53 protein-coding genes and 1 pseudogene (2 of these 54 cut by a window edge) are annotated in these 56,796 nt (G+C 74.6%); 25 read left to right on the top strand and 29 right to left on the bottom strand.

Annotated elements, in window-relative coordinates:
• The 8 genes from OG994_RS14945 to OG994_RS14910 form a co-directional block, all read left to right on the top strand.
• Window positions 1–685: the 3' portion of an MCE family protein gene (locus tag OG994_RS14945; protein WP_120331684.1), read on the top strand. 641 nt of this gene lie to the left of the window's left edge; only the last 685 of its 1,326 coding nucleotides appear in the window; its start codon lies beyond the left edge, outside the window; the stop codon is at window positions 683–685.
• Window positions 682–1,716, top strand: coding sequence for an MCE family protein (locus OG994_RS14940; protein WP_328853600.1), 1,035 nt, complete (start codon window positions 682–684; stop codon window positions 1,714–1,716). The genes OG994_RS14945 and OG994_RS14940 overlap by 4 nt, the downstream gene beginning before the upstream one ends.
• A complete protein-coding gene (locus tag OG994_RS14935; protein ID WP_328853599.1) occupies window positions 1,713–2,693 on the top strand; it encodes an MCE family protein in 981 nt (326 codons plus the stop codon). The genes OG994_RS14940 and OG994_RS14935 overlap by 4 nt, the downstream gene beginning before the upstream one ends.
• Window positions 2,693–3,946, top strand: coding sequence for an MCE family protein (locus OG994_RS14930; RefSeq protein WP_328853598.1), 1,254 nt, complete (start codon window positions 2,693–2,695; stop codon window positions 3,944–3,946). The genes OG994_RS14935 and OG994_RS14930 overlap by 1 nt, the downstream gene beginning before the upstream one ends.
• A 74-nt stretch (window positions 3,947–4,020) precedes the next feature.
• Window positions 4,021–5,481 carry an MCE family protein gene (locus OG994_RS14925; RefSeq protein ID WP_328853597.1) on the top strand — a complete coding sequence of 487 codons (1,461 nt, stop codon included), beginning with the start codon at window positions 4,021–4,023 and terminating at the stop codon, window positions 5,479–5,481.
• Entirely contained in the window at window positions 5,478–6,725 is a 1,248-nt protein-coding gene (locus OG994_RS14920; protein ID WP_328853596.1) for an MCE family protein, read from the top strand. Before OG994_RS14925 ends, OG994_RS14920 begins: the two co-directional genes overlap by 4 nt.
• 26 nt (window positions 6,726–6,751) lie before the next feature.
• Entirely contained in the window at window positions 6,752–7,591 is an 840-nt protein-coding gene (locus OG994_RS14915; protein ID WP_158610172.1) for a hypothetical protein, read from the top strand.
• A gap of 17 nt (window positions 7,592–7,608) precedes the next feature.
• Complete coding sequence (locus tag OG994_RS14910; RefSeq protein WP_120331690.1) at window positions 7,609–8,127, top strand: hypothetical protein; 519 nt, start codon at window positions 7,609–7,611, stop codon at window positions 8,125–8,127.
• Window positions 8,128–8,155: 28 nt separating this feature from the next.
• Here OG994_RS14910 and OG994_RS14905 read toward each other — a convergent pair whose 3' ends face one another.
• The 3 genes from OG994_RS14905 to OG994_RS14895 all read right to left on the bottom strand — a co-directional run bounded on the left by OG994_RS14905 (window position 8,156) and on the right by OG994_RS14895 (window position 10,290).
• Entirely contained in the window at window positions 8,156–8,557 is a 402-nt protein-coding gene (locus OG994_RS14905; RefSeq protein WP_120331691.1) for a DUF2267 domain-containing protein, read from the bottom strand.
• 107 nt (window positions 8,558–8,664) lie between these two features.
• Complete coding sequence (locus OG994_RS14900) at window positions 8,665–9,888, bottom strand: PP2C family protein-serine/threonine phosphatase (protein WP_328853595.1); 1,224 nt, start codon at window positions 9,886–9,888, stop codon at window positions 8,665–8,667.
• Window positions 9,889–9,972: 84 nt separating this feature from the next.
• The gene (locus tag OG994_RS14895) at window positions 9,973–10,290 is read right to left on the bottom strand and encodes an STAS domain-containing protein (RefSeq protein ID WP_120331692.1); all 318 of its coding nucleotides are present in this window, start codon (window positions 10,288–10,290) and stop codon (window positions 9,973–9,975) included.
• A gap of 123 nt (window positions 10,291–10,413) precedes the next feature.
• On the opposite strand from OG994_RS14895, the gene OG994_RS14890 reads away from it, so the two are divergent.
• Window positions 10,414–10,866 carry an ATP-binding protein gene (locus OG994_RS14890; RefSeq protein WP_328853594.1) on the top strand — a complete coding sequence of 151 codons (453 nt, stop codon included), beginning with the start codon at window positions 10,414–10,416 and terminating at the stop codon, window positions 10,864–10,866.
• A gap of 206 nt (window positions 10,867–11,072) precedes the next feature.
• Here OG994_RS14890 and OG994_RS14885 read toward each other — a convergent pair whose 3' ends face one another.
• The 4 genes from OG994_RS14885 to OG994_RS14870 all read right to left on the bottom strand — a co-directional run bounded on the left by OG994_RS14885 (window position 11,073) and on the right by OG994_RS14870 (window position 15,084).
• Window positions 11,073–12,659, bottom strand: a complete 1,587-nt coding sequence (locus tag OG994_RS14885) for an MDR family MFS transporter (RefSeq protein ID WP_120331694.1) — start codon at window positions 12,657–12,659, stop codon at window positions 11,073–11,075.
• Between the two features lie 8 nt (window positions 12,660–12,667).
• Window positions 12,668–13,312: an acyl-CoA-like ligand-binding transcription factor gene (locus OG994_RS14880; RefSeq protein ID WP_328853593.1), complete on the bottom strand. Its 645-nt coding sequence runs from the start codon at window positions 13,310–13,312 to the stop codon at window positions 12,668–12,670.
• 197 nt (window positions 13,313–13,509) lie between these two features.
• Window positions 13,510–14,724: a low temperature requirement protein A gene (locus OG994_RS14875; RefSeq protein ID WP_158610174.1), complete on the bottom strand. Its 1,215-nt coding sequence runs from the start codon at window positions 14,722–14,724 to the stop codon at window positions 13,510–13,512.
• Window positions 14,725–14,928: 204 nt separating this feature from the next.
• A complete protein-coding gene (locus tag OG994_RS14870) occupies window positions 14,929–15,084 on the bottom strand; it encodes a hypothetical protein (protein ID WP_158610175.1) in 156 nt (51 codons plus the stop codon).
• A gap of 206 nt (window positions 15,085–15,290) precedes the next feature.
• Here OG994_RS14870 and OG994_RS14865 point away from each other — a divergent pair, with 206 nt between their 5' ends.
• A complete protein-coding gene (locus tag OG994_RS14865; RefSeq protein ID WP_240033212.1) occupies window positions 15,291–16,319 on the top strand; it encodes an extracellular catalytic domain type 2 short-chain-length polyhydroxyalkanoate depolymerase in 1,029 nt (342 codons plus the stop codon).
• 67 nt (window positions 16,320–16,386) lie between these two features.
• Here the strand turns inward: OG994_RS14865 and OG994_RS14860 are convergent, their stop codons facing one another.
• From OG994_RS14860 to OG994_RS14850, 3 genes are read right to left on the bottom strand one after another with little or no spacing between them, the layout of a single operon-like run.
• Window positions 16,387–16,608 (bottom strand): hypothetical protein, encoded by a 222-nt coding sequence (locus OG994_RS14860; RefSeq protein ID WP_120331696.1) that lies wholly within the window; start codon window positions 16,606–16,608, stop codon window positions 16,387–16,389.
• 17 nt (window positions 16,609–16,625) lie between these two features.
• A complete protein-coding gene (locus OG994_RS14855) occupies window positions 16,626–17,468 on the bottom strand; it encodes an ABC transporter permease subunit (protein ID WP_120331697.1) in 843 nt (280 codons plus the stop codon).
• Window positions 17,465–18,391 (bottom strand): ABC transporter ATP-binding protein, encoded by a 927-nt coding sequence (locus OG994_RS14850; RefSeq protein WP_328853592.1) that lies wholly within the window; start codon window positions 18,389–18,391, stop codon window positions 17,465–17,467. Before OG994_RS14850 ends, OG994_RS14855 begins: the two co-directional genes overlap by 4 nt.
• Window positions 18,392–18,901: 510 nt before the next feature.
• Here OG994_RS14850 and OG994_RS14845 point away from each other — a divergent pair.
• The 10 genes from OG994_RS14845 (at window position 18,902) to corA (ending at window position 32,194) form a co-directional block, all read left to right on the top strand.
• Window positions 18,902–21,082 carry a TOMM precursor leader peptide-binding protein gene (locus tag OG994_RS14845; protein WP_328853591.1) on the top strand — a complete coding sequence of 727 codons (2,181 nt, stop codon included), beginning with the start codon at window positions 18,902–18,904 and terminating at the stop codon, window positions 21,080–21,082.
• A 53-nt stretch (window positions 21,083–21,135) separates the two neighbouring features.
• Window positions 21,136–21,318, top strand: a complete 183-nt coding sequence (locus OG994_RS14840) for a hypothetical protein (RefSeq protein ID WP_088993325.1) — start codon at window positions 21,136–21,138, stop codon at window positions 21,316–21,318.
• A 184-nt stretch (window positions 21,319–21,502) separates the two neighbouring features.
• Window positions 21,503–21,718: a hypothetical protein gene (locus OG994_RS14835; RefSeq protein ID WP_328853590.1), complete on the top strand. Its 216-nt coding sequence runs from the start codon at window positions 21,503–21,505 to the stop codon at window positions 21,716–21,718.
• A gap of 76 nt (window positions 21,719–21,794) precedes the next feature.
• The gene (locus tag OG994_RS14830; protein ID WP_120331700.1) at window positions 21,795–21,980 is read left to right on the top strand and encodes a thiazolylpeptide-type bacteriocin; all 186 of its coding nucleotides are present in this window, start codon (window positions 21,795–21,797) and stop codon (window positions 21,978–21,980) included.
• A gap of 95 nt (window positions 21,981–22,075) precedes the next feature.
• Window positions 22,076–24,034 (top strand): TOMM precursor leader peptide-binding protein, encoded by a 1,959-nt coding sequence (locus OG994_RS14825; protein ID WP_328853589.1) that lies wholly within the window; start codon window positions 22,076–22,078, stop codon window positions 24,032–24,034.
• Window positions 24,035–24,044: 10 nt separating this feature from the next.
• Complete coding sequence (locus OG994_RS14820) at window positions 24,045–25,769, top strand: SagB family peptide dehydrogenase (protein WP_328853588.1); 1,725 nt, start codon at window positions 24,045–24,047, stop codon at window positions 25,767–25,769.
• A 91-nt stretch (window positions 25,770–25,860) separates the two neighbouring features.
• Window positions 25,861–28,629 carry a lantibiotic dehydratase gene (locus OG994_RS14815; protein WP_328853587.1) on the top strand — a complete coding sequence of 923 codons (2,769 nt, stop codon included), beginning with the start codon at window positions 25,861–25,863 and terminating at the stop codon, window positions 28,627–28,629.
• The gene (locus OG994_RS14810; protein WP_328853586.1) at window positions 28,626–29,672 is read left to right on the top strand and encodes a thiopeptide-type bacteriocin biosynthesis protein; all 1,047 of its coding nucleotides are present in this window, start codon (window positions 28,626–28,628) and stop codon (window positions 29,670–29,672) included. The genes OG994_RS14815 and OG994_RS14810 overlap by 4 nt, the downstream gene beginning before the upstream one ends.
• Window positions 29,669–30,901 (top strand): metalloprotease, encoded by a 1,233-nt coding sequence (locus tag OG994_RS14805; RefSeq protein WP_328853585.1) that lies wholly within the window; start codon window positions 29,669–29,671, stop codon window positions 30,899–30,901. Before OG994_RS14810 ends, OG994_RS14805 begins: the two co-directional genes overlap by 4 nt.
• Before the next feature lie 162 nt (window positions 30,902–31,063).
• Window positions 31,064–32,194 (top strand): magnesium/cobalt transporter CorA, encoded by a 1,131-nt coding sequence (corA, locus tag OG994_RS14800; protein WP_120331706.1) that lies wholly within the window; start codon window positions 31,064–31,066, stop codon window positions 32,192–32,194.
• A 74-nt stretch (window positions 32,195–32,268) separates the two neighbouring features.
• On the opposite strand, the gene OG994_RS14795 is transcribed toward corA, so the two are convergent.
• Together OG994_RS14795 and OG994_RS14790 are read right to left on the bottom strand one after the other, a co-directional pair.
• Window positions 32,269–32,454: a hypothetical protein gene (locus OG994_RS14795; RefSeq protein WP_120331707.1), complete on the bottom strand. Its 186-nt coding sequence runs from the start codon at window positions 32,452–32,454 to the stop codon at window positions 32,269–32,271.
• A gap of 354 nt (window positions 32,455–32,808) precedes the next feature.
• A complete protein-coding gene (locus OG994_RS14790; RefSeq protein ID WP_120331708.1) occupies window positions 32,809–33,324 on the bottom strand; it encodes a 2'-5' RNA ligase family protein in 516 nt (171 codons plus the stop codon).
• An 81-nt stretch (window positions 33,325–33,405) separates the two neighbouring features.
• On the opposite strand from OG994_RS14790, the gene OG994_RS14785 reads away from it, so the two are divergent.
• On the top strand, window positions 33,406–33,915 hold the full coding sequence (locus OG994_RS14785; protein WP_120331709.1) for a mycothiol transferase: 510 nt from the start codon (window positions 33,406–33,408) through the stop codon (window positions 33,913–33,915).
• 80 nt (window positions 33,916–33,995) lie between these two features.
• Here the strand turns inward: OG994_RS14785 and OG994_RS14780 are convergent, their stop codons facing one another.
• The gene (locus OG994_RS14780; RefSeq protein ID WP_120331710.1) at window positions 33,996–35,042 is read right to left on the bottom strand and encodes an NAD(P)-dependent alcohol dehydrogenase; all 1,047 of its coding nucleotides are present in this window, start codon (window positions 35,040–35,042) and stop codon (window positions 33,996–33,998) included.
• Between the two features lie 183 nt (window positions 35,043–35,225).
• Between OG994_RS14780 and OG994_RS14775 the strand changes: the two genes are divergently transcribed.
• Both OG994_RS14775 and OG994_RS14770 read left to right on the top strand, forming a co-directional pair.
• Window positions 35,226–35,612: an SCP2 sterol-binding domain-containing protein gene (locus OG994_RS14775; protein ID WP_328853584.1), complete on the top strand. Its 387-nt coding sequence runs from the start codon at window positions 35,226–35,228 to the stop codon at window positions 35,610–35,612.
• Window positions 35,609–37,675: an amylo-alpha-1,6-glucosidase gene (locus OG994_RS14770; protein WP_328853583.1), complete on the top strand. Its 2,067-nt coding sequence runs from the start codon at window positions 35,609–35,611 to the stop codon at window positions 37,673–37,675. The genes OG994_RS14775 and OG994_RS14770 overlap by 4 nt, the downstream gene beginning before the upstream one ends.
• Before the next feature lie 16 nt (window positions 37,676–37,691).
• Here OG994_RS14770 and OG994_RS14765 read toward each other — a convergent pair whose 3' ends face one another.
• Window positions 37,692–38,633, bottom strand: coding sequence for a hypothetical protein (locus OG994_RS14765; protein WP_147427314.1), 942 nt, complete (start codon window positions 38,631–38,633; stop codon window positions 37,692–37,694).
• Between the two features lie 62 nt (window positions 38,634–38,695).
• The gene (locus tag OG994_RS14760) at window positions 38,696–39,202 is read right to left on the bottom strand and encodes a DinB family protein (RefSeq protein WP_328853582.1); all 507 of its coding nucleotides are present in this window, start codon (window positions 39,200–39,202) and stop codon (window positions 38,696–38,698) included.
• A gap of 136 nt (window positions 39,203–39,338) precedes the next feature.
• On the opposite strand from OG994_RS14760, the gene OG994_RS14755 reads away from it, so the two are divergent.
• A complete protein-coding gene (locus OG994_RS14755; protein WP_328853581.1) occupies window positions 39,339–40,241 on the top strand; it encodes a DUF72 domain-containing protein in 903 nt (300 codons plus the stop codon).
• Between the two features lie 14 nt (window positions 40,242–40,255).
• Here OG994_RS14755 and OG994_RS14750 read toward each other — a convergent pair whose 3' ends face one another.
• The 3 genes from OG994_RS14750 to OG994_RS14740 all read right to left on the bottom strand — a co-directional run bounded on the left by OG994_RS14750 (window position 40,256) and on the right by OG994_RS14740 (window position 43,059).
• A complete protein-coding gene (locus OG994_RS14750) occupies window positions 40,256–41,497 on the bottom strand; it encodes a cytochrome P450 (protein ID WP_328853580.1) in 1,242 nt (413 codons plus the stop codon).
• 49 nt (window positions 41,498–41,546) lie between these two features.
• Window positions 41,547–41,921 carry a hypothetical protein gene (locus OG994_RS14745; protein ID WP_120331729.1) on the bottom strand — a complete coding sequence of 125 codons (375 nt, stop codon included), beginning with the start codon at window positions 41,919–41,921 and terminating at the stop codon, window positions 41,547–41,549.
• A gap of 430 nt (window positions 41,922–42,351) precedes the next feature.
• Window positions 42,352–43,059 (bottom strand): hypothetical protein, encoded by a 708-nt coding sequence (locus tag OG994_RS14740; RefSeq protein ID WP_120331717.1) that lies wholly within the window; start codon window positions 43,057–43,059, stop codon window positions 42,352–42,354.
• Window positions 43,060–43,419: 360 nt separating this feature from the next.
• On the opposite strand from OG994_RS14740, the gene OG994_RS14735 reads away from it, so the two are divergent.
• Window positions 43,420–43,590: a hypothetical protein gene (locus OG994_RS14735; RefSeq protein ID WP_158610176.1), complete on the top strand. Its 171-nt coding sequence runs from the start codon at window positions 43,420–43,422 to the stop codon at window positions 43,588–43,590.
• Window position 43,591: 1 nt separating this feature from the next.
• On the opposite strand, the gene OG994_RS14730 is transcribed toward OG994_RS14735, so the two are convergent.
• From OG994_RS14730 to OG994_RS14680, 11 genes and pseudogenes are all read right to left on the bottom strand, one after another.
• Entirely contained in the window at window positions 43,592–44,452 is an 861-nt protein-coding gene (locus OG994_RS14730; protein WP_328853579.1) for an alpha/beta hydrolase family protein, read from the bottom strand.
• A 23-nt stretch (window positions 44,453–44,475) separates the two neighbouring features.
• Window positions 44,476–45,453, bottom strand: a complete 978-nt coding sequence (locus OG994_RS14725) for a glycosyltransferase family 9 protein (RefSeq protein WP_328853578.1) — start codon at window positions 45,451–45,453, stop codon at window positions 44,476–44,478.
• Window positions 45,450–46,145: an SDR family oxidoreductase gene (locus OG994_RS14720; protein WP_120331720.1), complete on the bottom strand. Its 696-nt coding sequence runs from the start codon at window positions 46,143–46,145 to the stop codon at window positions 45,450–45,452. Before OG994_RS14720 ends, OG994_RS14725 begins: the two co-directional genes overlap by 4 nt.
• Window positions 46,142–47,551, bottom strand: coding sequence for a PfkB family carbohydrate kinase (locus OG994_RS14715; RefSeq protein ID WP_328853577.1), 1,410 nt, complete (start codon window positions 47,549–47,551; stop codon window positions 46,142–46,144). The genes OG994_RS14720 and OG994_RS14715 overlap by 4 nt, the downstream gene beginning before the upstream one ends.
• 263 nt (window positions 47,552–47,814) lie before the next feature.
• Window positions 47,815–48,390: pseudogene (locus OG994_RS14710) on the bottom strand (D-sedoheptulose-7-phosphate isomerase); the annotation flags it as partial.
• Window positions 48,390–49,607, bottom strand: a complete 1,218-nt coding sequence (locus OG994_RS14705) for a glycosyltransferase (RefSeq protein WP_328853576.1) — start codon at window positions 49,605–49,607, stop codon at window positions 48,390–48,392. The gene OG994_RS14705 and the pseudogene OG994_RS14710, both read right to left, overlap by 1 nt.
• Window positions 49,592–50,641, bottom strand: a complete 1,050-nt coding sequence (locus tag OG994_RS14700; protein WP_328853575.1) for a glycosyltransferase — start codon at window positions 50,639–50,641, stop codon at window positions 49,592–49,594. The genes OG994_RS14705 and OG994_RS14700 overlap by 16 nt, the downstream gene beginning before the upstream one ends.
• Before the next feature lie 59 nt (window positions 50,642–50,700).
• Window positions 50,701–52,326, bottom strand: a complete 1,626-nt coding sequence (locus tag OG994_RS14695) for an HAD-IIIA family hydrolase (RefSeq protein ID WP_407942587.1) — start codon at window positions 52,324–52,326, stop codon at window positions 50,701–50,703.
• Complete coding sequence (locus OG994_RS14690; protein ID WP_328853573.1) at window positions 52,287–53,294, bottom strand: glycosyltransferase family 2 protein; 1,008 nt, start codon at window positions 53,292–53,294, stop codon at window positions 52,287–52,289. Before OG994_RS14690 ends, OG994_RS14695 begins: the two co-directional genes overlap by 40 nt.
• Window positions 53,291–54,943, bottom strand: a complete 1,653-nt coding sequence (locus OG994_RS14685) for a carbamoyltransferase family protein (protein ID WP_328853572.1) — start codon at window positions 54,941–54,943, stop codon at window positions 53,291–53,293. The genes OG994_RS14690 and OG994_RS14685 overlap by 4 nt, the downstream gene beginning before the upstream one ends.
• Window positions 54,944–55,095: 152 nt before the next feature.
• Window positions 55,096–56,796, bottom strand: partial view of an AfsR/SARP family transcriptional regulator gene (locus tag OG994_RS14680; protein WP_328853571.1) — the 3' portion only. Its footprint extends 1,743 nt past the window's final position; the window shows 1,701 of its 3,444 coding nt (coding positions 1,744–3,444); the start codon falls outside the window, past its right edge; the stop codon is at window positions 55,096–55,098.

Here is a 56,796-nt window from a genome sequence, read left to right as displayed (position 1 = left end):
GCTCGCCCTGCTGCGCGACGTCACCGTCACCGCCACGACCGTCACCGACCAGCGCACCCAGCTCGCCGCGTTCCTCGCCGACACGACCGGAACGGCCGAGGTCGCCGAGGGCTTCCTCGACCGGCACGGCGACCAGCTCATCCGGCTCGGCGCGGTCAGCCGGCCGGTGCTGGAGCTGCTCGCCACGTACGCCCCCGAGTACCCGTGCCTGGTCGACGGACTCGTCGCGCTGCAGCCACGGGTGGAGGAGGTCTTCGCGGGCGGGCGGATGCACATCACGCTCGAGGTGACACGCGACGGCGGGCCGTACGAGCCGGGCCGGGACGAGCCCGTGTACGGCGCGCGGAACGGGCCCCAGTGCCACGGTCTGCCGCACCCGCCGGTACCCGCGCCGGAAGTGCCGGTCACCGACGGTTACGACTATTCGGGCGACCGGCCGCACCCGCTGCTGCACGTCGGTGTGCCGACCCGGGAGCCCGCGAAGCAATCCGCTGCCGCGCGGCCCGACCTGCCCGCCGACGGCAGCCTGCCCGTCGAGATGGGCCGGGCCGGCACCGACGAGGAGCAGGCCCTGGTCAAGCCGCTCGTCGGCGCGCTCACCGGCCTTCTGCCGGAGGAGGTGCCGGACGTCGCGGTCCTGCTGTGGGGGCCGCTCCTGCGCGGAGGGGTGGTGAACGCCCGATGACCGGGAAGACCGTCGCCCCGCTGGTGAAGCTGCTGATCTTCGCCACCGTCACGGTGCTGCTGACCGGGCTGCTGGCACAGACCCTCGGCGCGTTCCCCGCCGGCGGCGTCACCTATCGGGCCCGGTTCACCGATGTCACCGGCCTGCTTCCCGGCGACGACGTCCGGGTCGCGGGGGTGCGGGTCGGCAAGGTCACCGACATCCGCGTGGTCGACGACAGCGTCGCCGAGGTGGCCTTCACGGTCAGCGCCGACCTGCCGGTGGCCACCAGCGTCCGTGCCAAGATCCGCTACCGGAACCTGGTGGGCCAGCGCTACCTCGCGCTGACCGAGGGGCCGGGGGACGGCCGGCCGCTGCCCGCCGAGGGCCTGATCCCGCTCGCCCAGACCACTCCGGCGCTCGACCTCACCACACTGTTCAACGGGTTCCGGCCGCTGTTCACCGCGCTGGACCCGGACGACGTCAACAAGCTCGCCTACGAGATCATCCAGGTGTTCCAGGGCGAGGGCGGGACCGTGTCGAGCCTGCTGCAACGCACCGCCTCGCTGACCAACACCCTCGCCGACCGGGACGCCGTCATCGGCCGCGTGATCACCAACCTCAACCAGGTGCTCACCACCCTCGCCGGCCGGGACGCCGAGCTCGACCGGACGATCAGTCAGGTGCAGCGGTTCGTCTCAGGTCTCGCCGCGGACCGCACCGCCATCGGCGACGCGCTGACCAACCTCGGCGAACTCACCGACGTGACGGCCGGGCTGCTCCAGGACGCACGACCCCCGCTGGCCGCCGACGTACGGGCACTGGGCGAACTCGCCGACACCCTCGACCGCAACGCCGCCGTCATCGACGGCACCCTCGGCCGGTTGCCGGAGCGGTACGAGTCGCTCACCCGGGTCGCCTCGTACGGCTCCTGGTTCAACTTCTACCTGTGTGACTTCGACGGGCGGGTGGCGGTCGCCGGCCACGCCCCACTCAACCCGGCGACCTTCAGCGCCCCGACCGCCCGCTGCAGCTCCGGAGGAAGCCGGTGAGATCCTTCCGCGAACGCAATCCCGTCGTCGTCGGCGCGGTCGGGCTGACCGTGGTCGTGGCAGCCCTGCTGGGAGCCTTTCAGCTCGACCGGCTGGCCGCGCTCACCGGCCGGACGTACCAGGCCGCCTTCCGTGACGCGAGCGGGCTCGCCACCGGCAACGAGGTGCGGGTGGCCGGCGTACGGGTCGGCACGGTCACGGCGGTGGAACTCGCTCGCGGGTCGCAGCCGTACGTGCGGGTCCGGTTCCGGGTCGACGACGACGGCGTACGGATCGGCCGGGACACCGCCGCCACCATCCGCATCAAGACCGTGCTCGGTCAGAAGTACCTGGCCCTGGCACCGGCCGGACCCGGCCGGCTGCCCGAGGGCGGGCAGATCCCGCTCGATCGTACGGCCGCGCCGTTCGACGTGGTGCAGGCGGTCACGGGGCTGGCCGACACCCTCGACCGGGTCGACACCGACCAACTGGCCACCGCGTTCCGCACGCTCACCGACACGTTCGCCGACACCCCCGCCGGCGTCCGCTCGTCCCTGACCGGGCTCTCCCGGCTGTCGCGGACGGTCGCCGAGCGGGACGCGGAGCTGCGGTCCCTGCTCGGCCGCGCCCGTCAGGTCACCGACGTGCTCGCCACCCGCGACGAGGAGTTCCGCAAGCTGGTCGCCGACGGCGAGGCGCTGCTGGCCGAGGTCAGCCGGCGCCGGGACGCCATCCACCGACTGCTCGTCGGCACCGACGAGCTGGCCCGGGAGCTGTCCGGACTGGTGGCCGACAACCGCGCTCAGCTCGAACCGGCGCTGCGCAAGCTGCGCGACGTGGTGGCCGTCCTGCAGCGCAACCGCGACGAGCTGGAGCGGACCGTCCAGCGGATGGCCCCGTTCGTCACCGCCTTCGCCAACGTGGTCGGCAACGGCCGCTGGTTCGACTCGTACGTCAGCGGTCTGTTGCAGCCCTACGCGCCGACGGGAGGACGCTGATGCCGCACCCGATCCGAGGCTGGCGCCGGCCGGTGGCCGCCGCCACCGTGCTGGTGACCGCGCTCGCCGTGGGCGCGGTGCTGTGGCAGCGGCAGGAACCGCAGCGGCGGGTGGTCGCCTACTTCACCCGGGCCGTGGGCGTCTACCCCGGCTCCGACGTGCGGGTGCTCGGCGTCCGGGTCGGCGAGGTGGAGGCCGTCACCCCGCAGGGGCGGGTGGTCCGGGTGACCATGCGCTACGACCCGGCGGTGGCCGTTCCCGCCGACGCCCAGGCCGTGATCGTCCCGCCCAGCGTCGTGAGCGACCGGTACGTCCAGCTCACGCCCGCGTTCACCGGTGGCGCCGCGCTTCCCGACGGCGCCGAGATCCCGGTCACCCGCACCGCCGCCCCCATGGAGATCGACGAGATCTACCAGGCGCTCGACGACTTCAACCGGGCGCTCGGCCCGCAGGGCGCGAACGCGGACGGCGCGCTCTCCGACCTGCTCGCCGCCGGACGGGCCAACCTGGACGGGAACGGCGACGACCTTCACGAGACCCTGGACGGGCTGTCCCGAGCGCTCGACACGCTCTCCGACGGACGACAGGACCTGTTCGGGTCGGTGGCCAACCTGCAGCGGTTCACCACTGCGCTCGCGCGCAGCGATCAGCAGGTGCGGGGCTTCCAGCAGCAGCTCGCCGACGTGGCCGAGCAACTCGCCGGGGAACGGGACGAACTGGCCGCGGCCCTGCGCAACCTCGCCGCCGCGCTGGCCGACGTCACCGCGTTCGTCCGGAGCAACCGCGACGAGCTGACCGGCAACGTCGCCGCGCTGGCCGACGTCACCGGCGTGCTCGTACGGCAGCAGAAGGCGGTCATCGACATCCTCGACGTGACGCCGCTGGCCCTCAACAACCTCGCGCTGGCGTACAACCCCCGTTCGGGGACGTTGGACACCCGGGACAACGTCATGGGCCCGTACGACCCGGCCGGGTTCGTCTGCTCCCTGATCGTCGACCAGCTCCCGGGCGCCGAGGTGCCCGAGACCTGCAGGGCGCTGGCCCAGACCCTGCACGCCCGCGGCCTTCCGATGACCGACCAGCTCCGCGGGCTCCTCAAGCCGCCGCCCGGCACCAGGTCGACCGGCTCGACACCACCGGCGAATCCTCCGGTCAGCTCCTCCTCCGGTGGTGCCGGCCCCGACCTGGTGCCGGGCGGCCCCGGCATCACCCGTGATCTCACCCTCGGCGGCATCCTGGGAGGTGGGTCGTGAGCGCGGCGAGTGGGTTCGCGCGGCGCGTCGTCGGGAACCGACGGCAGGCTCGCCCCCGCGCCGGCGGTGGCAGCGTGAGCCGTGCGCCGGTCAGCGGAGGTCAGCGTGCGGTCGGTGCCCGGGTGCGGCGGGCGCTGACCGGCGCACTCGCGGCGCTGCTGCTGCCCGCCGGGTGCGGCCTGCCGGAGCTGGCCGACCTGCCGCTGCCCGGCGGCGCCCCGGCCGGCGCCGGCTACACCGTCACCGCCGAGTTCAGCGACGTGCTCGACCTGGTGCCGCAGGCCGCCGTCAAGGTCGACGACGTGACCGTGGGCAGCGTGGAGAAGATCTCGCTGGCCGGCTGGACCGCCCGGGTCCGGCTGCGGATCGACCGCGCGGTGCGGCTGCCCGCCAACGCCACCGCGGCGGTGCGCCAGAGCAGCCTGCTCGGCGAGAAGTACGTGACGGTGGACGCGCCGCCCACCGGGGCGTCCGGTCGGCTCGCCGACGGCGACGTCATCCCGCTGTCGCGTACGCAGCGCGGCGCCGAGGTCGAGGAGGTGCTCGCCGCCCTCGGTCTGCTGCTCAACGGCGGTGGGCTGGCCCAGCTACGGACGATCAACGAGGAGCTGGCCGGAGCCCTCGACGGGCGGGAACCCGCCGTCCGCGACGCACTGCGGCAGCTCGACGCGTTCGTGGGTGGGCTGGAACGGCAGAAGGCCGACCTGGTGCGTGCCATCGAGGCGCTCGACCGGCTGACCGACCGGCTCTCCCGGCAGCGGCAGGTGGTCGGCGAGGCGCTCGACTCGCTCGCACCGGGGCTGACCGTGCTGGCCGACCAGCGCGCCCAGCTCACCGCCGCGCTGACCGCCCTCGGCGAGCTGGGCCGCGTCGGCACCCGGGTCGTCAACCGCAGCCGGGACGACACGCTGGCCGGCGTGAGGGCGCTGCAACCGATCCTGGAGCAGCTCGCGCGTGCCGGGGACGACCTGCCGAAGTCGCTGGACTTCATGCTGTCGTATCCGTTCCCGCCGAACGTCACCGGCGCGATCGTCGGCGACTTCGTGAACCTCTCGATCACCGCCGACCTCGACGCCGCCACCATCCTGGCCAACCTGGTCGTGGCGGGGCCGCCACCGGAACGTGCGACGGCGCGGCCGTCCGCGCCCGGCTCCCGCCGGCCGCCGTCCGGCGGGAGCCCGACCGCCCCGCGTCCACGACCCGACGGCCCCGATGACGACGAGAAGCCCGCGTCCGAGGTGCCGCCGTTGACCGAGTGTCTGCCCGACCTGAAGCACTTCCCGTCCACCTGGACGCCGCCCACCGACTGCCTGCTGCCGAAGGGCTGCAAGCTGCTGAAACCCGGCTCGGAGGTGCCGCTCGGCGGGTTGATCCTGCCCAAGGGTCTGGTGCCGCCCGGCACCGCGTTCCCGGCCGGGACGGAACTGCTCCCCGGGACGGTGCTGACCGCCGAGTGCCTGCTGCCGGTGACCGGCGCGGTGACCGGGCTGATCGGTGATCTGGATGACGTGCTGGGTGGAGGGTTGCTGCCGTGATCGGACGTACCACGAAGCTTCAGGTCCTCGTGTTCGTGCTGGTGAGCCTGCTCGGTATCGGGTACGTGGGCGTCCGCTACGTCGGGCTCGGTGACCGGCTGCTCGGCGCCGGGTACCTCGTCCACCTCGACCTCGCCCGGGCCGGCGGCATCTTCCCCCATGCTCCGGTCACCTACCGCGGCGTGCCGGTGGGTCGCGTCACCGCCGTGGAACTGCGCGACGGGGGTGTGCGGGCCGACCTCCGCATCCAGCGCGGCGTACGGGTCCCCGTGGCGCTGCGGGCGGTCGTCACGCAGCGCTCGGCCGTCGGCGAGCAGTACGTCGACCTGCGCCCGGACCGGGACGGCGGTCCCTACCTCACCGACGGTGCGGTGATCCCGGCCGATCGCACCGGCGTTCCACTCGCCCCGGAGACGCTGCTGACGAACCTGGACGCGCTGGTGCGCTCGGTGGACCCAGAGGACCTGACCGTGGTCGTCAGCGAACTGGGCGCGGCGTTCGAGGGCAACGAGCAGGCCCTGGCCCGCATCCTCGACACCGGCGACGCGTTGCTCGCCGACGCCGCCGCGCGGCTGCCCGAGACACTGGCTCTGATCCGCGACGGGCGTACCGTGCTGACCACCCAGGCCGAGTCGACCGAAGCCCTGCGCCGCTGGTCGGCGGGCCTCGCAGCGCTCGCGGCCACGGTCCGCTCCGCCGACCCGGACCTGCGCCGGCTGCTCGCCGAGGGCCCGCCGGCCGGCGCGGAGCTGCGGGCGTTGCTGCGCGGGCTGGAGCCGACGGTCGGCACCCTGCTCGGCAACCTCGTGACCACGGGCGGGATCGCCGCCCGGCGTCTGCCCGGCATCGAGCAGCTGCTCGTGGTCTATCCGATCGCCGTGGCCGGCGGCTTCACGGTCACCCCGGGCGACGGCACGGCCCACCTCGGCCTGGTGCTCAACGTCAACGACCCGCCCTCCTGTGTGTACTCCGACGGCGAGAAGCGGTGCACCGACCGGGACCGAGCGGCCGGCGGAAGCGTGCGCGGCGCCGGCAACGCCCCCCACCCGGGCGGCCCGAAAACTTCTCCGGCATCCGGCGCCGCTGGACCGTCGCCGGCCGCCGTCGTCGGGTACGACCCCGCGAGCGGCCTGGTGCTCGGCTCGGACGGGCGACCGCTGCAGTTCGGCGGCACCGGCGGGCAGTACCGCACGGCCGGAGACCAGTCGTGGAAGCAGTTGCTGCTCGCCGGGGTGACACCGTGACCGGCGACGACGAAGGAGGTGACGGCGTGCCGACCCGCAGGGAGCGGACGTTCAGAGTGATCAAGGGGGCGAAGGCCGGCACGCCCGGCCGGCCCGTGCGGCGCCGGATCGTCACCCGGACCCCTCCGGTCCCGGCCGGACGCATCGAGGATGTGCTGGAGCGACTCGACCAGGAACCGGTGGAGGACCCCCTGGAGGCCGGTGACCTGACGGTTGTCGGGGACCCGGCCGAGATCGAGGACCTGCCGGACCCGACCGTCGGCGACGGTGACCGCGGACCCGCGGCCGATCGGGACGTGTCGGCCGTCGACGGCGAGGCCGCGACCGACCCTGCCCCGGCCGGGCGGACCGCCGGTGACGGCCGTCGGGGCGCCGGCTCCGGTCGCCGTCGCGCCCTCGCCGGCCTGCTGCTGGTGCTGCTCGCCGCGACCCTCGCCGCTGCCGGGGTGTACGGGCATCGCTGGTACTCGGCACGGGCGACCGAGCAGTCCCGGCAGGGCGCTCTCGCCGCCGCCAAACAGGCGAGCGTCAACTTCGTCTCGGTGAGCGCGGCGAGCGTCGACCGTGACCTCCAGCGGATCACCGCCGGCGCGACCGGTGAGTTCAAGGAGGAGTTCACCCGCGGCCAGGCGCAGGTGCGCACCGCCGTGGTGGAGAACAAGGTGGAGTCGCAGGGCACCGTGCTGCGCGCCGGGCTGGTGTCGGGTGACCGGCGGCGGGCGGTGGTGCTGGTCGCCGTCGACGCCACAGTGAAGAACGTCAAGGCGCCACAGGGCCGGCCGTCGCACTACCGGATCCAACTCGACATGGTCCGCGACCGTGACTCCGGTGACTGGCTCGTGGCAAAACTGCAGTTCGTCGGTTGACGCGGAGGAGGTCCGTCATGCGTGTCCCGCGCCTCTCGCGGCGAGCCGGTGCCCCGCACCGCCGCCGGGTCCCCCTCGTGGCGGCGCTCGCCGTCGCGACCGTGCTCGCGGCGGCCGTCGCGGCCCTGGGCTGGTACGGCGACCGGACCGTCGCCCGACGCGACGAGGCGGTACGGCAGGCACTGGCCACCGCGCCGGCGGCGGCGAAGGCCATCTTCTCGTACGACTACCGCACGTTCGACGAGAGCGTCGCGAACGGGCGGACCTTCGCCACCGGCGCCTTCGCCGACGAGTACGCCAGGACCACCGCGACCCTCAAGGAGACGGCCGGCAAACAGCAGGCGGTGGTGCTGGCTGAGGTGTCGGCCACCGGGGTGGTGAGCGCCGAGGCAGACCGGGTGGAACTCCTCGTCTACCTCAACCAGTACCGGCGTAACGTCAGCACGGCGGGGGAGAAGGTCGACCAGAACCGGGTGGTGCTGACCCTGGTGCCGGTCGGTGACGAGTGGAAGGTCGCCCAGGCCACGGCGATCTGAACCGGGCTGTCGCTTCCCGCCGGTCGGCTCAGCCGCCGCGGCGACCGTCGTACCGGCCAGCCGAGTCGGTGAGCTGCCAGAAGTCGGCGGGAAGCTGGGTGATCACGTCGTCGTACGCGCCCGGCGGGATGGCCTCGCGCAGCGTGTCGAAGACCGCGCGCACCCCGTCCCGGGCCGTCGAGTCGTCCACCTCGGCCCGGCCACGCACCTGGTTGATGAACGAGGTGAAGCTGAACCGGCCGGTCTCCCCGGCGGGCCCGTGGGCGTACGCGCGCAGTTCCTCGGGGAGCTGGGCGGCGAGATCCTTCGCCTCCCCGCTCTCGATCCGCTCGGCCAGCGTGGTGAGCGTGGCGCGCGTGATGGCCGTCGCCTGCTCGGGCGAGGTCCGCAGTCGCTTCGCCACCGAGTCGATGAACTCGCTGTTCTCCACCTTCGCGGCCTTTCTCTCCGACGGACAGCGGCGACTACCCGCGCGCCGGGGGCCGCAAACCGCGGCGCGGGACGTCCGCGGTGCGGGGCGGGCGCGACCCGCCCCCGTCAGCCGGACGCGTCGACACGCCGGACGGCCAGGACGGCGACGTCGTCCGCGGCGGCGGCCTCGGTGAGCAGGGCCGCCATCGCCGTGCTGCACATGGCGTCGGCCGGCTGGCAGGTGAGCGAGCGGCGCAGCAGGTCGACGCCTTCGTCCAGTGCCCGGGTGCGGCGTTCGATGAGGCCGTCGGTGTAGAGGAACAGGCAGCCGCCGGGCGCCAGTTCGGCGCGCGTGGTGCGGCGGGGCGTGTCCCGGTAGGCGCCGAGGGGGAGGTCGGGGACGACCTCGATGATGCGGGTCGGCTCGCCCGGCTCGGCGACGAGCGGCGGCAGGTGACCGGCGCTCGACATGACCATCGTCCGCAGGCTCGGGTCGAGGACGGCGTAGATCACGGTGGCCATGGCGCCCGGCTCGAAGAGCTGCACCTTGCGGTCGAGGCGGGTGAGGACCTCGGCGGGGTCGTCCGTCTCCAGCGCGTACGCGCGCAGGGCGCTGCGGATTCGGCCCATCACCACGGCCGCCCGCAGGCCGTTGCCGGCCACGTCGCCGATGGTGATTCCGATGTGCCCGGACGGCAGAGGGAAGAGGTCGTACCAGTCGCCGCCCACGCCGACCTCGGTGCCGGGCACGTAACGGGCGGCCACGTCGAGCCCGGGCACCGCCTGCGGACGTGCCGGCAGCAGGCTCCGCTGGAGAGCCACGGCGGCGGCGCGGTCGAGGCGCGACATCCGGGCCTGCGTCGCGAGGCTGGCCCGGTCGGCGACCAGCCGGAGCAGCTCGACGTCGTCGGGTGTGAAGCGCCGCGGGGTCAGCGTGCCGACGTGCAGGACGCCGATGACCTGCGCGCCGTTCAGCATGGGCACGCCGAGCACGGAGACCACACCTCGGGTGACCAGGATGGGGTTGAGCACGGTCGTGTCGTCGACCCGTTCGATCATGACCGGTTCGCCCCGGGCCGCCACCGTGCCGGCGAAGCCGCGGCCGACCGGGAGCCGTACACCCTGCCGGACCTCCTGCTCGAGGCCGCTCGCGGCGGTGGCGACCAGCTCGGTGCCGGTGGGGTCGACAAGCAGGATCGCGGCGGTGTCGGCTCGGAGGAGGTCGCGGGTCCGCTCCAGCAGCTCGTCGAGCAGGTCCTCGAGGCCGAGCTGGGAGAGGGCGGCGTCGGTCACGCTCTGGAGCCGGCGGAGCTTCTCCTCGCTGCCGGCGTGTGAGATGTCACCGTTCATCACCATCGCATCCTCGACCGCCCGTCCGTCCCTGCCGGAGGCGTTCCGTCCCGGCGCGAAGCCGCCCCTTCCTGCCGCAATGCGTTACCCGCCCTCGGGTGCGCAGAGATGGTCCCACACCCCGGTCATGCGCAGGAGTTGGCGGACGATCCCCTGGGCGTTGGTGACGTGGTAGGGCTTGCCGTGTTCGTCGGCGAGCCGTCGCCCCCTGAGCAGCACGTTGATCCCGGCCGAATCCAGGAAGGTCACCTCACCGAGATCGACGGTGACCGCCGTGGAGTCGCCCCGGACGGCGGCCTCGACCTCCCGCTGCAGGTCGTCCGCGGTGGACAGGTCGACCTCACCGCGCGCCATCACCGTGACGACACCGGTGTCACGGTGTTGGGAGAACGACAGCGCCACGCCGCGCTCCTCCTCTCGCTGCCGATGCTGGGCGAACGTGCTGACTTTATAGTGAGGCACCGGCAGCGCGCCGTCTCCGGCGCGTGACGCCGGCGGCGGTTAATCTCCGGCGATGAGGACGTTGTGGATGTGACATCACCCGGAACACCCCGTCCCGGTGCGGACGGGGCGACGCTGCACGGTGTCACGGCGCCCGGTGTCGTCGCCGTACGACACCGCGTGACGGACGCGGCACTGGGCGTGGGGCTGGCGCCGGAGCGGGCGGAACAGTTCACCATCGCCGTGAACGAGGTGATGATCAACGCCATCCAGCACGGCGGGGGCAGCGCCGACGTCACGGTCGAAACCAGCCCGGGTGCGGTCGTCGTCACGGTCCGGGACCACGGCGCCGGGATTCCGGGTGACCTCTCACCCCGCCTGCCGTCACCGCAGACGCTGGGCGGCCGCGGGCTCTGGCTGGTGCACCACCTGTGCGAGAACGTGACCATCGACACCTCCACCGCCGGTACCGTCGTCACCTTGAGCGCCGCCGTGTCCCACCGTGTGACATCCGACCGCCCCATCGACACCCGCTGATCGCCTCCGGGTGGGTGGCCGGCCAGGTCAGGCGTCCGTCGGCCGGGCGACCGCGCCGGGCGAGGCCGGTGGGCGGCGCCGGACCGCGCCGGGCGAGGCCGGTGGGTGGCGCCGGGCGACGCGCCACGCCGGCCCCTCCCGCGTACGCAGAAGGGGCCCCGCGGCGCGGTGCCGGCGCCACGGGACCCCGTCCGGGTGGGGGTTTCTCAGTGGGACAGGGACGCCGTCCGGGCGGCCTCCTCCTGGGCCCGCCGCTCCTCACCGCTGAGGGTGTGCAGCGGCTTCTCCCGGATGAAGAAGACCACGACCATGGCGAGCAGGGCCAGCGGCGCGCCGATCAGGAACAGCTCGGCGGTGGCGGTGCCGTAGACCTCCTGCACGACGCGCAGCACCGGTTCCGGCAGCAGGGAGAGGTCCGGCACCTCGGCGGTCGAGCCTCCACCGGCCGCGGCCGGGCCGAGCTTCTCGGTCATGAGGTCGGTGACCCGGTTGGCGAGGACGGCGCCCAGGGCGCTCACGCCGATCGCGCCGCCCATGCTGCGGAAGAACGTGAGCACCGACGTGGCCGCGCCGAGCTCGTGGGCGGGCACGTCGTTCTGCGCCGCGAGGACCAGGTTCTGCATGAGCATGCCGACACCGATGCCGAGCACCGCCATGTAGATCGACAGGACGACCAGGCTGGTCCCCGCGTCGATCGTGCCGAGCAGGACCATGCCGACGGTCATGATCGCGGCTCCGGCCACCAGGTACGCCTTCCAGCGCCCGTACTTCGTGATGAGCTGCCCGGCGACGGTCGACGAGACGAGCAGGCCGAAGACCATCGGGAGGCTCATGAGGCCCGCCACCGTCGGCGACTTGCCGAGCGAGATCTGGAAGTACTGGGACAGGAAGACGGTGCCGCCGAACATCGCGAGGCCGACCAGCACGCTGGCGATGGTGGCCAGCGAGACCGTGCGGCTCCGGAAGATCTCCAGCGGGATGATCGGCTCGGCGGCCCGGGACTCCACGTACACCGCCACCGCGAGCAGGACGACGCCGCCGATGACCATCAACGCGGTCCAGCCCGACGCCCAGGCGAACTTGTTGCCGGCGAGCGACGACCACACCAGCAGCACGGAGACGCCGGTCGTGATCAGCGCGGCGCCGAGCCAGTCGATGCGGACCTCGCGGCGGACGACCGGCAGGTGCAGCGTCCGCTGGAGCAGGAAGATCGACAGGAGGGTGAACGGCACGCCGATCAGGAAGCACCAGCGCCAGCCGAGCCAGGACGTGTCGACCAGGACGCCGCCGATCAGCGGGCCGGCGATGGTGCCGACACCGAAGACGGCGCCGAAGATGCCCGCGTACCGGCCCAACTCCCGGGGCGGGATCATGGCGGCCATCACGATGGTGGCCAGGGCCGTCATGCCACCCGCGCCGATGCCCTGGACGATCCGGCTGACGAGCAGCACCTCGACGTTCGGGGTGAGACCGGCGATCAGCGAGCCCACCACGAACAGGGCCAGGGACAACTGGATGAGCAGCTTCTTGCTGTAGAGGTCGGCCATCTTGCCCCAGAGCGGCACGGTCGCCGTCATGGCCAGCAGTTCGGTGGTGACGATCCAGGTGTAGACGGTCTGGCTGCCGTTCAGGTCGGCGATGATGCGTGGCAGCGCGTTCGCCACGACCGTGGACGCGAGGATCGACACGAACATGCCGACCATCAGGCCGGAGAGGGCCTGGAGGACCTCGCGGCGGGACATGCGTGCCGCGCCGACCTCGGGAGCGTCGGCGGGCGCGGTGGGTAGGGACATCAACTTCCTCACGTTGTCGCAGCGGCAGGTTGCGGGGTGGCGGTGCGGGGGTCGGGCAGGCCGGCGGCGAGCGCCTCGAACACCTCGTCGACCAGTTCCGCCAGCGAGCGGGCGCCGCCGGCGGCGGCCCAACGGAGCATGGCGGTGCGGAACGCGGCGCCGGTCACGGCCACGAGCAGGGCCGGAAAGCCGTGGTCCGGGGGTACGCCCACCCGGGCGGCGACGGCCTCGATCATCGCGCGTTCGACCTCGGCGCCAGCGGTGACCAGGCGGGGCAGCAACGAAGGGTTGCGCTCGATGACCACCATCCGCAGCAGCCAGCTCTCCCGGTCGGCCTGGATCCGTTCGATGACCCCGGTCATGGCCGCTCGGACGGCCGCGAGGGCGGGCACGTCGGACGGCACCTCGGCGAGGTCCGCCACGAACCGGGCGCTGTCGACGGACGGGTCGGCGATGAGCGCGTCGTCCTTGGACGGGAAGTAGTTGAAGAACGTCCGCGAGGAGACGTTCGCCGCGGCGCTGATCTCCTCCACCGTCACGTGCTCGAGACCGCGCTCGGCCACGAGGCGCAGCGCGGCGGTGGCCAGCGCGTCCCGGGTCTGTCGCTTCTTGCGGTCCCGTAGCCCGTCGGCAGGGGAGGGCGGGGAGGTCACCGGGCAACGGTACGGACGATCTTTCAGCTCGCGCAAACTTTCACCCAGTGAAGTGACCATCACCACCCCCGGGGGGCGCACACCCTCCCGGGCCCGCACCCTCCCCGGTGATCATGAAGTTGTTGCCATCGGCATCGGCGTGTCGTGGCAATAACTTCATGATCAACGCGGGTCTGGGCCCCCGGGGGGCGGGGGTGTCACTCCTCGTTCAGGGCGTTTCGGAGGTGGTGGCGGGGACCGCGGCTGACCACGAACTCGGTCACCGCGGTGACCGTGCAGATCACCGCGAGCCACCCGAGCGCCGCCAGGGCGGAGATCCGGGCGGTTAACGGCACCATCACGAGCAGGACCAGCACCGCGACGAGCCGCGGCCAGACCACCGGCAGGACGAGGCGGTTCAGCCGCAGCTGGAACATGGCGTGGGCGAGCAGGTACAGCGCGACGCCGCCGTACATGGCGTACCGGCCGAACGCGTCGAGCGGGTCGCCGCGATGGTGGGCGGGCGCCGCCCCGACCAGGGCGGGCACGTGCTTCAGGCCGGCCGCCAGCAGGATGATCCCGGCGATCATCGGCAGGTGCAGGTAGCTGTACGCGTCCCGGGCGAGGCCCACCCGGCCGTGCTGGTCGGCGTCCCGCAGCGCGTGCTCGCCCACGAGCGCGGAGAGGTCGAGGTAGATCCACTCCAGTGCCGCCGCGACGACGACGGCGAGGGCCGAGGCCTCGATCAGGCCGCGTGAGTTCGGGATGTCGGCGCCGGCGATGCCGATCGACACCAGCACCTCGCCCAGCGCCACGATGATGATCAGGCTGTGTCGTTCGGTCCAGTGCCGGGCCGAGAAGATGGCCCGCTCGGGTACGGGCAGCGCCAGGGCGGCGCCGTAGTCGACGCCGATCGCGAGCACCCAGAGCGCCACCTGTCCCCAGCGCACCGTCGCGTCGTCCAGCCCAGATCCGGGCAGCCGGGCGGCGATCAGCAGCAGGCCGACGGCCAGCAGCATCGGCACGGTGAGCGCCACGGCGTCGCGGGCCCGCAGTGGCGTGGACGCGTAGAGGCGCAGGGCGAGGTAGAAGAGCCGCAGGACGAAGAACGTCGCCACGAACACGGTGGGGGTGTACGGGCCGCCGCCCGGCGCGTCGCGGAACGCCTCCCGGGTGTTGACCGCCAGCACGAACATGACCGGCACCGTCGCGAGCAGCACCAGCCGCACGCAGCCGTAGTTCGCGCGTACGCGGTTGCCCAGCCAGGCGAAGAGCGACCACGACCACCACAGCATCGTCAGGACGAGCAACCCGTGCAGCACGCCCAACTCGTTCGTCCCGCCGGTCATCAGCGTGGTGACCTGGATGAAGGCGAAGACGAAGACGACGTCGAAGAAGAGTTCGGCCGTGGTGACCCGGGTCTGCTCGGTCACCGGCCGCAGTCCGCGGCGCAACGGTGCGGTCAGCGGGGTGGCCCCGCCCGGATCAGGTCCGCCCACCGGTGACGTGCGGGTGCGATACCGGAACGGTCACGGACGCCTCCTCGCTCTGCCGGGCTGCTCGGGCGCGCGTTCCCGCCGGCCCGCCCGGCAAACCGCCGGGCGCCGTTCCGCCGCCCGGCAAACCGCCGGGACCGGTCAGGACTCCTCCGTGGGCGCCGTGTCCCGCGCGCGGGCGTCCTCGTCGGTCATCGCGTCCTCGTCGGTCTCGGCGGGCTGCTCGGGTTCGCGGCGCTCCGCCCGCTCCGGCCGGTCCGGAACGGGCTCGTGCTGCTCGTCGGAACCCTGCGACATCCGCCCCTCCGCTGCCGTGTGCCGCCCGCGGTGCGCGGGCCCGCTCCGGATACCCGTGACCGCCCCGCCGACACCCGAGTTGCCGGCGACCGGCGACACCGCGGACCCGCCGGTTGTGTGGGACGCACTCATATGGACTGTGATGCATGTCTCGGTACCGTCGGCGCACGCCGGGCGTTCCCGGCGTCGGGCGACAGGAGTGCATCATGAAGCTTCGCTGGAAGGCCCTGGCCGCCGCCGTCGGCCTGCTGCTCGTGCTGCCGCCGGCGGGCGCCGCGCGCGCCGCCACCCTCTACACCGTCCCGCCGGTGCCGGGTCCGCTCCCCACCTACCACGTCTCCTCGGTGTACGTCGCGGGCGTCTCCTCCGGCGGGTACATGGCCACGCAGCTCCAGGTGGCGTACTCGGGGCGGATCCGCGGGTCGGCCGTCTTCGCGGCGGGCCCCTACTACTGCGCGCAGAACACGGTGACCCAGGCGCTCTACGCGTGTGGCGACAACGTCTACCCGACCTACCTGCCGACCCTCGAGGCGTACACCCGCACCTGGGCGTCGTACGGCTGGATCGACCCGGTGGGCAACCTCGCCGCGCGCCCGGCGTACGTCTTCCACGGCAACTCCGACGCCACCGTGCGCACGTCGGTCACCGACGACCTGGTCCGCTACCACCAGCACTTCGGGGCGAGCGTGCAGTACGACAGCGGCTCGGCGGCCGGCCACGCCTGGGTGACCCCGTACGGCACGGGCGGCTGCACGGTCACGGCCGCACCGTTTCTCAACAACTGCGGCACGGACCCGCAGAACGCGTTCCTGCGCAAGCTCTTCGGCGCGGTGCAGGCTCCGAACACCGGGCCGCTGCGTGGCACGCTGATCCGCTTCGACCAGAACAGCTTCGCGGTCAACGGATGGGCGCCGGGCCTCAGCATGGACACCGCCGGTTTCGCGTACGTGCCGCCGTCCTGCGCGGCCGGCCAGTCCTGCCGGCTGCTGGTCGCGCTCCACGGCTGTCTGCAGGGTTACGGCCGGGTCGGCACGGCCTTCGTCGACCGGGCCAACCTCAACCAGTACGCCGACACCAACAACATGATCGTGCTCTACCCGCAGGCCGTCACCTCGGCCGTGAACCCGAACGGCTGCTGGGACTGGTGGGGCTACCTGGGCGGCACGAACTACCCGATCAAGGGTGGCGCCCAGGTCGAGACGATCATGAACATGGTCCGCCGGCTCGACGGCTGAACCGCCCGTCGACGGGGACGCCGTCCGACCCGCGCCGGCCCGGCCAGCCGTGGCCGGCGCGGCCGTGTCACCGCTCGGGGTGGCGCCGGACGAAGTCCTGGTACGTCTCGTTGGCCAGCTCGATCTCCCGGATCTCGGCCTGGCGCAGCTCGGCCGCCGCCCGGGCCTGCGCCAGCCGCAGCTCGTGACGCCGGTCGCGGGCGCGGGCCCACCCGCGCGCGAGCCCCCAGGCGATCCAGCCGCCGCAGGCCACCAACCCGGTCAGCGCGAAGGCGAGGAGAAAGTCCACGGTGGCACCCCTTCCGGTCAGCCGACGTCCCGCCGTGCCGTGAGCCAGATACCCAGCCCGAACGTGACCAGCACGTACCCCAGCAGGACGGCCACGGGGAGCGCGGCGTTGCCTGATTCGAGCACACCCGGCGTGCCGCCGTCGAACTGCGACCGCGCTCCCAGCGCGCCGGCCAGCGCGCCCGAACTTGGGGCGAGCAGCAGGTTCCGCACCGCCGTGAGCGGGCTCAGCACGAGGGCGAGCCCGCTCACCGCGTTCTCCAGCACGAGCGTCCAGACCAGGCCGACCGCGATGGCGGTGGCGGTGCTGCGGAACGCGATGGCGAGCAGGAACCCGAGCGCGGCGTGCGCCGTGCAGATGAGCCAGGCGGCGGCCACGGCGGCGGCCAGCCTGCCCGGCGACGGCAGGCTCGGGGCGCGCCCCTCGACGAGCGCGATGACGGTGGTGACCGCGGCCAGCGCCGCGAACGTGAGGACGGCCAGCAGCAGGGTGAGGACGCAGAGCGCCACGGCGTGGCCGGCCGTCACCTGCCACCGGCGGGGACGCTGCGTGAAGATCAGGTTCAGCGTGCCCCAGCGGTACTCGTTGCCCACCACCAGGGCCCCGAGGATCACCACGATCGCGCCGCCGAAGAGCGGGAAGAGCCCGATCCCCGTGGTGACGAGTTGGCCGGGCAGTACGCCGTCCAGCAGCGACGCGGCGGCGTCGGCCTGCTCCGGGTCGCCGGCCAGCGTGAGGTGTACGAGGTAGGGGACGCCGATGCCGAAGACCAGGGCCAGGGCCGTCCAGGTGAGCGTGACCGTCCACACCGCCGGCCGTTTCCGGTCGGCGAACCAGGCCGCGCGTACCGAGGCGATCATCGCGTGCCTCCCGTCGTCGTCGCGTCCGCCAGGACCGGCTGGTCCGGGCCGGTCAGCTCCAGGAAGGCCTCCTCCAGCGAGTGCCGCACCGGCCGGAGTTCCGTCACGTCGACGCCCGCCTCCACGAGCCGGCGGTTGAGCTCCGCCGCGAGCGTCGGGGAGGCGGTGACCCGAAGCCGCCCGTCGACGACCTCGACGGCGCGGACGGCGGGATGCCCGCGCAGGCAGGCGACCGCCTGGTCGACGGGGTCCGCGCCGATCAGCAGCGACCCGTCGCCGAGGACCGCACGCAGGTCGTCCGGGCTGCCCTCGGCGACCAGCCGGCCCCGGTTGATCACGCCGATCCGGTCGCAGACCTGCTCCACCTCGCCGAGCACGTGGCTGGAGAGCAGCACGGTGCGCCCGTCCCGGCGCAGCGAGCGGAGCAGTTCCCGCATCTCCGCGACGCCGGCCGGGTCGAGGCCGTTCGTGGGTTCGTCGAGGATCAGCAGGTCCGGTTCCTTGAGCAGCGCGGCGGCCACGCCGAGTCGCTGCTTCATGCCCAGCGAGTACGTCCGGAACGCCGAGCGCGCCCGCCCGGTCAGCCCCACCTCGGCCAGCGCGCGGTCGGCCGCGGCGTCGGGCACGCCCGCGTACCGGGCGGCGAGGCGCAGGTTGTCCACTCCGGACAGGTGCGGATAGAACGTCGGCGACTCGATCAGGGCGCCCACGCGGGCGAGTTGGCGCGGTGTGCCCGGAGGCTGGCCGAGGACCGACACGCGACCGGACGTCGGCCGGACGAGCCCGACCAGCATCCGCATGGTGGTCGTCTTGCCGGCGCCGTTGGGCCCGAGGAACCCGAAGACCGCACCCTGCGGGACCCGCAGGTCGAGGTCGTCGACCGCGGTGATCCCGCCGGGATAACGCTTCGTGACCTCGTGCAATTCGATGGCGAAACGGTCATTCCCCAACGGACTGCCGCAATCGATCGAAGGTGCGCACTGGCTCGTCGACGGGATTTCGTGCACCGTTCATGCGAGAGTCCTTCAAATTCCGGCCGCGGACGTTTATTGCGTACCGTCAATTAACTGTGGCGACAGCGTCGAGTGCCGGCGGACCCGCACCGACGCCGGAGGGGTGACGTCACCCCGGTGTCGCGCCGGCCCTCGCGAGACAACGATGTAAACGCTCCTGACCTGCGGTGGCGCGGACGACGCCCACAGGGTAGCGGAGGTTGATCGGCTCGGGAAGGGCCTTCGGCTATCGACGGCCGCAGTTCCTGTCTTAGCCGCAGCTCACTGCCGTGCAATTCACTTCTGCCACTATCCGACTCGAAACAATCTGTTGACGTACCAATCGATCTTGGGCAGCATGAAGGCACTTTCGATTCGATGACGATCGTTGGCCGAGGAGCCCGGATGAGCCTGCCACCGGACGGTGCACGGACCTTGGAAATGCGGCCCAAACTGCGCCACGACGTGGTCTTCCTGGACGCGCCCGCCGGCGCGTACCTCCGGGGTCCGGACACGGCGTTCCTCATCAAGGGGCGCTCGGCGTTCCGGTGGCTGACGACGCTGAGCCCCTACCTCACCGGCGAGCACACGCTGGCGCAGCTCACCGCCTCCCTGGACCAGGGGCAGCGGCAGACCGTCGTCAGCCTGGTGCGCGCCCTGCTCGACCGGGGCTTCGCCAAGGACGCCGGGCGCCGCACCGATCTGCCGGAGGCGGTGGCCCGACGGTTCGCCCCGCAGATCGAGTTCGTCGACCACTTCGCCGACGACCCCACCGGCCGATTCCAGCGCTTCCACACCGCCCGGGTCGTGCTCGGGGGCGGGGGAGCGGTGCTGCTCGCCGCGGCGGGCGGCCTGCTCCGCAACGGGTGCCTGCACCTGGACCTGCACCCCGACGACGACCCCGCCCGGTACGCCGACGCGCTGCGCGCCGAGGTGGCGGAGCTGCGCGCCGACGGGCTGGCCGCCGAGGTCCGCGTCCACGACGGACCGGTCGACCCCGGCGGTGCGGACGCCGTGCTGCTCTGCACCGACCGGGCCGGGCTTCGCGGGCTGGCCGACCTGGCGCGCACCTGCCACCGGGACGGTCCGCTGCTCGTCCCGGTGGTCGTCGACGACGACCGTGCTGTGCTCGGTCCGGCGGTGTCCGCCGGGACGACCCCGTGCTGGTTCTGCGCCCAGCTCCGGCTCACCGACGGCGCCGACCCGGCCGCGGCCGCCGAGTTCTGGCGCCAGCTCGCCCTCGGCGCCGGTCCCGACCGGCCCGCGCCGCTGCCCGAGGTGACCGCGCGGATGGTCGGCAACGCCGCCGCGTTCGAGGTGTTCCGCGCGCTCACCGGGGCGCTGGCGGCGGACACCGCGGGTGGCGTGCTGCTGCTCGACCGCTCCACCCTGGAATCCGTCCGCGAGCCGGTGCTGCCCCACCCGGCCTGCCCGGTGTGCCGTGACGTCGCGGTCGCCGGGCCGGTCGAGCCCGCCGGCTCCGAGGAGGAGACCTACCAGCGGGCGCAGGCCCTCGTGTCACCGAACGCCGGGGTCTTCACCCGGTTCGTGGACGACCCGCTCGAACAGGCGCCGCTGAAGACGGCCCGCCTGCGGCTGCCCGGCCGGCGCGGGCCCCGCGAGCTGACCGCGTTCGACGTGCACACCGTCATGGGCGCCCGGCTCGCCGCCTACCGGGTGGCCGTGCGGGACCACGCCCTGCGGTACGCCGACCCGGACACCGGCGTCGTGGCCACCGCCGCGCAACTGGCCGACCGGGGCGAGCACCCGGTGCCGTGGACCGAGCTGGACACCGCGACCGGCGCGGTGGCGTACGACCCGGACCGGCCGCTGCGCTGGCTGCCCGCGACGGTGCTGGGCGGCACGGGCACCGTCTGGGTGCCCGCCGGGGCGGCGCTGCCGACCTCGGCCGCCGACGGCGAGGGTCTCACCGAACCGACGGTGGCCGGCGCGGTGGCCGCCGACAGCCTCGACGACGTGATCGACCAGGGGCTGGCCGACGCGCTCGCCTACCGCGCGCTGACCGCCGCCCTGCGCGGGGCCTCCGGCCTCGTCCGCCTCGCCGACGAGGAGCTGACCGGCGACGACGACACGGCGTTCGTGCTGAAGGCGGCCCACCGGTTCGGCCGCCAGGTCGCGGCCTACGTCCTGCCGGGCGCCGCGCCCGCGTACGCCGTCCTCGCCGTCACCGAGGAGCCGGACGGGGGCCGGCGCGACTGGCGGCTCGCGGCGAGCTTCGACCCGGTGACCGCCCGGCTGGCGGCCCTGCGCGACCTGGTGGGGCTCATCCAGGTGCGGCACTTCGAGAACACCGAGCCCGATCTCGGCGCGCCGGTCCTCGCCGACCTCGACCCGGTGGTGCTCACCGCCACGGCGGCCGAGCCGTCTGCGGCCGAGCCGTCCGGGGCCGGGTCGCCGGCGGCCGAGCCGCCGGGGGCCGAGCCGTCCGGGGCCGCGCCGGCGGCGGGCGGTCGCACCGACCGCGCGGCGGTGCTGGCCGCGCTGGCCCGGCGCGGGACGAGCGCACTCCTGGTCGAGACGACCACCCGCGACGTCCGCGCCACCGGGGCCTTCCGCAGCGGCGTCGTCCTGCTGCGCACCGACGGCCGTACGGCCGCCTGAGCCACCACGTCAGTGGTCCGAGCGAGGCACGCACCGTGGAAGGAGGTGGACACATGCCGATCACCCTGAACGACGAGCTCCGCGAGCTGGAGACCGAGACCTTCGAGATCGAGGAGGTCGAGGACGGCGGCGAGGCGCTCGCCGCCAGCAGCTCCAGCTGCTCGTGCTCGAGCTGCTGCAGCTGCAGCACGTCGAGCTGCTGCAGCACCAGCACCAGCACCTCCAGCTGCGGCTGACCGGGTGACCGGGGTCGAACCCCGACGCTGACGAGACCCGGTCCCGGTGGGACCACCGCACGACGCACCATCCGCCGCCGGCCGACACCGGCGAGTAGCCCCGCGCGCCTCCGCTGGAACCACCGTGGTGGTGCGGACAGGACCCGACCGGAACCGGCACCGACCGCGGCTCAAGGAGAGGCCCGTGACATCACCCCTGGCAGCCGTCACACTGCCCGACTCGGTCCGTAGCGAACTGCGCGAACTGCAGGCCGAGACGTTCGAGGTCGAGGACATCGCGGATCTGACCGCCGACCTCATGGACATCTGCAGCAGCAGCACCAGCACCTCGAGCTGCTCCAGCTGCAGCACGTCCAGTTGTTGCAGCTGCACCTCGTCGAGTTGCAGCAGCACGAGCTGAGCCACGACCCCGCACGGCCGATCCGGACGGACGTGCGGTGGCGGGGCCCGGACACCCCCGGAGGGAGGTAGACGAGATGCCCGAACTGACCGAGGAGCTGCGCGCACTGGAGAGCGAGACCTTCGAGATCGAGGACGTCGACGCGATCGACGCCATGGTCATGGACTGGTCCAGCTCCAGCTGCTCGTGCTCGAGCTGCTGCAGCTGCAGCACGTCGAGCTGCTGCAGCAGCAGCACCAGCACCGGATGCGGCGGCGGCTGACCGTCCCACCGCAACCGTCCCCGCCGGCGAGCCACGCCGGCGGGGAGCCCCGGTCCCCACACCCCGCACCGCAGCGACCAGACAGGTGAACCCGCATGATCGTCGACGTCCGGACCACCTCCACCGCCTGGGACGCCAGTCTCAAGCAGCTCGGCGAGGCGTTCCACGAGCGACTCCCGGACCGCGCGGAGCGGCCGTCCGACCCCGACACGCCGCCGGCCGGGGTCACCGTCCGCATCGCCGCCCTGGGGCTCGCCGACGCGTACGCCGACACGGGCGACGGCCTCACCGGCGACGTCGTCCCCATCTGGCTGCACGGCGCGACCGCGCTGGTCGGCCCCCGCTGGTCCGGCGACACCGACCGGCACCCCGGCCCGTGCCCGCTCTGCGTCCAGCGCCGCTGGCAGGCCATCCGGCTCCGCGAGGAACGACACGCCCTGGAGCACGGCGCCCGCGTCGGCGTGGTGGCTCCGCTGCCACACCTGACCCCGTTCGCCGTCGAGGCGCTCTGGGACCTGCTGCGGCAGGCGTGCCGGCCGGCACCCGTCCGGCCCGGAGTGGGTCGGGTCCACCAGCTCCGGATGGACACGCTGGAGACCAGCGTGGTCGAGGTGCTCGCCGACTCCGAGTGCCCGGCCTGCGCGCGCCCGCGCCCGGACACCGCCGAGGCGGCGGTGCTCACCCTCACCCGCCGGCCCAAGCCCAGCCCGACGACGTACCGGCTGCGGGCCGCCGACGAGCTGGACCTGCCGGTGGCCGCGCTGGCCAACCCGGTCGCCGGGGCGCTCGGCGGCAATGCGCTGCGCGCCTACAACGCCACGGCCACCGCGCCGGTGAGCGGGTACTTCCGGGTCCGCAGCCGCTACGACCTGCACGAGATGTGGTGGAGCGGACACGCCAACAGCTACGGCGGCAGCGAGACGTACGCCCTGCTGGAGGGGCTGGAGCGGTATGCCGGCCAGTTCCCGCGGGCCAAGCGGACCGAGGTCTTCGACAGCTACGCCAACCTCGCACCGGACGCGCTGGACCCGGCGGGCCTCGGCTACCACCCGGCGTTCTACCACGGCCACGGGCTCTACTACGCCCCGTACTCGCCGGACGAGCCGATGCACTGGGTGTGGGGGTGGTCGCTGCGCGACCGCCGGCCGAGGCTCGTCCCCGAGCAACTCGTCTACTACCTCGACCGCCGCACCGACCAGCGCAAGTTCGTCCAGGAGTGCTCCAACGGCTGCGCCAGCGGCAGCTGCCCCGAGGAGGCGCTGCTGCACGGCATGCTCGAACTCGTCGAGCGGGACGCGTTCCTGCTCGCCTGGTACGGCTCGGCGCGGCTGGCCGAGATCGACCCGGCCAGCTGCCGCGACGAGCGGGTGCACTTCATGCTCGACCGGGTCGACCTGCTCGGCTACGACGTACGCCTCTTCGACACCCGGGCCGACCTGCCGGTGCCGGTCGTGACGGCGGTGGCGGTCAAGCGCGACGGCGGTCTCGGGCAGCTCTGCTTCGCCGCCGGCGCGAGCCTCGACCCCGACGACGCGGTCCGCGCGGCGCTGTGCGAGACCGCCTCCTACGTGCCGGGCTTCGACGAGCGCGTCGCCGCCAGCGAGCCGGAGCTGCGGGAGATGGTCCGGGACTACACCAAGGTGACCGAGCTGAGCCATCACGCGCTGCTCTACGGCCTGCCGGAGATGGCCCGGCACGCCGCCTTCCTCTTCGACGACCCGCCCCGGCGCTCGATGGCCGAGCTGTACGGCGACTGGCTCGCCACCCGCCCGGCCCACGACGACCTCCGTGCCGACACCGAGTACCTCGCCGGGCTGATCGCCGGCCTCGGCGGGGACGTGGTCGCCGTGGACCAGACGTGCCCCGAGCAGGAGATTGCGGGGATCCACACGATGGCGGTGGTGGCGCCGGCGCTGGTGCCCATCGACTTCGGCTGGCAACGGCAGCGGGTGCTGTGGAGCGATCGGCTGGAGCGGTACCTGGCCCGGGGCCGGCACGGACCGGACGGGCTCGGCGCCACCGGCCGCAACCCCCACCCGCACCCCTTCCCCTAGGAGCACCGAAATGCAGCAGGAGGCCCGCGAGGTCGTCCGGGACTACACCGAGGCGGTGTTCCGCCGCGCCCGCGTTCCCATGGAGCCCCTCAACTACGAGGTGGACTGGGCCGACCAGCCGTCCCGGCACAAGAGCTACCCGGGCGCGCCCCGGCTGCCGCTGCCCGCCGACCCGCCGGCGCTGCCCAGCCTGCGCGACCTGCACACCGGGGAGCACCTGCCGCCGGTCACGGGCTGGTCGCTGCCGCGGCTCGCGGCGCTGCTGCGCCTGTCGTACGGGGTGCTGGACCGGCGCCTGGCGGTCAACTGGAACCAGGACGCGGCCAAGCGGGCGCACTTCGAGCACGCCGTCTGGGGACGGGGCACCGCGTCCGGCGGTGGCATGTACCCGGTGGAGCTGTACCTCGTGTGCGGGGCGGGCGGGCCGCTGCTGCCGGGCGTGCACCACTACCACACCGGGGCGCACGTGCTGGAACGCCTGCTCCCCGGCGACCTGACGGGCACCGTACGCGCCGCCCTGGACGTGGCCGGTGCCGACGGGGAGGCACCCGGGCCCGGCGCGAGCTACCTGCTGGCCACCATCCGGTTCTGGAAGAACTCGTTCAAGTACAACAGCTTCTGCTACCACGTGGTCACCCAGGATCTGGGCGCCCTGCTCGGCTCCTGGGACCTGCTGGCCCCGGCGCTCGGCGCCTCCGTACGCCGGCTGCTCCGCTTCGACCCGGCGCCCCTGGACCGGCTGCTGGGGCTCGACAGCGACGAGGAGAGCGTCTTCGCGGTCGTACCGCTGGACTGGGCCGGCGGCACGCCGGCGCCCGGGTCGGCCGCGGCCACGGCGCCCGAGTCGGCCGCGGCCACGGCGCCCGAGTCGGCCGCGGCCACGGCGACCGGGCCGGCCGCGGCCACGGCCGCCGGGCCCGCTGCTCCCACGGCGACCGGCGGGTCGCGGGCCCGGGTCCGGTACCACGCCTTCGAACGCTCCCGCCGGGTACGGGAGTTCCCCGCCGTGACCGCCGTCCACCGCGCCGCGGCGGCGCCCGCCGCACCGGGCACGGTGGACGCGGCCACGCCGCGCGACCTGCCGGGCGAACCGGTCGCCCTGCCCGAGGCCCGGCTGGACCGGCTCGACCGCCCGCTGTCGACGGTGCTGACCACCCGGACCAGCAGCTTCGGCCGGTTCCGCCGGCCGCCCGAGCTGACCGCCGCCGACCTCGCCACCACGCTCGCCTTCGCCGCCGCCGGCCGGCGCTACCCGGCCGACGTCAAGGGTCCCGACGGCGGGCCGGCGCTCACCCGGCTCTGGGTGTTCGCCAACCACGTCGACGGGCTGCCCGCCGGCGGCTACGCCTACTGCGCACGCCGGCACGCCCTGCTGCCGGCCGGGCCCGAGCCGGACGAGGGCATGTCGGCCTTCCTGCAACGGCAGTACTTCCTCACCAACTACACAATGGACCAGGTCGGCGCGGTGCTCGCCATCTCCGGCCGCCCGGACGCGGTGCTCGACGCCCTCGGCCCGCGCGGCTACCGGGTCCTCAACGCCGAGGTGGGGACGGTCGCGCAGCGCGTCTACTGCGCCGCCACCGCCCAGCGTCTCGGCTGCGGGGCCGTGCTCGGCTTCGACAACGTGGCCATGAACACCGCCCTCGGGCTGGACGGCACCGACGAGCGCACGGTGCTCTTCCTGCTCCTCGGGCGGCATCCGGAAACCGCCGCCGACCTGGTGTACCGGCTGTGAACGCCCACCGCCGACGCGGGGCAGCGGGCGCGCGCGGCCCGGTACGGCCCCCACACCCCCGACCCGTGACCCCGCGACGAAGGAGAGACCCGTGACGGTGTCCCTGCCCGCACCCCCGGCGACCGCCGTCTCGTGGCGCACGCCCGAGGTGTTCATGCTGCGCACCGCCGGTCTGCCGATCGAGGTCGCCGACCGGTTGGCCTTCCCGCGCAGCGCCGAGTGGGCGCGCCGGGTGCTCGACCTGGAGGAGCGGCTGCGGACGGGCGGGCGGGAGCTGGCCGACGCGCTGGAGACGGCGGTGGCCCGCAACCTCACCGACGACCGGCTCCGGCAACGGCTCATCCGGCTCCGCCGGGACGTGTTCAACCTCCGCCCGCCCCGCCCGGCCGACCCCGCACAGTGGCCGGTCGAGGCGCTGGGCGCGCGGACCCACGCGGACCTGGCGCGCTGGCTGGAGACGCTCGCCGCGTACCACCGGGAGCTGGCCGCCGGCCCGGCGGTGCTGGCCGACGAGCTGGCGCGGCGCCGGGAGGTGCTGCGCGGCCTCGCCGACGACCCGGACCTGCGTGGCGGCATCCTGCTCGCCTCCCCGTCGCTGGACCGCTACCTCCCCGGCTACCTGGCCGGAACCGGCCCGCTCGGCAAGCGGGCCCGGCGGGTCGAGCGGTCGCTGCTGGAGTACGCCTACCGCACCGCCACGAAGACCAGCCCGTTCAGCCGGCTGACCACCGTGAACCTCGGCACCTTCACCGACGCCGGCACCGGCTCGCTGCTGCACGTCGTACCGGCCGGCGGCGCGGCGGCGAAGCGGGCCCGCGCCCGGCTCAACCTGGCCGCGCTGGGCCGGCTGTCGGCCATCGTGCTCGCCGACGAGACGCTGCGCGCCGACCTGCCCGTCACCGTCACGAGCGGCTGGCGGATCAGCCACGGTCGGCTGCGCTACCTGCGGCGGCGCCGCACCAGCTCCGAGGACGGCGACGCCGCGATCACCCTCGAGTCGATCCACGAGTCGCTCTTCGTGCTGCCCACCGGCCGGGTGCTGCACGACATCCTGGCCGCGCTCGACGGCGGCCGGGTACGCCGGCTGGCCGACCTGGTCACCGAGCTGACCACCGACGCCCGCCCCGCCGACGAGATCGCCCAGTACCTGCACCACCTGCTCCGGGTCGGCCTGCTCGTCGTGCCGAACCTGCACCTGGACATCCACGCCGAGGACCCGGTCGAGGAGTACCGGGTGGCGCTGCGGCGGATCGGCCGGGAGTGGGCCGACCGGCTCGCCGCGCGGGTGGACGCGGCCAACCGGCTCGCCTCCGGCTTCCCGGACCTGGACGTCGACGGACGCCGCCGGGCGCTCGACGGGATCCGCGACGAACTGGTCGCCGCGCACGGGGAGCTGGGCCGCCCGGACGTGCCCGCACCGCGGACCCTGCTCTACGAGGACGCCACCCTGCGCACCGGGGCGCCGGTCACCGCCGACCGGGCGCGCTGGGAGCGTGACGTGCTGCCCGGCCTGCGGGCGCTCGCCGCCGTCATGCCGGTGTTCGACGTCAACCTGCCCCGCCGGCTCGCCACCCGCGGCTTCTTCCGGGCCCGCTACGGCGACGGCGGACGCTGCGACGACGTCCTCACCTTCGCCCACGAGTTCCAGCAGGACTTCTTCGAGCACTACACCGGCCGCATGATGCGCCGGCGGGCGTTCGACGCCGAGAACCGGTACGTCCGGCAGGAGAACTGGTTCCGGCAGGAGGAGATCACCGCGCTCGACGACGCGCGGATCGAGGTGGCCCGGCGGATGAACGAGGCGTACCGGCGGCTGCCCTCCGGCGCCGAGGAACTGGTCCTCGACGAGTCGTTCCTCACCGACGTGGCCGCCATGGTGCCGCGGACGCTCGGCACGCTCGACCCGCGGTCGTTCTTCCTCCAACTCGCCGACCAGGGCGGGCGGCACCGGGTGGTGGTCAACCGGATCTACTCCGGGATGACGCTGCTCTTCTCCCGGTTCGCCCACCTCTTCGCCGAGGAGGACCTGGCCGGGACGCTGCGCGCCGAACTCGCCCGGCTCCAGCCGCCCGGCGCGGTGCTCGCCGAACTCAAGGGCGGCTACGACGCCACCAACCTGAACCTGCACCCGGCGGTCACCCCGTACGAGCTGGTCTGCCCGGGCGAGATCAGCTTCCGGCCCGAGGCCGAGCAGATCCACATGGACGACCTGAGCGTCGTCCACGACCCGGTGGCCGACCGCCTGCTGCTGCGCTCGCGCCGGCTCGACGCCGAGGTCATCCCGGTCTACCTCGGCTTCCTGCTGCCGATGGCGCTGCCCGAGGTGCAGCAGGTGCTGCTCACCTTCGCCTACCTCGGCATGGCCCAGCCGGACCTGTGGGCGGGCACCGAGGTGCCGCTGCCCGGTCGCGGCATCGTGGGCTACCCGCGCGTCGTGCACGGCGACCTCGTGCTGCAACGGCGGATGTGGAAGCTGCACCCGGACTGCCTGCCCACGCGTACGCCCGGGCAGGGCGACGCCGACTGGTTCCTGGCCTGGCAGCGGTGGCGGCGGGAGCACGACCTGCCCCGCCGGGTCTTCGCCACCCCGGAGGGCACCCGGCTCGCGCCCGCCGAGAAGGAGGGGACCGCACCGGCCGCGGCCGGCGCCCGGCCCGACCACAAGCCCCTCTACGTGGACTTCGACAGCCACTTCTCCGTGCAGTTGCTGGACACGACGGCCCGCGCGGCGGGCAGCCGCCTCGTGCTCACCGAGATGCTGCCGGGCCGCGACGAGCAGGTCCTGCGCGCCGCGTCCGGCACGTACGTCACCGAACTCACCGTCGAACTCAACGGTGTCGCCGATGGGAGCGGACGATGACCGAGTACCCCTCGCCGGTCGACCACGGCTGGCTCAGCGTGCACGTCTTCTACGCCAGCAACGCCAACCCGATGCTGGTCGAGGGCGTCCGGCCGCTCGTGGACGCGCTGCGCGACGAGGGCCTCATCAGCCGGTACTTCTTCATCAAGTACTGGATGGAGGGGCCGCACGTGCGGCTGCGGGTGCTGCCGGCGCCCGGCGTCGACCCGGACCTCGTGCGCGCCCGGGTGGACGACGCGGTCGCCGCGTTCCTGCGTCGCCGCCCCGCGCTGTACGAGGTGGACAGCGAAGGGCTCGGCGACCTCTACAAGCAGATGTTCCTCGCCGAGTACGGCCAGGCGCGCTGGGACGAGGAGTACGGCCCGGACGGCGTCATGCCGATGCGGGCGAACAACAGCTTCCACCACATCCCGTACGAGCGGGAGTACGGCCGCTACGGCGGGCCGGCCGGCATCGAGATCGCCGAGTGGCACTTCGCACACTCCAGCGACGTGGTCCTCGACCTGCTGGCCACCACGAACGTGCACGTCCGGCCGGTGCTGCTCGGGCTCTCCGCGCAGCTGACCATGATGATGTGCGCGGTGTTCCTCGACGACGACCGGCGCATTGCCGACTTCCTGGAGCAGTACCGCCGGTTCTGGGAGGTCTCCTACTCGGAGCCGAGCGACGAGTACCACGCGAGCTTCGACACCAGCTACCGCCGCATGGACGCCGCGCTGCGCAACCGGCTCGCGGACATCCGCGCCGCCGCCCGGGGCGACGCCGACGTGAGCCCCGGCGGGGTCGAGGGCCGCTGGCGGGCCCACTGCCGCGAGCTGCGCGACCGGGTCGAAGCCGCCACGCTCCGGGGCGAGCTGGTCTTCCAGCGCGGCGACTCGCCCCCCGCCGCGGTCACCGACCTCGACGCGGCGCTGCCGATCCTGCTCAGCTCGTACGTGCACATGACCAACAACCGGCTCGGGGTGAGCATCCTCGACGAGATCTACCTCGCCTACCTGATGTCCGCGGCCCTGCGCGACGACGCCCCGGCCGGTGCGCGGTGACCACCGTCGACACGACGTGGGCCCGGCCCCGGCTGCGGGCCAACGTGGTGCTCGGCCCCGGCCAGTGGCGGGGCGGCCGGCTCGTGCACCACGTGAAGGACCGGGAGACCGGGTGGTTCTACCGGATCGGCCCGCGCGAGCACTTCCTGCTCTCCCGGATGGACGGCACCCGGACGCTGGACGACCTGGCGGCCGAGTACGCGGAGGCGTACCGGCGGCGCCTCGGGCCGGAGAACTGGCAGCAGCTGTTCGGCATGCTGCACCAGCGGCAGCTCCTCGACGGCGCCACCGACCCGGCGGCCCTGGCCCGGCTCACGGAGTCGGCGGCGCAGGGCGCGGCCCGCCACCGCCGGCGTCCGCTGTCGGCCCGGTTCCCGCTCTTCGACCCGGACCCGCTCTTCGACCGGCTGCTGCCCCGGCTCCGTCCGCTGTTCGGCTGGGGGTTCGTGGCGCCGGCGCTGGCGGCCGTGCTCGCCCTCGTCGGGTACGTGGCGCTGCACCTGCCGGAGCTGGTCGACGGGGTCGGCCGGGGCCACCGCCCGCTCGCGGCGATCGTGGCCGCCGTCGTGATCACCTGGGTGATCGTCTTCCTGCACGAGTGCGCCCACGGGCTCACCTGCCGGCACTTCGGGGGCCGGGTCGGCGAGATCGGCGTGATGTGGCGGTTCCCGCTGCTCGCCCCGTACTGCAAGGTCGACGACATCGTGCTGTTCACGCCGCGGCGGCGGGTCGCCACCGCGTTCGCCGGCGTGTTCGTGAGCCTGCTCGCGCTGGTGCCGTTCGCCGCCGTGCGGATCTGGGCCGGTCCCGGGGTGCTGTACGACCTCGCCGGCACCATGCTGCTCTTCGGCACCGCCACCGCCGCGCTCAACCTCGTGCCGTTCCTGCGCCTCGACGGCTACTACATGCTCAGCCACGCCCTGAACCTCGCCGACCTGCGGGCCGACACGTACGCCTTCTGGGGCCGGCTGCTGCGCGGCGGCCCGGCCGCGGTGGCCGGCTACCGCCGCCGGGACCGGCTGGTCCACGCCGTCTACGGGATCGCCTCGGTGGTCTTCGCGGCGACCGTGCTGACCCTGCTGGTCCGGTTCTGGTACGCGTCCCTGGCCCGCTGGATCGGGCCGGGGCCCGCGGTGGCGGTGCTCGTCGCCGAGGCCGTCCTCCTGCTGGCCCTCGCCGCCGTCGTCGCCCGCCGCTCCCGCCGCCACGCCACCCAGGCCGAGGCCTGACCCGTGCTCCCACCCCGCTGGTGTGCGGGTTTCGGCGGGGGAGAGGGGGGAAGGCAGGCGCCCCGGTGGGCGTGGCGCCTGATCCGGGCACCGCCCCGGTGGGCGTGGTGCCCGGATCGCGGCCGACCCGCACCGACCCGGGACACGCGCGGGGAGGTGCTCATGGGCGGCGGCGGACACCTCGATTCGGAGGAGGGTGGTTTCGGGCGCCGCCTGGACGAGCACGAGCACGGCCCCGGCGGGCACCGTCCGGGCGAGCCACCCGTCCGGCCGGGTGGCCTCGTCGACAGCGCCGTCTACACGCGCGGTCTGCGGTACGCCTCGCCCACGACGCTCGCCGACACGTACCGCTGCCTCCAGGAACTCGGCGACGCGATGGCCTGGATCGGCCTGCACCGGCCGGACCGGGAGCAGATCACCTCGCTGGCCCACGAGTTCCGCCTGCACGACCTGGCCGTCGACGACGCGATCAACGCCCACCAGCGGCCGAAGCTCGAACGCTACGGCGACACCCTGTTCGTGGTGCTGCGCGCCGCCCGCTACGTCGACGCGCTGGAGGTGGTCGAGTTCAGCGAGGTGCACCTGTTCATCGGCCCCGGCTTCGTCATCACCGTCCGCCACGGCGAGGCACCCGACCTGGCCGCCGTCCGGCGGCGGCTGGAGGGCGAGCCGGAGATGCTGGCCCGCGGCCCGCAGGCGGTCCTCTACGCGATCCTCGACCAGGTGGTCGACGGGTACGCGCCGGTGGTGGCCGGGCTGGAGCACGACATCGACGAGATCGAGACCGAGGTCTTCGGCGGCGACCCGAACGCCAGCCGCCGCATCTACGAGCTGAGCCGCGAGGTGATCCAGTTCCAGCGGGCGGCGCGTCCGCTGCTCGGCGTGCTCGACGCGCTGGCCGCCGGCTCCGGCAAGTACGGCAGTGACGAGGAGCTCCAGCGCTACCTGCGGGACGTCACCGACCACCTCACCCAGGTGGTGGAGCGCGTGGACAGCTTCCGGCACCTGTTGCAGAACATCCTCGCCGTGAACGCCACGCTCGTCACCCAGCAGCAGAACGAGGAGATGCGCAGCCTCACCGCGGCCAGCTACGCCCAGAACGAGGAGCTGAAGAAGGTCTCGTCCTGGGCGGCGATCCTGTTCGCCCCCACCCTGATCGGCACCGTGTACGGCATGAACTTCGTCCACATGCCGGAGCTGCACTGGCGGTTCGGCTACCTCTTCGCGCTCGGCCTCATGGCGCTCGTCTGCGGCGTCCTCTACCTCGTCTTCAAGCGTCGCGGCTGGCTCTGACCCCCGGCACGGGCAGCGGCCATCGGCGGGTCGCGGGCGCCTGCCCACCCGGGATCCGTCGGGAGCCCCCGCGCCTACTCGAAGCCGCGCAGGATGTGCCGCTCGTCCTCGATGTCGTCCTCGTCGACGCCCATGCGGCCGTGGAGGGCGGCCGCGGCCCAGATGGCGAGGGGGGTGGACGGGCCGGTGGTGCCGGCGATCTGCACGTCGTCGCTGGTCGGGCCCAGCTCGACCGGTGGCGCGCTGCGTTGAGCCTGCATGGCGATGCCTCTCTCTTGCAGCCGTGACCGTCCGATGCCCACCGGGAACGGTGAGCGGCAGGTGGGCGATCCCGCCCCCTTGCGGCCCGCACGCCGGCCTGTGACACGGCTCACTCGAACGATCCCACGTCAGGGAGCGTCCGCACACGCGGTTTTCCCATTACCCGACTCCCGGCGGCACCAACCTCGCCGCCGGGACGCTCCCCGAGCGCCCTGCGTGAGCGGGCCGGCACCGTCCGCGAGCGGCTGGGTCGGTCCCCAACCGGCCCCTCGCCGGGCGGGCCGGCGCCTCTGCGGCCGGGCTGGCGCCTCTGCGGCCGGGCCGGCGCCCTCCCGGGGGCGGGCCGGCGTCGGTCAGGACAGGGGACGGGAGATACCGCGGGCATGGTCGGTGAGCGCCGCCCCGACCACCGTCGCGTCCATCGGCAGCACCTCCAGGCACCGGCGGACGGCGGCGGCCATCAGCGCGTTCGGCACCCGCATCGACAGCGTGCAGTGCGGCACCCACCGCCCCGGCCGGTAGTGCGCGAGCAGGTCCACGCCGGCCGCGGTGAGCCGGGCGTGCACCTCCCGGTGGTGGGCGAGCAGTTCGGCCGTCGGGACGGGGCCGAGCCAGAGCACCCGCCCGACGAACTGCCCGGCGTGCGCGAACGACAGCCGCAGCGGCGCGGCGACGACCATCCCGTGCAGCGCGGCGGCCACCCGGTCCGGGTCGAACCGGGACGCCACCGCCAGCGAGACGTGCGGGCGGTGCCGCCGCTCCAGCAGGGACCGCATGCTCTGCACACCCTCGGACTCCAGGGCGTCCCAGAGCACGCGGATCCGCCGGGTGGCGTCCGTGTCCAGGTAGAGCTCCAGCGCGGCGACCACATGATCACGGTAACGGGCTGGTCCGGCCGGGCACCGGAGGCCCACACCGGGCCGGTACGGTGTCCCGGGAGGCGTGACGACGTGGACGTGAGTGACCTGCTGATCGAGACGTACGACCGACTGCCCGGCCTCGTGCGCGCGGCCGTCGACGGCCTGACCCCGGAGCAGCTGCGACGCGCGCCGGGTGCGGGGGCCAACCCGGTGGGCTGGCTGGTCTGGCACCTGACCCGGGTCCAGGACGACCACGTCGCCGACCTCATCGGGACGGAACAGCTCTGGGTGACCGGCGAGTGGGCCGGCCGCTTCGGGCTCGCCGCCGATCCCCACGACACCGGGTACGGGCACACCCCGGAGCAGGTCGCCGCCGTCCGCCCGGAGAGCGCCCAGGTGCTGGTCGACTACTACGAGGCCGTCCACGCCCGCACCCGCGACTTCCTGGCCGGCCTGCGACCCGGCGACCTGGACCGGGTCGTCGACACGTCGTGGGACCCGCCGGTGACCCTCGGGGTCCGGCTGGTCAGCGTCGCCGAGGACGATCTCCAGCACGTCGGGCAGGCCGCCTACGTGCGGGGCCTCGTCACCGCCGCCTGACCGGCCCGCGGCCGGCGCCCTGGCTGACGGAGGTGCCGGCCTGCCCGTACAGGGCGCATCGCCCCGACGACGGCCGTGGGTCACGGCACGATGACGGCGCGTCCCTCCAGGGATCCGTCCCGCATCTTCCGGTAGGCGGTGAGCGCGTCGTCGAGCGTGAACCGGGTCGTCTTCGGCCGGACCAGCCCCCGCGCGCCCAGGTCGAGCACCTCGATCAGCTCGGGCCGGCTGCCCCAGTAGGTGGTGGCCACGCTCATCTCGTACGGCACCGAGAAGTACGACACCGGCAGCGTGCCCCCGCCGATGCCGACGATGGCGAGGTCGCTGACGGTCCGCGCGACCGCGGCGCCCAGACGCAGCGTGGCGTCCACCCCGACGAAGTCGAGCACCAGGTCCGCGCCCCGCCCGCCGGTGGCCTGGCGGATCTCCTCGGCCGCCGTCTCACCGGACATCACGGTGAGGTCGGCGCCGCACTCCTGCGCCAGCGCGAGCGCGTCGGCGCGGGTGTCCACGGCGATCACCCGGGCGGCCGACGTGGCCTTCAGGATCTGCACGGCCACGTGCCCCAGGCCGCCGATCCCGATGGCCACGGCCGTGCTGCCCGGGGCGAGCCGGTGCCAGGACCGGCGGATCGCGTGGTACGGGGTGAGGCCCGCGTCCGTGAGCGGCGCGGCGTCCACCGGTTCCAGCCCGGCGGGCAGCGGGACGACGTGCCGGGAGTGGGGGACCAGCTCGTACTCGGCCATGCCGCCGTCCAGGCCGAGGCCACCGCCTCCGCCGGGCACCGGCGCGCCGGCCGGGTTCTCGCAGTACGGGTCGACACCCACGCGGCACCGGGCGCAGGTGCCGCAACCCCACGGGCCGTAGACCGCCACCGGCTGTCCCACCTCCAGCCCGGTCACGCCGGCGCCGAGCGCGTGCACCCAGCCCGCGTTCTCGTGCCCGAGCGTGAACGGTGGGTTCCACGGCACCGAGCCGGGCTCGAACTCGTCCATGAGGTGCAGATCCGAGTGGCAGGCGCCGGCGGCGCCGATGCGCACCACCACCTGCCCCGGACCCGGTGTCGGCTCGGGCATCTCCACGAGTTGCGGCTCGGACTTCCACTCCTGCAGGCGCAGCGCACGCATGACTCATCTCCCGTCGGTGGTGTCTGGCGCGCCTGCCCGATCCGGGCCGGGTCAAACGACCCGTCGGTCGACCCGCGCGGCGGGTTCACCCGATGCGGGTGAGCCGGTCTCACCCGCACCGCTGCGACGGTGTCCTGCGGGGAAGCCGGTGGGCGGTGTCCGGCGGAGGGGGGATCGGAACCGATGGGCACGACCGCGGCGGACTATCTGCGAGAGCTGGGATCCGGCCGGCGTCCGGACCTGCCGGAGACGACCACGGGGACCGTGCGGCTGGACGTGCGGGAGGACGGACGGACCGAGCACTGGCGTCTAGAGATCGCCGACCAGCACGTCGAGGTGACCCGCTCGGGCGAGGACGCCGACCTGGTCGTCCACGGCGACCGCGACGCGTTCGACCGGGTCGCCGCCGGCGAGATGCACGTGTCGGCGGCGCTGCTGCGCAACGAGCTGACCGCGTCCGGCGACATCCGCCTGTTCATGATGCTGCGCCGGCTCTTTCCCGGCCCGGCGAACGCCCGGCATCCCCGCGAGGCCGCGCGGGCCGTCGCCGAACGGGGTGGTCGCCCATGAGGCAGGAGCGCGTGTACGTGACCGCGGGGAGCGCCTTCGCGCTGAGCGACTCGCGGGGTGACATGGTCGTCGACCCGCACGCCCCCGTCGGTCTCTGGTCGTTCGACACCCGCTTCCTGTCCCACTGGGTGCTCCGCGTCGACGGTGAACGGCTCAACGCCCTCTCCCGGGACGACATGACCTACTTCGAGACCCGGTTCTTCCTGGTGCCCGGCGCCGCCAGCCACTACGTCGACGCCGACGTCTCGTTGATCCGGCACCGGTCGATCGACGACGCGTTCCACGAGCGGATCACCGTGCTCAACCACTCGGCCGAGCCGGCCGAGTTCACGGTGCGGCTGGAGATCGGCAGCGACTTCGCCGACACCGCGGAGATCCGGCAGCCACGCGAGCGCCCGGTGGAGGTCGTCGCCGACCCGGCCCGCGACCAGCTCCGGCTGCGCTACGCGCGGGGCCGGTTCGCCCGCGAGACCACCGTGACGAGCACGGCTCCCGTGGACGTCGACGAGGGCGGGATGACGTTCCGGATCCGTGTGGAGCCGGAGGGCGAGTGGGTCACCGACCTGCACGCCGTGGCCATCATCCGGGGCGCGGGCGGTCGGGACCTGCGCGCCGACCTGGAGCGGCACCGGCACCACGTCCGTCGCGGCATGCGCGACGAGCTTCGGCAGTGGCTCGACCGGGCGCCCACGCTGGCGGCCGAACGGGGCGCGCTGGAGGCGGCGTACGCGCGGTGCCTGGTGGATCTCGCCTCGCTGCGGTACCTGCCGCTGGTGAACTTCGGCGCCGTGCCGGTGGGCGGGCTGCCGTGGGCCATGACGCTGTACGGGCGGGACGCGATCATCACCTGCCTCCAGACCCTGGCGTTCACGCCCGAGCTGACGCCGGCGACGCTGCGCATGCTCGCCGCCATGCAGGGCGGTCGGCTCGACGACGAGCACGACGAGGAGCCGGGAAAGATCGTCGGAGAGCTGCGCTACGGGGAGGCCGCCGCGTTCGGCGAGAAGCCGACCGCCCTCTACTACGGCGCCGCCGACACCACCCCGCTCTTCGTCGTCCTGCTCGACGAGTACGAGCGCTGGTCCGGTGACGCCGACCTGGTCCGGGAACTGCGGCACCCGGCCCGGATGGCGCTGGACTGGATCGACGAGTACGGCGACCTGACCGGTGACGGCTACCTCCGCTACCTCACCCGGAACACCCGTGACGGCACCGTCAACCAGGGGTGGAAGAACTCGCCGGACGCCGTCGCGTACGCCGACGGGCGCCTCGCGGGCTTCCCGCGCGGGACGTGCGAGCTGCAGGGCTACGCGTACGACGCCAAGCGGCGCGGCGCCCGCCTGGCCCGGGAGTTCTGGGGCGACCCGGCGTACGCCGACCGGCTGGAGCGGGAGGCGGAGGAGCTGAAGCGGCGCTTCAACCGTGACTTCTGGCTGCCGGAGCGGGAGTACTACGCGCTGGCGCTGGAGCCGGACGGCACGCCGGTCGACGCGCTCACGTCCAACATCGGGCACCTGCTGTGGAGCGGGATCGTCGACGACGACCGCGCGGAGGCCGTCGCCGCCCACCTGGTCGGCCCGCAGCTCTTCAGCGGCTGGGGCGTCCGGACGTTCGCCGCCGGGCAGCGCCGCTACAACCCCGTCGGCTCCCACCTCGGCGCGGTCTGGCCGTCGGACAACGCCCTGATCGTGGCCGGGCTGCGGCACTACGGGCGGGACGTCGAGGCGGCCCGGATCGCCGCCGGCATGTTCGAGATGGCGTACCTGCTCGGTGGTTCGATTCCGGAGATGATCGCCGGGTACGGCCGCGACCTGACGAAGTACCCCGTCCAGCTGCCGGCCGCCGGGCGGCCGCAGGCATGGTCCTCGGGCGGGCTGCTGATGCTGCTCGGCGCCCTGCTCGGGCTCCGGCCCAGCGGCGACAACCTGCTGGTGAACCCGGCGTTGCCGCCCCACTTCGGCCGGGTGGAGCTGCTCGACGTGCCGGGCCGCTGGGGCCAGGCGGACGCCTACGGGCGGGACCGGGCCGCGTCCGGGTTGGCCCGCCGGCCGCGGGTGCGTTGAGGGTCGGCGTTCGGCCTCAGCGTCCGCGGCGGGACGGTGGGTCGGCGGGGACGCGGGGCGCGTCGCCACGCGGGGCACCGTCGGGACGGTTCCCCGGCCCGTCGGTCACGGCACCGGCCGGCTGCGCGCTGGCCGTCGGGTGGACGCGCTCGGGCGGCGTGGCCGGCGGACTGGCGTGCCTGGGCGGTGCGGTCGGCGGACTGGCCGTCAGACGGGCATGCCCGGGCGGTGTGGCCGATGGCGTGGACGGGTGCCTGCCGGACTGCGACGGGTGCGGCGACCGGCCCGGACCGTACGGCACGTCGTCGGCCAGCACCTCGTCGCAGTAGCCCGGCACCCGGTCCCGGCCGCCGGCGGCCGCGACGAGCGCCGCGAAGGCTTGGCCGTCGAGGGCACGCGCCGGATCGTCACCCGTACGCGCCCGGAAGGCACGGCAGAGCCCGGGCAGGGCGGCGTCGGGCACGCCGCTGTCCGTGCCGGCGTGCCCCGTCGACGGTGGCGTGCCGGGGGTCACCCCGGTGGCCGGGGCGGACGGCGGTGTCGTGGCGGGCGCGCCGGGCGGCGGCGCCGGCGGCCGCGTGCCGGGCAGCGTGCCCGTGGCGGCCAGCGCGACGCCGCCGGTGGTGGCGACGGTGAGGGCCACGAGACCGACCCGGGCTCCCGTGCGGGTGAGCCTGCCCCGCCCCTCGCCGGCGCGTGCCGTGATCGCGGTGACGGCGCCCCACAGCCGCGACGGCGCGCCGGCCGGCTCGGTGGCCGGGACCGGGCCCGGGTGTCCGGCGAGGGCGCGGCGGTAGGCCGCCACGGCGGCCGCCTCGCCGGCGAACTCACCGGGACGTGGCGCGGCGCGAAGAGCGCCCAGGAGCAACACGAGAGGGCCGGCGTCCGCCGGCCCGGCATCCGTGGGACCGTCGAGGAGCCACTCGGCCGTCCTCCGGTCCATCCGGTCTGTCTTCATCTCGTGTCCCTCAGCGCCACGCGCCGGCGGGACGTCACATCCACCCGTTCCCGGGGGCGGCGTCAACCCATCGTCTTGGCGCCGTCGATCGCCTCGCGCAGGATGTCGGCGTGCCCGGCGTGCTGCGACGTCTCCGCGATGACGTGCAGCAGCACCCGGCGGACGGACCAGCTCACGCCCGGCTCGAACCAGGGCGCGACCGGCAGCGGGTGCGCCGTGTCGAGGTCGAGCGTGGCGACCAGTTCGTCGGTGGCGGCGGCCACCCGCGCGTACGCGTCGAGCAGCCCGCCGAGCGTCTCGCCCTCCAGCATCCGGAACTGGCCGGCCCAGTCGACCGGCTCGCTCTCCATCGCCTCGGCGCCCCCGACGGCGAAGAGCATCCAGTGCTTCTCGGTGACCGCCACGTGCTTGATGAGACCGCCGAGGCAGAGCTCGCTGACGGTGGTGCGGGCGGCCGCCTGGGCGTCGGTGAGGCCGTCGACGGTCTGCCGCAGGAAGCCACGGTGCCGGCGCAGTGCCTGCACCAGGTCGGCCCGCTCGCCGGTGAGGACCTGCTCGGAACTTGTCATGACAACTGCCCTTCCGTCGGAGGTGGACGGTGCGGCCGAGGTGGGCCGTGCCCAGGCTAGGCGGAGGCACCGACATTTCCGGGCGTACGGGCGGCCTCGGCGGTTGTCGATCGGTCTGTCCGGGTACCGGAATGACATGGGTGTGATTCGAGTGGGCACGTCGTCCTGGGCCGACCAGGACCTGTTGCGGTCCGGCTGGTACCCGCGGTCGGTGAGCACGCCGGCCGCCCGCCTGCGCTGGTACGCCGAGCGGTTCCCGCTCGTCGAGGTGGACACCTCGTACTACGCCGTCCCCGCACCGGAGACCACGCGCGGCTGGGCCGAGGCCACCCCGGACGGGTTCACCTTCGACGTGAAGGCGTTCAGCCTCTTCACCGGGCACCCGACGCCGGTCGCGGCGCTGCCGCGCGACCTGCGCCCGGCCGCCGGCCCCGCCCGGGTGCGCCGCCGCGACCTGCCCGCCGGGGCGTACGACGAGCTGTGGGCCCGTTTCCGCGCGGCGCTGGACCCGCTCGCGGCGGCCGGCCGCCTCGGCGCCGTGCTGCTGCAGTTCCCGCCGTGGCTGGTCCGCGGCGCCGCCGCCCAGCGGCGCATCGCCGAACTGGCCGAGCGGTGCCGCCCGTGGCGGGTCGCCGTGGAGCTGCGGCACGGGTCCTGGTTCGAGGAGCGGGCCGCCCTGGACACCCTGGACTTCCTCCGCGCCAACGGACTGGCGCTGGTCTGCGTCGACATGCCACAGGGACACCCGTCCTCCGTCCCGCCGATCCTCATCGCCACCGCGGAGCTGGCGATGGTCCGCTTCCACGGCCACAGCGACGACTGGGCGACGGGCGACAAGCGGGAGAAGTTCCGCTACGCGTACGGCGAGCGCGAGCTGCGCCAGTGGTCCGTGCTGCTCGCCGAGCTGGCCGGGCAGGCCGACGAACTGCACGTGCTGTTCAACAACTGCTGTGCCGGTCAGGCGCAGCGCGACGCCGAGCGGATGTCCCGGCTGCTGGCCCGCGCCGGGAACCCGGCGGTGGCCGGCGCCGCGGGCTGACGCCGGCCCCGTCCTCAGGCCGCCGCGCGGACGTCGAGGAGCACCCCGCTGCGGGGGCGGGTGGGGATGCGGGACAGTGGGATGCGCAGATCCTGCGGCGGCAGGGTGCAGTCGAGCCGGGCCAGGCGGACGACGAGGTCGCGCAGCAGCGCCACGGTGATCATCTCGCCGGGGCAGCGGTGCCCGGTGCGCGGGTCGCCGCCGCCCTGCGGCACCAGCTTGAAGGGCCCGATCTCCCGGCCCACGAACCGGTCCGGGTCGAAGCGGTACGGGTCCGGCCAGATCCGGGGGTCGTGGTTCTGCCCGTAGATGTCCAGCAGCACCATCGCGCCGGACGGGATCCGTACGCCGCCCCACTCCAGGTCGGCGACGGCGCGGCCGCCCACGAACGGCGCGAACGGGTAGAACCGCCGGACCTCGTGCGCGTACGCCTCGGCGAACGCGGGGTCGCCCGCGCGCAGCCGCTCCCGGTGCTCCGGCCAGCGGTGCAGGGCGTGCCCGGCGAACGCCACGAACCAGCTGACCGCCACCGTGGGCCGGAGGATGTTGAGCAGCTCGACGGCGGCGGTGCACGGGTCGAGCCGGTTGCCGTCGACGTCCCGGTGCTCCGCCACCTCCCGCACCGCCGAGCCGGCCGGCGCCACCGCGTCCCCCCGGCGTACGCGTTCGACGAGACCGGCGAGCCAGTCCTCCCGGCGGGTCCGGGCGCGGCGTGCCCGCCAGTGCCGTGGCGCCGCGGTGGCGAAACCGTCCACCATGGCCACCAGGTCGGCGGCGAGGGCCGGCAGATCCTCCGGAGCGACGGGAACCCCGGTCCAGTCGGTCACGGCCCGGGTCAGCACCCGGCTCACCTCGTCGAAGAGCACCACCGGCCCGCGGCGGTCCGCCCAGTCGCGGGCCGCCGACTCCCAGGCCGCGCCGGCCCGCGTGACGAGGGTGTCGATCCCGCCGTCCATGAGCAGCGCCACGAACAGCGCCTTGCGCACCCGGTGCGCCTCCCCGTCGAGAGTGTGCACGGCGTGGTGCCCGAACAGCGTGCTCCGTACCGGGCCGGGGATCGCGCCCTGCCGGCGGACGTGCCGCTCGTCGTAGAAGAAGCGGGCGGCCTCCGGCCCGTGCAACGCCACCGCGCGCTGGCCCAGCACCCGCGTGCGCAGCGCGTCGGCGCCGCCGCGCCGCAGCCGGTTGGGCAGCCAGGCGAAGCCCTCCAGGGCCAACGCGAGGGTGTTGTCGAGATGGACCGTACGCCGCGACATGCGCACACACGTGCCCACGCGGTCGTCTGGCAAACCACCGGGGCGTGGGTCAGGCGGATCTGCGGCCACGGCTGCGGAAGGCGCCCTGCGCGCGCTCGTCGATGTCGGCGTCGTCGGGAAACGGCCGGCGTGCGGGCGCCGGGTCCGGTGGCGCTCCCGGACCGGCCTCCGGCGCGCGGGTGGGCTCCACCGACCCGAATCCGTGCCGCCCCTCAGGGCCGGACGGCCCGGACGGCGCGCCGGCCCGGCGCTCGCCCCGGCGTCCCTCGGGCACGGCCGTCTCCTCGCCGCCCTCGTCCATCGGGTCGTTCTCGTCGACGCCCCAGGGCGGTTCCGTGTCGTAGATGTCCCGGGTGCCCCACGGGACCGTCGCCTCCGGATCGCGCGGGGCCTGACCGCCGCCGCGTCCCTCGTCCGCCGTCATGTCCACCTCGCTGCTCGTCGGGCGGGTACCGGCGCTGATTGCCCGCCAGCAGGCCCGTCATGCCCACGGGCGCTCTCCGCGAGGGCCGCGCCGGGGCGAGTGCGGGTCCCACGGGGGCTCTCCGGTGGGGGCCGTGCCGGGGTGCGGGGCGAGTGCGAGCCCATGGGCGCTCTGCGGCGGGGCCGTGCCGGGGTGCGGGGCGAGTGCCAGCCCCATGGGCGCTCTGCGGCGGGGCCGTGCCGGGGTGCGGGGCGAGTGCGCGCGAGCACGGTGCGACTCCCGGTCCCATGACCGCCGCCGCCCACGGCTGACGTGCCGGGGCGCGCGACCGCACCGCGACAACTGGCCGAGCCGCCGCCAGCGGTCGGCACCCGGACACGCGACCGGCGCCCCGGCCGAGGAAAGTCGGTGGGGCGCCGGGCGGGTTTCGTCAGCGGCCGGACATCGCCATCGGCCGCCTCATCGCGCTCCTGCCCATGCCACCGGCCTTGTGCATCCCGGCCATCTTCCCCATGCCGGCCATCTTGCTCACTTCGGCGATCTTGCTGACGCCGGCGATCTTGGCCATGCCCTTCGGGGCGCTCATCAGACCGCCCGCGCGGCCGATCAGGCCACGCCACATCTGGCCGGGCTTCTGCTGCTCGCTCATGTACGCGGTCACCACGACCAGCGCGCCCGTCAGGGCCGGGACCGCCCACTGGAGCATCTTCATCTGGCGCTGGCTCGCGGCGACCTGCGCCGGGGTCTGGTGGTTCGGCTCGGTCACCCCGTCGACGGGCGGGCCACCGGCCTTCTGCAGCCGCATGCCGAGCAGCCGGCTGTAGCCGGTGACCGCGAGCGCGCCGACCGTCAGCGCCGTCTTGATGGCGCTGGCGCGGGCGACGCCCGCCTGCGCGGCCACCCGTGGACTCTCCGTCACCAGCTCGCCGACGGCCCCCGCGAGGTGCGCGCCGATCGCCGCGGCGTTGACGGGGGTCCACCGGGACCAGCCGGCGGATGCCACCGGAAGCCGCTGCGTCGCATCATTGATCTTCGCCGCCGCGCCGTTGACACCGAGCGCCCCCATCAGGGACCCCCCGAACCAGGCCGCCAGGCCCAGATCGTGCATCGAACGCAGGGCGGTGTGCCGTTCCGACATCTGATCCCCTTCCACCGTGTCGGGCGGTGCGGCTTACCCGCCGCCCGGGCGGCTAACCCCGTCGGTCATGGGTGGATCCCTCCGGTCGGGGGACGGACCGGACGGGCGGTGCCGAGCCCGCGCAGTCTCCCCGCGATCTTGCACTTTCCGCCCCGACAAAAGTGCGTTATCGGGTCATTCCGAGGGCACAAACTGCAAGATCGACGGGGCGGGGGCGGGGCGGGGAGAGGGGGCGGGAGAGGGGGCGGGGAGGAGTTGACCTGGGCTGTGGGGGTAGAGCAGGGGGCGAACACGAGCCAGCAGGAGTCAGCAGGAGTGCTGCAGGAGCGCGGCTGGAGCGGAGCGGGAAGGGGTACGGCGATGACGCAGCCGGACGAGAGCCGGGAGAAGACGGCCGACACCGACGCGGTGCTGATGCACCCGGGCAACGACCCCAACCGGACCACCGCCGAGGTGCCGCCGCGGCGGGACCCGGGTGAGGTCCGGGTGGAGCGGGACGGGGAGATGGTGCCGCTCGAACCCGAGGAGTGACTCAGCGCGGTGGCAGGCCGGCGGCGAACCCGGCCACCCGGGCGGCCAGCGGGGCCGAGGCGCGTACCCAGGTGAAGTGGTCCAGCGGACCGCCGGCCGCCGCCACCGTGTAGTGCTCGCGGACGACGGGAGCCGCCGGCAGCTTCGCGCAGAGGTGGTCCGTCGTCGACTCCGGCGTGTACTGGTCGTCCTCGACGCTGACCGCGAGCACCGGCGTGCGGACCGTCCGCAGCGCGGCTTCCGCGTCGACGCCGTCGAGGACGGGGAACCGGCCGGTGCGGGCGGTGTACGCCCAGTCCCGGATCACGCCGCGCGCCTGCCGGCCGCCGAAACCCCACCCGGGCCAGACCCGCAGCAGCGCCGCCGTGGCACCGATCCACTGGGTGTACGCCAGGATCTGGTACCGCGCGCGGCCCGGGTACACGCGCCAGTAGGGGAGGCCCACGGCGACCAGGGCCACCCCGTCCACCGCGTCCCCACCGGACAGGGCGAGGTGCAGCAGCGCGGCCTGACCGCCCAGCGAGTGCCCGAGCAGCAGCCGGGTGCGCCCGTCCAGGCGGGGCTTGAGGGCCTCCAGCACGCTGCCCACGTCGCCGGCCAGTTCGGCGTAGCCGTAGCGGGACTGGCGGCTCGGGGCGGGCGTGCTCGTCCCGGTGCCGCGCAGGTCGGCGACCACCACGGCGAGCCCCTCGGCGCGCAGCGCCGCCGCGAGCGGACGGTAGTAGCGGGCGCGGACCCCCATCGCCGGCCAGATGACGACCACGGGCGCGCCCGGCGCGTCCGGCTCCGGGTAGACGTGCAGCCCGAGGCGGCCGCCCTCGACGTCGACGAACTCCTGCGCGTACTCGGTCGCCTCACTCATCGGCACAGCCTACGAGCCGGCGGCTACCGGCGGGTAGCCACCGGCGCGCCGGCGCGCCGCGGTGACGGGACACCGGTCGACGCCGCACGCTCCACGCGGTCCACGGCGGCGAGGACGTCCGGCACGTCCAGCGCCGCGAGTGCCGGGTGTACGTCGTCCGGCCCGTCCGGCTCGCGCGGCCCCACCCAGAGGGCCTCGTGCCACGGCCGGTCCGGCGGCGGGCCCCACTGCGCCGGTGGCGCCGGGCCGAACAGCAGCACGGACGGCGTGGCGTACGCGGTGGCCAGGTGACCGATCCCGGTGTCGCCGCAGATCACGAGCCGGGCGTGGGCCACGAGAGCGGCGAGGTCGCGCAGGTCCGTCCGGCCGGCGAGCACGGCGTCGCCGGGCAGCCCGGCCAGGGTGGCGACCCGGTCGGCCAGCTCCCGCTCGGCGGGGTTGCCGGTCACCACCATCCGGTGCCCGCGCCGGGCCAGCTCGCGGGCCACGGCGGCGAAGCGGGCCGGCGGCCACCGGCGCTGCGCCGCCTTCGCGCCCGGGTGCACGATGCTCACGCCGGTCGGCAGCCCCGCGGGGTCGGGCCGGCGCAGGGCCAGGTCCGTCCGGTCGGCGGCGACGCCGTACCAGGCCAGCAGCCGGCACCAGCGGTCGACCTCGTGCTCCTCGGCGCGCCAGGGCGGCCCGTCGCCGAAGCCGGCCCCGGCGTTGGCGAACGCCAGCAGCCGCCCCGGCCGCAGCCGCGCGAGCATCCGGTGCGACTGCGGGCCGCACCCGTGCAGGTTCACAGCGACCGCCGGGGCGGGACCGGGCCAGGCCAGGCGGCCCAGCCCCGGCGCGTCCACCAGCCGGTCCACGCCACCGACCAGGTCGACCAGGGGCGCCAGGGCGCGCGGCGCGACCAGCGCCAGCTCCTGTCGCGGGTACGCGGCCCGCAACGCCCGCAGCGCCGGGACCCCGGTCGCGAGGTCACCGACGCCGAGCGCGCGCAGCACGAGGATCACGGGTACGACGACTCCTGCTCGGCGCAGACCACCATCTCCCGTACGGCGCAGCCGGGCGGCTGGGACAGCGCGAACAGTACGGCGGCCGCGGTGTCGGCCGGGTCGTTGAGCACGGCGTCCGGACCCGGCTTGTACCGCTCCTCGCGATCGTCGAAGAAGGCCGTCCGCATGCCGCCCGGGACGAGCAGCGTCACCCCGACCTGACCGGCGAGTTCGGCGGCCAGGGCGCGGGTGAAGCCGACCACCCCGAACTTCGCGGCGCAGTACGCGGTCGCGTCGCTGACCGCCTTGACGCCGAGGGTCGAGGCGACCGTGACCACCGTGCCGTGCGAGCGTTCCAGCCACGGCAGCGCGGCCCGGACCACCGCGGCGGTGGCGAGCAGGTCGACGGCGACGATCCGGTCCCAGGTCTCGCCGGGGACGTCGGCGAGCCGGCCGGGGACGTCCATGCCGGCCGCGGTCACCACCCCGTCGAGCCCTCCGGCCTGCGCGGCGAGCCGGCGCGTGGCCTCCTCGGCGGCCCGGGTGTCGGCGAGGTCGCACTCGACCCAGGGCACACCGTCGGCGGGCTCCCGCCGGTCCAGCACGTACGGCCGGCCGCCGGCCTTGGCCACGGCGGTCACCACGGCGGCGCCGAGCCCGCTCGACCCGCCGCTGACCAGGATCGCCGATCCGTTCAGGTCCCTGCTCATACTGCTCCCTTCACGAGGTCGTCGCCGCGCGAGCGCGCGGCGGAGATGGTGGCGGTGGTCGAGCGTCCCGCCAGGTAGGGCACCGTCACGACCCGGCCACCCCAGCCGCGGACCAGCTCCGCCTCGGGCAGCTCGGGGGCGCCGTCGCCGGCGTAGTCGCCGCCCTTGACCCAGACGTCCGGGCGGAGCCGGGACAGCACCGCGTGCGGCGTGGGCTCGTCGAAGACGACCACGGCGTCCACACAGTCCAGCGCGGCGAGCAGCCGGGCGCGGTCGTCCTGCCCGTTGACGGGGCGCTCCGGGCCCTTGAGCCCGCGGACGCTGCGGTCGCTGTTGAGGCAGACCACCAGGGCGTCGCCGAGCCCGCGGGCCGCGCGCAGGGTGGCGAGGTGACCGGCGTGCAGGATGTCGAAGCAGCCGCCGGTGGCCACCACGGTGCCGCCGGCCGTGCGCACCCGCGCGATCAGCTCCAGTGCGGACGTGGCCGGGTCGGCCGGCGCCGGGGGAGGGCTGGCCTGCAGTCCGGCCGCCCCACCGGCGGCCACGTACGCCGACGCGGCGGCGACGGCCTCCCGCACCGCCTCGGAGACCGGGGCCCCGCCGGCGAGTGCGGTGGCCGCGGCGGCGGCGAACCGGTCGCCGGCGCCGCAGGTGTCCTCCACCCGCTCCGCCGGCGAGGGCGGCGGCACCACGAGGGGTGTGCCGCCGGAGTGGCACAGCACCGCACCGTCCGCGCCGGTCGTCACCGCCACCGCGGCGGCCCGCCAGCGGCGGCGCAGCTCGTGCCCGGCACGGGTGGCGGTGGACAGCGGTGAGCCGGTGCCGGCGTCACCGGTGAGCTGCCGCAGCTCGGCGAGGTTCGGCGTCGCGAGCCGGACGCCGGGCACCGCGGCTGGCCCGCGCGGGTGCGGGTCCCACACCACCGGGGCGGACGCCTCGGCCAGCGCGGCCCGCAGCGTCGGCTGGCGCAGCAGGCCGCGCCCGTAGTCGCTGGCCAGGATCGCCGCCGCGCCGCGCAGCGCCGCGAGGGCGGCCTCCGGCGGTTCGGCGGGTGGTTGCGGATCGCCACCACGGTCCAGCCGCAGCAGGGTCTGCCCACCGGCCCGCAGCCGGATCTTCTCGGGGGTGGTGCCGGGCAGGCGTACCGGGTGGACGGTCACCCCGGCGGCCGTGAGCAGCTCCGCGAGCCGCGCGCCCCCGGCGTCGTCGGCGAGGGCGGTGACGAGCGTGACCTCGACGCCGTGCGCGGCGGCGAGCAGGGCGGCGAGGCCGGCCCCGCCGGGCCGGTCGGTGACCGACCGCTCGTCCAGCACGGGCGCGGGCGCGTCCGGGCAGATCCGGTTCACCGACCCGGTGACGTCCCGGTCCAGGAGGGTGTCACCGACCACCACCAGCCGCGCGCTCACGAGCCGCTCCCGTCGCCGGTACGCCCCGCGGGGCCGTGGCCGTCGACCCGCCCGCCACCGGGATGACCGGCCGCACCGTGCCCGTTGGGGCCGTGCCCGCCAAGACCGTGCCCGTTGGGACCGTGTCCGTTCGGACTGTGCCCGTTGGGACCGTGCCCGTTCGGGCCGTGCGCCATCCCGGTGCCGCCGACGACGGTGAGCGCCCGGCCGTCGCGACCACCGCCGCCACCGACCGCGGGCGCGGTCAGCCGCGGCAGCTGGCGGACCAGCGGCAGCGCCTGGTCGACGTACTCGCAGAGCAGGTGGGTGGAGACGAGGTGCAGTTCCTGCACCACCTGGCTGTCGGGGGACGGCACGGCGAGGGCGTCGTGGCAGGCGTCGGCGAGGGGGTTGGGTGCGGGGCCGGTGAAGGCCCAGCAGCGTAGGCCGGTGTCGTGGGCGGCCTGGGCGGCGGTGAGGAGGTTGGGGCTGGTGCCGCTGGTGGACAGGAGTAGGAGGATGTCGCCGGGTCGGCCGTGGGCGCGGACCTGGCGGGCGAAGACGTGGTCGTAGTCGTAGTCGTTGGCGATGGCGGTGAGGGCGGAGGTTTCGGCGTGCAGGGCGATGGCGGACAGGGGTTGGCGGTCGTCGCGGAGTTTGCCGACGAGTTCGGCGGTGAGGTGTTGGGCTTCGGCGGCGCTGCCGCCGTTGCCGGCGACGAGCAGCCGACCACCGGCCGCCAGCGTCCACGCCAGCTCGGTGCCCCAGCCGCTGAGCCGTTCGGCGGCCCGCCGGTAGGGCAGCAGCGCGGCCGCGAGCCCCGTGAGGTGCGTGTCGACGATCGAGTGGGCGCCGGTCATCAGGCCACCGCCGGAGTGGGACGGCCGACCGCGCTCACGGCGGCGTAGACGGTGCCGAGCTGCTCGGCGGCCCGCTTCCACGAGTAGCTGCTGCGAATCCGGTCCAGTGCCGCCGTGGCGTACGCGAACCGGCGCAGCTTGTCGGCGAGCAGCCGGCGGATGGCGGTCCCCAGCGCCCGTGGGTCCCGTGGTGGCACCAGGTCGCCGGTCAGTCCGTTCACCACCGTGTCGGCGATCCCGCCCACGTTGGTGCCGATCACCGGCACGCCGCAGGCCATCCCCTCCAGGGGCGTGAGCCCGAACGGTTCGTACCAGGGGGCCGCCACCAGGACGTCCGCGGACCGGTACCAGCGGCCCATCTCCTCGCGCGGCACCGCGCCGACCAGGCGGACCCGGTCGGCCACCCCGCACGCCTTCGCGAGCGCCCGCAGCCGCTGGGCGAACGGCTCGGCGGGAAGGCGGTCGGCGGGCGGGCCGCCCACCAGGACGCACTCGGCGTCCGGCACGGCGGGCAGCGCCCGGACGACCTCCTGGAAGCCCTTGCGTTCCACCAGCCGGCCGACGGTGAGGATCCGGGGTCGGGCCGGGTCGCGCGGGGCCGCCGGCCCGTCCGGCCGGAACATCTCCTGGTTCACGCCCGAGGGCACGAGCGTCATGCGGCTGCGCGGCACGCCCATCCGCACCAGCTCGCCGATCTCGTCCTGGCACTGCACGATCACCCGGTCGGCCGCGCGCCCGAGCGCCCGCTCGTAGCCGATCCGGCCGGCCGGGCTGGTGTCGTTCGCGCCCTGGTGGCGCCGCTTGACGGTGCCGAGCGCGTGGTACGTGAGCACCATCGGCACGCCCGTACGCCGGCCGGCGTGCAGCGTCGCGAGGCCGCTCATCCAGAAGTGGGCGTGGGCCACGTCGGGGGTCCAGTCCCCGTCGCGCCAACGTCCGGCGAGCCAGCTCCCGAACTCGCCCATGAACGGCAGCAGCTCGTCCTTCGGCACCCGCCGTGCCGGCCCGGCCGGTACGTGGACCACCTCGTAGCCCTCGGCCGCGCCGACCGTCTCCGGCAGGGTGGGGGAGTCCCGGCGCGTGTAGACGCGCACCTCGTGGCCCTCGGCCGCCAGCGCGGCGGCCAGTTCGGCGACGTGCGTGTTCTGCCCGCCGGCGTCCTCCTCACCGAGAACGGCGAGCGGGCTGGCGTGTTCAGAGATCATCGCGATGCGCATGTTTCCTCCTCCAAGAGCCGGTCCCAGTCGGCGAGGAACCGGTCGAGCCCGAACCGTTCCTTGGCCACCTCGCGTGCCCGCGCGCCCATCCGGTACGCCGCGTCGCGGTCGTCCATGAGCCACCGGGCGGCCTCGACGAGCGTGTCGACCCGCGTCGACAGCACCCCGGCGTCGGGCGGTACGGCGTCCACCGCCTCGGTGGTGGCGAGCGCGACGACCGGCATGCCGATCGCCATGGCCTCGATGAGGCTGAGGCCGAGGGAGGTCCAGCGGCACAGGTGCAGGTACGCCCGCCGCCGGGCCAGTTCCTCGTGCATGCGGGCCTGCGGCAGGTCCTCGTGGGCGGTCACGCCCGTCGCGGTGCGCGACGCCGGATCACCGGCCGGGTCGGGCGGGGGTCTGCGGTCGCCGGCCGAGCGGCCATCCGGAGTGCGAGTGGCGAGGGCCTCGGCCAGTCCCGCGACACCCATGCCGTAGACGTCCAGCGGCGCCACCCGCGCGAACCGGGGCAGCAGGTCGGTGCCGGTGACACGCCAGCGACGCACCGGCTCGTTGATGACCACGGCGAGCCGGTCCAGTTCGCCGCTGTAGTCGACCCGGGGTGGCACGATGCCGTGGTCGACGACGGTGGTGCGGGTCGATCCGGTGTCCCAGAACAGCTGGTTGAAGCCGGTGACGTGGGCGATGAGCAGGTCGTCGCGGTCGGCCATGGGGTGGCGGCTGTTGGGGACGTTGCCGTCCTTGGGGGTGTTGTGTTCGACGTAGATGGCGGGGAGGTCGTGGCCGGGTCGGCGGCGTAGCCATTCTTGGGCGAGGTCGAGTTCTTCGGGGCGTTGGAGGATGACGAGGTCGACGTCGGTGTGGGGGAGCTGGTCGGGGGTGATTTCGGTGACGGTGTCGGGCCAGGGGTAGGTGCGGGCGCGGCCGAGGCCGTAGGGGCCGCGGTCGGGGGTGACGGGGACGAGGTAGTGGTGTCGGCCGTGGACGAACGCGGTGGTCCAGGAGCCGTGCACGTGCCACAGCAGGATGTTCATCGCCTCTCCTCGCAGCTGTCTCGGGACGTGATGGACACGGGGTGGGGACGGACGCGCCGTCAACCGGGTGCGAGGACGCGGACGGCGGCGACCACGTCGGCGGGGTCGATGCCGGCGAGGCAGGGGTGGCCGGGGACGGGGCAGGTGGCGGCGCGGGTGTCGCGGCAGGGGGCGGTGGGGTCGCCGAGGCGGACGGTGGGGACGCGGTAGGGGGCCCACTGGCCGAACGGGACGGTGGGGGCGAAGAGGCTCACCACGGGGGTGCCGACGGCGGCGGCCAGGTGGGCGGGCCCCGTGTTGCCCACCACCAGGCACCGCGCCCGGGTGAGCACCCGGGCCAGCCCGGCGAGGTTGAACCGGCCGCCCAGGTCGACGCCGCCCGCGGCGGCCACCCGGGCGGTCAACTCCCGCTCGTCACGCCCGCCGGTGACGAGCACCCGGTGCCCCGCCGAGGCCAGCGCCGCGACGATCTCGGCGTACCGCGGGGCCGGTGCGGCCCGCGCGGGCACCGAGGCGCCCGGATGCACCACCACGTACCCCTCCGGGCCGGTCACCGCCGTCTCGTCCGGCCGGGGTGCGAGCGCGTCGGGGCGCAGGCGGAGGGTGGGTTGGTCCTCGGGTGCCAGGCCGTAGCCGGCGGCGGCGGCCAGGGACAGGGCGCGTTCGGGTTCGGGGACGCCGGGTGGGACGCGGTGGCGCAGGTCCAGCAGGCTGCCCGGGTAGTCGTCGCTGATCGCCGCGACCCGCGGCACACCCGCCATGCGCAGCAGCAACGCCATCGGCAACGGCGACTGATGGAACGAGGTGAAGATGACCGCCTCGTCCGCACCCACCGCCGCCAACCGCCCGACGAGGCCGCGCATCTCAACCGGATCCACAGGCGCCGGAACAGGATCGATCCACGGCAACGGATGCTCGATCACCTCATCCACACCCGGCAACAGATCAGCCGCCGCCCGCCCCCGCGGACCACACACCAACACCACCCGATCCGCACCCGCCGCGACCGCCCGGACCGCCGGACCCGTCACCAACACATCCCCCACCGAATCCGCACGCACCACCACCACCGTGCCCCGCCCACCACCCGACACCGGCCACGGCGCCACCGCAGCCGGCGTCACCGCCGCCTGCCGCCGCAAAATCTCCTCCACCGCCGCAGGCAGATCCACCGCCGTCCACGCAGCGGCCGCCACCTCCTCCGCCCGCGTCACCGCCGTCGGCACCAACACCCCCGCCGCACCCGCCGCCGCAGCCGCCACGACATCCCGACCGATGTCACCCACCACCACACACCGGGCCGGCACCGTCCCCAAATCCGCCGCCGCCGCCCACACCAACCCCGGCGCCGGCTTACGACACCCACACCCATCCGCATCCTCGTGCGGACACACCCGCCACGTACCGAACGGCCCCAACAACTGCTCAACCCGCGCATGCACCGCCGCCATCTGCGACCCGCTGAACAAACCCCGCGCCACACCCGACTGGTTCGTCACCACCCCCAGCCGCAACCCCGCCGCCCGCAACCGATCCAACGCCGCCCGCACCCCCGGCAACGGCCGCACCTTCTCCGGATCACCGTTGAACGGCACGTCCTCCACCAACGTCCCGTCCCGATCCAGCAACACCGCGTCGAACAGCGTCACGCCGTCACCCCCGGGCGTACGCCCCGGCTGCGCCACCAGCCGCGGAGCCAGTGGGTGACCGCCAGCGGGGGGATCAGCGCGCTGGTCACGAGCATGGTGGTGACCTCGTCGGCGCGGCGCGGGCCGGGCGCGATGCGGGCCCGGGCGAACTCGGCGGTGCCGGCCGCCCAGGCCAGGGCCGCGACGCCGGTCGCGACGCCGAGCGCCCCGCGCGACGCGGCGTGCCGTGGCGGCCGGGCGTGCAGCGCCACGCCCACCAGGGCCAGGACGCCGGCCGTGGTGACGGCGGCGTGCCGGTGCCGCCGCCCGGGCGGCAGCCCGAGGTCGCTGCGCCAGCGCGGCCCGTAGAGCCGGCGCAGCAGCGCGTCGTCGGCGTTGCCGCGCTGGGTCCGCAGGCTGATCCACCGGCTCTCCGGGCGTACCGGATGGGTCACCACCCGCCGCCCGCGGACCAGTCTCCAACCCGCGGACCGCACCCGGTGCGCCAGCTCGGCGTCCTCCCGGTAGGCGCGCGGGAAGCGCTCGTCGAAGCCGCCGACGGCGGCGAGGGCGTCGCGGCGGTAGGCCATGTCGGCGGTGATCCACTCGCCCTCGGTCAGGCCGGCGGTGGCCCGCTCCCAGTCGGTCGGCCGGCGGTGCGCCGGCAGCGGCACCCGCACGGCGCCCTGCACGCCGCCCACCCGGTCGCCGACGGCCAGGTCCGCGACCAGCCGCCGGGCCCAGTCGCCGGCCGGCACCACGTCGTCGTCGAGGAAGACCACCCAGGGGCCCCGGGCGGCGCGCCACCCGGCGTTGCGGGCCGCTGCCGGGCCCGCGCCGCGCCCGGTCAGCACCTTGGTGTACGCGGCCAGCGTCCCCGGCACCGCCAGCTCCCCGGCGTCCCCGCGCCGGTCGTCGACCAGCAGCACCTCCACGCCCGGCAGGTCGTCGAGCTGACCGGCGAGCGCGTCGAGCAGCACCGCGAGGCTGGGCCGCCCGACGGTCGGGACCACGATGCTGATCACCGGCCACCGCCCAGCGCGCCCCGGCGCACGGCGAACGGCCCGAGCGCCAGCAGCTCCACGGGCGCCGAGCCGAACAGCTCCATGGCCTCCCGAGGGGTGTCCACCATCGGACGGCCGGCGGTGTTCAGCGAGGTGTTCACGACGACCGGGAGGCCGGTCAACCGCTCGAACTCGGCCAGCAGCTCGGCCACGAGCGGCTCGGTGTCGGGCGAGACCGTCTGCACCCGGGCGGTGCAGTCGACGTGGGTGACCGCGGGGATGCGGTCCCGCCACTCGGGCCGCACCCGGTGCACGAACAGCATGTAGGGGCTGGGCAGCTGCCCCTCGAAGATGTCGGCGGCCCGCTCGGCGCGGACCATCGGGGCGATCGGGCGGAACTGCTCGCGGCCCTTGACGTCGTTCATCCGGGCGGTCGTCGCCGGGTCGCCCGGGTGGGCGAGCAGCGACCGGTGACCGAGGGCGCGCGGGCCGTACTCGCTGCGCCCCTGATACCAGGCGACGATCCCGTTGTCGGCGAGCACCCGGGCCGCCTCGGCGGCGATCGACGCGGGCCGCGTGTACGGCAGCGCCGCCCGGCGCAGCTCCGCCTCCAGTTCCTCGTCGGACCAGCCGCGGCCGAGGTCGGCGCCGGGCATCGGGACGGACCGGTCCCCGAGGGCGCCGGCGACGTGCAGCGCGGCGCCGAGCGCCGTGCCCGCGTCACCGGCGGCCGGCTGCACCCACACCCGCTCGTACGGGCCCTCCGCGGCGACCCGGGCGTTGGCCACGCAGTTGAGCGCCACCCCGCCGGCCATGGCCAGGGTGGACGCGCCCCCGGACGCGTCGTGCAGCCAGCGGGCGAGGTCGAGGATGACCTCCTCGAGCCGCGTCTGCACGCTCGCGGCCAGGTCGGCGTGGTCCTCGGTCATCTCGCCGTCGGGTTCGCGCGGCTTGGTGAGGCTCGCCCACTCGACGCGGTCGACGGTGAACCCGCCGTCGTCGGTGACCCGGACCAGGTCGCGCAGCAGCCCGAGGTGCCGGGGCCGTCCGTACGAGGCCAGCGCCATCACCTTGTACTCGTCGCTGGAGTGCAGGAAACCGAGGTGCCGGGTGAGGTCCTCGTAGAGGAGGCCGAGCGAGTGCGGAAGCTCCTGCGTCCGCAGGGACCGCAGCTCGCCGCCGTCGTACCGGCCGGCGAGGTGACTGGCCACCTCGCCGCGCCCGTCGAGGACGAGCACGGCCGTGTCGTCGCCGGCGGTCGGCGCGGCGAGCCCGGCGGACGCGGCGTGCGCGACGTGGTGCGGGACGAACCGCACCTTGGCGGGGTCGAGTCCGGGCAGCGCGGCGGCGAGGAACTGGGGCGCGCGCGTGGCGTACTCGACGCGCAGCCAGTCCCACGGGTCGGCCAGCCCCAGGCTCTCCTGGTCCCGGCAGAGCGCGGGGTCGAAGGAGTACGCGACGGCGTCGAGTTCGTCGACGCCGATGCCCGCGCTGGCCAGGCACCAGGCGGCGGACAGCTCCGGCAGCTCCCAGGCGGAGAAGGGGACCGGACGCTTGCCGTGCTTGCGGCGGCTGAACCGCTCTTCTTCGGCGGCGGCCACCACCCGTCCGTCGACCACCAGGGCGGCCGCCGGGTCGTGAAAGATCGCGTTGATTCCGAGGACCCGCATGCAGGTCCCCTACCCTCGACTTCTCCGCCTAACCTCTAGATCATCGACTTCTCCCTCGACGGTCGTCGAAAGTGGAGAGATGTGACCGTACGTCATCGGAAGATCGCTGTCCGAGATCGAATTCCGGTGCCCGGCGACCGGCGCCGGTGCGGTCAGCCGGCGGGGGACGGCGCGAGGCCGGCGGCCCGCGCGGGGGAGAGGCCCCGGCCGTCCGTCACGTTGGCCACGAACGCCTCCGCGCCCAGCGCCGCCCGGACGCAAGCCCGGATCCGCTCCACCTCGTCCCGTTCCGTTGCGCTGGGCGGCAGGCCCGCCTCCGCGCGCAGCGCCTCGGCCGCCCCGAGCAGCCGCGCCGCCTCGGCGTACGCCCCGTCCAGCGCCGCGGCGCCGGCGAGCCCCTCCAACGCGTACGCCTGGTCGCGCACGGCGTCCTGCTCGCCGGCGACGGTGAGCGCCTGCCGGTGCAGCGACCGGGCCCGCCCGGCGTCGCCCCGGTGCTCGGCGATGAACCCGAGCTCGACCAGGACCATCGACACGTGCAGCGCGTGGCCGCCGTCCGGGCCGGCGGTGCGCAGCAGGGGGCGCAGCCGCTCCTCGGCGAGGTCCAGCCGGCCCTCCCGGCGGGCGGCGAAGCCGAGCACCAGGTCGGCGAAGACCTCGACCCCGTACAGGCCCTGCTCGCCGGCGAGCCGCACGGCCCGCTCGCCGAACTCGCGGGCACGCGACGGGTCGCCCTGTTCGAGGGCGAGCCACCCCAGCCAGCAGAGCCGGCCGCAGGCGTCCGACCAGAGCCCCATCTCCTCGGCGATCCGCAGCCCCTCGCTGTGCCGCCGGACCGCCTCGGCGTAGTCGCCGGTCAGCTCGGCCAGCGCGCCGAGCCACTCGCCGGCCTGGAGCTGCCCCCAGGCGTCGCCGAGGCGCGCGAAGAGTTCGGCGCTGCACCGCGCGGCCTCGTCGAGCCCGGCCAGGTCGCCGCGCACGTGGGCCAACTTCGCCCGTACCGTCAGCGCCGCCGCGACCCCCCACGTGTCACCGGCGGTCTCGAAGTCGCGTAGCGCCTGCCCGATCAGCTCGTCGACGACGTCGCCCTCGCCGAGGTCGGTGGCGCCCATCGCCAGGAACCAGTGTGCCCGGCCGCGCCGGGACGGCGGCGTCACGCCGGCCAGGTCACGCAGCACGGCCGCCCGGTCGGCCGGCCAGCCGTCGCCGCGCAGCATCGCCAGCCCGGCGCGCCAGGCCCGGGCGCTGGCCACCAGGGACGGTGCCGTCGCGCCGGGAAGCGCCAGCGCGTCGTCCAGGGCGCGGCGTGCCTCGCCGAGCCGGCCGCGCAGGAAGCGGTACCAGGCGAGCGCGTCGGCGAGGCGGAGCGCGAGGTCCGCGGAACCGGTGCGGACCGCGGTGTCGGCGGCGGCGCGGAGGTTGGCGGCCTCGGCGTCCAACCGGCGCAGCCATTCCCGCTGCGCCGGCCCGTGCAGCCGGGTCGCCGCCGCCTCGGCGAACTCGGTGTACCAGCGCACGTGCCGTTCGCGTACCAGGTCGGTCTCGCCGGCCTCGGCCAGCCGGTCGGCGCAGTACGCGGCCACCGACTCCAGCAGCCGGTAGCGCGGCGGGTCGACGCGGTCGTCCAGCCGGACCAGGGAGCGGTCCACGAGACGGGCCAGCACCTCGAAGACGTCCTCGCCGGCCAGTTCGCGGTCGGCGCAGACCGCCTCGGCGGCCGCGAGGGTGTACCCGTCGACGTGCACCGCGAGGCGGCGCAGCACCGTGCGTTCCCCGTCGTCGAGCAGCTGCCAGCTCCAGTCGATCATCGCGGTGAGGGTGCGCTGGCGCGGCGGGGCTCCCCGGTGGCCGGT

Source organism: Micromonospora globbae, from assembly GCF_036184225.1.
Classification (GTDB): domain Bacteria; phylum Actinomycetota; class Actinomycetes; order Mycobacteriales; family Micromonosporaceae; genus Micromonospora; species Micromonospora globbae.
This window is presented reverse-complemented; position numbering and strand designations above follow the sequence as displayed.

Bases quoted from the DNA above. Each gene is read 5' to 3' on its own strand.
- OG994_RS14940 (WP_328853600.1), top strand. From the start codon at position 682: ATGACCGGGAAGACCGTCGCCCCGCTGGTGAAGCTGCTGATCTTCGCC.
- OG994_RS14930 (WP_328853598.1), top strand. From the start codon at position 2,693: ATGCCGCACCCGATCCGAGGCTGGCGCCGGCCGGTGGCCGCCGCCACC.
- OG994_RS14910 (WP_120331690.1), top strand. From the start codon at position 7,609: ATGCGTGTCCCGCGCCTCTCGCGGCGAGCCGGTGCCCCGCACCGCCGC.
- OG994_RS14900 (WP_328853595.1), bottom strand. From the start codon at position 9,888: ATGAACGGTGACATCTCACACGCCGGCAGCGAGGAGAAGCTCCGCCGG.
- OG994_RS14885 (WP_120331694.1), bottom strand. From the start codon at position 12,659: ATGTCCCTACCCACCGCGCCCGCCGACGCTCCCGAGGTCGGCGCGGCA.
- OG994_RS14870 (WP_158610175.1), bottom strand. From the start codon at position 15,084: ATGTCGCAGGGTTCCGACGAGCAGCACGAGCCCGTTCCGGACCGGCCG.
- OG994_RS14865 (WP_240033212.1), top strand. From the start codon at position 15,291: ATGAAGCTTCGCTGGAAGGCCCTGGCCGCCGCCGTCGGCCTGCTGCTC.
- OG994_RS14855 (WP_120331697.1), bottom strand. From the start codon at position 17,468: ATGATCGCCTCGGTACGCGCGGCCTGGTTCGCCGACCGGAAACGGCCG.
- OG994_RS14845 (WP_328853591.1), top strand. From the start codon at position 18,902: ATGCGGCCCAAACTGCGCCACGACGTGGTCTTCCTGGACGCGCCCGCC.
- OG994_RS14840 (WP_088993325.1), top strand. From the start codon at position 21,136: ATGCCGATCACCCTGAACGACGAGCTCCGCGAGCTGGAGACCGAGACC.
- OG994_RS14830 (WP_120331700.1), top strand. From the start codon at position 21,795: ATGCCCGAACTGACCGAGGAGCTGCGCGCACTGGAGAGCGAGACCTTC.
- OG994_RS14825 (WP_328853589.1), top strand. From the start codon at position 22,076: ATGATCGTCGACGTCCGGACCACCTCCACCGCCTGGGACGCCAGTCTC.
- OG994_RS14820 (WP_328853588.1), top strand. From the start codon at position 24,045: ATGCAGCAGGAGGCCCGCGAGGTCGTCCGGGACTACACCGAGGCGGTG.
- OG994_RS14810 (WP_328853586.1), top strand. From the start codon at position 28,626: ATGACCGAGTACCCCTCGCCGGTCGACCACGGCTGGCTCAGCGTGCAC.
- corA (WP_120331706.1), top strand. From the start codon at position 31,064: ATGGGCGGCGGCGGACACCTCGATTCGGAGGAGGGTGGTTTCGGGCGC.
- OG994_RS14795 (WP_120331707.1), bottom strand. From the start codon at position 32,454: ATGCAGGCTCAACGCAGCGCGCCACCGGTCGAGCTGGGCCCGACCAGC.
- OG994_RS14780 (WP_120331710.1), bottom strand. From the start codon at position 35,042: ATGCGTGCGCTGCGCCTGCAGGAGTGGAAGTCCGAGCCGCAACTCGTG.
- OG994_RS14775 (WP_328853584.1), top strand. From the start codon at position 35,226: ATGGGCACGACCGCGGCGGACTATCTGCGAGAGCTGGGATCCGGCCGG.
- OG994_RS14770 (WP_328853583.1), top strand. From the start codon at position 35,609: ATGAGGCAGGAGCGCGTGTACGTGACCGCGGGGAGCGCCTTCGCGCTG.
- OG994_RS14765 (WP_147427314.1), bottom strand. From the start codon at position 38,633: ATGAAGACAGACCGGATGGACCGGAGGACGGCCGAGTGGCTCCTCGAC.
- OG994_RS14760 (WP_328853582.1), bottom strand. From the start codon at position 39,202: ATGACAAGTTCCGAGCAGGTCCTCACCGGCGAGCGGGCCGACCTGGTG.
- OG994_RS14755 (WP_328853581.1), top strand. From the start codon at position 39,339: ATGGGTGTGATTCGAGTGGGCACGTCGTCCTGGGCCGACCAGGACCTG.
- OG994_RS14750 (WP_328853580.1), bottom strand. From the start codon at position 41,497: ATGTCGCGGCGTACGGTCCATCTCGACAACACCCTCGCGTTGGCCCTG.
- OG994_RS14745 (WP_120331729.1), bottom strand. From the start codon at position 41,921: ATGACGGCGGACGAGGGACGCGGCGGCGGTCAGGCCCCGCGCGATCCG.
- OG994_RS14740 (WP_120331717.1), bottom strand. From the start codon at position 43,059: ATGTCGGAACGGCACACCGCCCTGCGTTCGATGCACGATCTGGGCCTG.
- OG994_RS14735 (WP_158610176.1), top strand. From the start codon at position 43,420: ATGACGCAGCCGGACGAGAGCCGGGAGAAGACGGCCGACACCGACGCG.
- OG994_RS14730 (WP_328853579.1), bottom strand. From the start codon at position 44,452: ATGAGTGAGGCGACCGAGTACGCGCAGGAGTTCGTCGACGTCGAGGGC.
- OG994_RS14720 (WP_120331720.1), bottom strand. From the start codon at position 46,145: ATGAGCAGGGACCTGAACGGATCGGCGATCCTGGTCAGCGGCGGGTCG.
- OG994_RS14705 (WP_328853576.1), bottom strand. From the start codon at position 49,607: ATGCGCATCGCGATGATCTCTGAACACGCCAGCCCGCTCGCCGTTCTC.
- OG994_RS14700 (WP_328853575.1), bottom strand. From the start codon at position 50,641: ATGAACATCCTGCTGTGGCACGTGCACGGCTCCTGGACCACCGCGTTC.
- OG994_RS14685 (WP_328853572.1), bottom strand. From the start codon at position 54,943: ATGCGGGTCCTCGGAATCAACGCGATCTTTCACGACCCGGCGGCCGCC.